The sequence below is a fragment of the Prolixibacteraceae bacterium genome, from assembly GCA_019720755.1.
GTDB classification, from domain to species: Bacteria; Bacteroidota; Bacteroidia; order Bacteroidales; family Prolixibacteraceae; genus Halosquirtibacter; species Halosquirtibacter laminarini.
In genome coordinates, this window is the sequence record CP081303.1 from 1,787,817 (window position 1) to 1,845,487 (window position 57,671).

Annotated in this window: 35 protein-coding genes, 1 CRISPR repeat array and 1 riboswitch (2 of these 37 cut by a window edge); of the genes, 23 read left to right on the top strand and 12 right to left on the bottom strand. The window is 35.8% G+C overall.

All coding sequences use genetic code 11. From position 1 onward, the window contains the following. Positions 1-3,785: a CRISPR direct-repeat array (repeat unit 38 nt; unit sequence ACTGCGAATAATACGCCTAAATTACAAAATTGATAGGT); it begins 1,106 nt to the left of the window's first position. Positions 3,786-3,983: 198 nt separating this feature from the next. The 3 genes from K4L44_07245 to K4L44_07255 all read left to right on the top strand — a co-directional run bounded on the left by K4L44_07245 (position 3,984) and on the right by K4L44_07255 (position 12,767). Next, complete coding sequence (locus K4L44_07245) at positions 3,984-4,190, top strand: hypothetical protein (protein QZE15619.1); 207 nt, start codon at positions 3,984-3,986, stop codon at positions 4,188-4,190. Between the two features lie 1,591 nt (positions 4,191-5,781). Next, positions 5,782-6,228 carry a hypothetical protein gene (locus K4L44_07250; GenBank protein ID QZE15620.1) on the top strand — a complete coding sequence of 149 codons (447 nt, stop codon included), beginning with the start codon at positions 5,782-5,784 and terminating at the stop codon, positions 6,226-6,228. 485 nt (positions 6,229-6,713) lie between these two features. Further along, positions 6,714-12,767, top strand: coding sequence for a T9SS type A sorting domain-containing protein (locus K4L44_07255; GenBank protein ID QZE15621.1), 6,054 nt, complete (start codon positions 6,714-6,716; stop codon positions 12,765-12,767). Positions 12,768-13,464: 697 nt separating this feature from the next. Here the strand turns inward: K4L44_07255 and K4L44_07260 are convergent. The 4 genes from K4L44_07260 to K4L44_07275 form a co-directional block, all read right to left on the bottom strand. Further along, positions 13,465-15,306 carry an efflux RND transporter periplasmic adaptor subunit gene (locus K4L44_07260; protein ID QZE15622.1) on the bottom strand — a complete coding sequence of 614 codons (1,842 nt, stop codon included), beginning with the start codon at positions 15,304-15,306 and terminating at the stop codon, positions 13,465-13,467. Positions 15,307-15,313: 7 nt separating this feature from the next. Next, positions 15,314-16,522, bottom strand: a complete 1,209-nt coding sequence (locus tag K4L44_07265) for a TolC family protein (GenBank protein ID QZE15623.1) — start codon at positions 16,520-16,522, stop codon at positions 15,314-15,316. Between the two features lie 4 nt (positions 16,523-16,526). Beyond that, a complete protein-coding gene (locus K4L44_07270; protein QZE15624.1) occupies positions 16,527-20,318 on the bottom strand; it encodes an efflux RND transporter permease subunit in 3,792 nt (1,263 codons plus the stop codon). Between the two features lie 175 nt (positions 20,319-20,493). Beyond that, a complete protein-coding gene (locus tag K4L44_07275) occupies positions 20,494-20,871 on the bottom strand; it encodes a hypothetical protein (protein QZE15625.1) in 378 nt (125 codons plus the stop codon). 613 nt (positions 20,872-21,484) lie between these two features. Between K4L44_07275 and K4L44_07280 the strand changes: the two genes are divergently transcribed. The 5 genes from K4L44_07280 to K4L44_07300 all read left to right on the top strand — a co-directional run bounded on the left by K4L44_07280 (position 21,485) and on the right by K4L44_07300 (position 28,447). Then, positions 21,485-21,931, top strand: a complete 447-nt coding sequence (locus K4L44_07280; protein QZE15626.1) for a hypothetical protein — start codon at positions 21,485-21,487, stop codon at positions 21,929-21,931. 404 nt (positions 21,932-22,335) lie between these two features. Beyond that, entirely contained in the window at positions 22,336-22,857 is a 522-nt protein-coding gene (locus K4L44_07285; protein ID QZE15627.1) for a hypothetical protein, read from the top strand. Positions 22,858-22,937: 80 nt separating this feature from the next. Next, positions 22,938-24,173, top strand: a complete 1,236-nt coding sequence (locus K4L44_07290; protein ID QZE15628.1) for a CinA family nicotinamide mononucleotide deamidase-related protein — start codon at positions 22,938-22,940, stop codon at positions 24,171-24,173. A 7-nt stretch (positions 24,174-24,180) separates the two neighbouring features. Next, positions 24,181-26,706: an AsmA family protein gene (locus K4L44_07295; GenBank protein ID QZE15629.1), complete on the top strand. Its 2,526-nt coding sequence runs from the start codon at positions 24,181-24,183 to the stop codon at positions 26,704-26,706. A gap of 655 nt (positions 26,707-27,361) precedes the next feature. Next, positions 27,362-28,447: a ketoacyl-ACP synthase III gene (locus tag K4L44_07300; protein QZE15630.1), complete on the top strand. Its 1,086-nt coding sequence runs from the start codon at positions 27,362-27,364 to the stop codon at positions 28,445-28,447. A gap of 73 nt (positions 28,448-28,520) precedes the next feature. On the opposite strand, the gene K4L44_07305 is transcribed toward K4L44_07300, so the two are convergent. Continuing rightward, on the bottom strand, positions 28,521-29,711 hold the full coding sequence (locus tag K4L44_07305; protein QZE15631.1) for a cation:proton antiporter: 1,191 nt from the start codon (positions 29,709-29,711) through the stop codon (positions 28,521-28,523). Positions 29,712-29,825: 114 nt separating this feature from the next. Here K4L44_07305 and K4L44_07310 point away from each other — a divergent pair, with 114 nt between their 5' ends. From K4L44_07310 to K4L44_07325, 4 genes are all read left to right on the top strand, one after another. After that, on the top strand, positions 29,826-31,097 hold the full coding sequence (locus K4L44_07310; GenBank protein ID QZE15632.1) for a 2-oxo acid dehydrogenase subunit E2: 1,272 nt from the start codon (positions 29,826-29,828) through the stop codon (positions 31,095-31,097). Position 31,098: 1 nt separating this feature from the next. Then, a complete protein-coding gene (locus K4L44_07315; GenBank protein ID QZE15633.1) occupies positions 31,099-33,168 on the top strand; it encodes a 2-oxoisovalerate dehydrogenase in 2,070 nt (689 codons plus the stop codon). 3 nt (positions 33,169-33,171) lie between these two features. Beyond that, positions 33,172-33,690 (top strand): flavodoxin domain-containing protein, encoded by a 519-nt coding sequence (locus K4L44_07320; GenBank protein ID QZE15634.1) that lies wholly within the window; start codon positions 33,172-33,174, stop codon positions 33,688-33,690. Positions 33,691-33,752: 62 nt separating this feature from the next. Beyond that, positions 33,753-34,226 carry a methylglyoxal synthase gene (locus K4L44_07325; protein ID QZE15635.1) on the top strand — a complete coding sequence of 158 codons (474 nt, stop codon included), beginning with the start codon at positions 33,753-33,755 and terminating at the stop codon, positions 34,224-34,226. Between the two features lie 399 nt (positions 34,227-34,625). On the opposite strand, the gene K4L44_07330 is transcribed toward K4L44_07325, so the two are convergent. Further along, positions 34,626-35,816 (bottom strand): tetratricopeptide repeat protein, encoded by a 1,191-nt coding sequence (locus tag K4L44_07330; protein QZE15636.1) that lies wholly within the window; start codon positions 35,814-35,816, stop codon positions 34,626-34,628. A 43-nt stretch (positions 35,817-35,859) separates the two neighbouring features. Beyond that, complete coding sequence (gene gyrA, locus K4L44_07335; GenBank protein QZE15637.1) at positions 35,860-38,526, bottom strand: DNA gyrase subunit A; 2,667 nt, start codon at positions 38,524-38,526, stop codon at positions 35,860-35,862. Between the two features lie 412 nt (positions 38,527-38,938). On the opposite strand from gyrA, the gene K4L44_07340 reads away from it, so the two are divergent. Further along, positions 38,939-41,476, top strand: coding sequence for an ATP-dependent Clp protease ATP-binding subunit (locus K4L44_07340; GenBank protein QZE15638.1), 2,538 nt, complete (start codon positions 38,939-38,941; stop codon positions 41,474-41,476). Between the two features lie 86 nt (positions 41,477-41,562). On the opposite strand, the gene mazG is transcribed toward K4L44_07340, so the two are convergent. Continuing rightward, the gene (gene mazG / locus K4L44_07345; GenBank protein QZE15639.1) at positions 41,563-42,345 is read right to left on the bottom strand and encodes a nucleoside triphosphate pyrophosphohydrolase; all 783 of its coding nucleotides are present in this window, start codon (positions 42,343-42,345) and stop codon (positions 41,563-41,565) included. A gap of 113 nt (positions 42,346-42,458) precedes the next feature. On the opposite strand from mazG, the gene K4L44_07350 reads away from it, so the two are divergent. The 10 genes from K4L44_07350 (at position 42,459) to thiD (ending at position 51,250) form a co-directional block, all read left to right on the top strand. Further along, positions 42,459-43,409, top strand: a complete 951-nt coding sequence (locus K4L44_07350) for a PhoH family protein (GenBank protein ID QZE15640.1) — start codon at positions 42,459-42,461, stop codon at positions 43,407-43,409. An 18-nt stretch (positions 43,410-43,427) separates the two neighbouring features. After that, on the top strand, positions 43,428-44,378 hold the full coding sequence (locus K4L44_07355) for a phosphoribosylaminoimidazolesuccinocarboxamide synthase (GenBank protein ID QZE15641.1): 951 nt from the start codon (positions 43,428-43,430) through the stop codon (positions 44,376-44,378). A gap of 84 nt (positions 44,379-44,462) precedes the next feature. Further along, positions 44,463-44,557, top strand: a riboswitch (TPP riboswitch). A gap of 47 nt (positions 44,558-44,604) precedes the next feature. Next, the gene (gene thiS / locus K4L44_07360) at positions 44,605-44,805 is read left to right on the top strand and encodes a sulfur carrier protein ThiS (GenBank protein ID QZE15642.1); all 201 of its coding nucleotides are present in this window, start codon (positions 44,605-44,607) and stop codon (positions 44,803-44,805) included. An 85-nt stretch (positions 44,806-44,890) separates the two neighbouring features. Next, positions 44,891-46,627 (top strand): phosphomethylpyrimidine synthase ThiC, encoded by a 1,737-nt coding sequence (thiC, locus tag K4L44_07365; GenBank protein ID QZE15643.1) that lies wholly within the window; start codon positions 44,891-44,893, stop codon positions 46,625-46,627. A gap of 6 nt (positions 46,628-46,633) precedes the next feature. After that, positions 46,634-47,221 (top strand): thiamine phosphate synthase, encoded by a 588-nt coding sequence (locus K4L44_07370; GenBank protein QZE15644.1) that lies wholly within the window; start codon positions 46,634-46,636, stop codon positions 47,219-47,221. Continuing rightward, positions 47,218-47,865: a thiamine phosphate synthase gene (gene thiE / locus K4L44_07375; GenBank protein ID QZE15645.1), complete on the top strand. Its 648-nt coding sequence runs from the start codon at positions 47,218-47,220 to the stop codon at positions 47,863-47,865. The genes K4L44_07370 and thiE overlap by 4 nt, the downstream gene beginning before the upstream one ends. Then, the gene (locus tag K4L44_07380) at positions 47,829-48,629 is read left to right on the top strand and encodes a thiazole synthase (GenBank protein ID QZE15646.1); all 801 of its coding nucleotides are present in this window, start codon (positions 47,829-47,831) and stop codon (positions 48,627-48,629) included. Before thiE ends, K4L44_07380 begins: the two co-directional genes overlap by 37 nt. Next, positions 48,626-49,789: a 2-iminoacetate synthase ThiH gene (gene thiH / locus K4L44_07385; protein ID QZE15647.1), complete on the top strand. Its 1,164-nt coding sequence runs from the start codon at positions 48,626-48,628 to the stop codon at positions 49,787-49,789. The genes K4L44_07380 and thiH overlap by 4 nt, the downstream gene beginning before the upstream one ends. After that, positions 49,773-50,450, top strand: coding sequence for a HesA/MoeB/ThiF family protein (locus tag K4L44_07390; GenBank protein QZE15648.1), 678 nt, complete (start codon positions 49,773-49,775; stop codon positions 50,448-50,450). The genes thiH and K4L44_07390 overlap by 17 nt, the downstream gene beginning before the upstream one ends. Then, positions 50,447-51,250 (top strand): bifunctional hydroxymethylpyrimidine kinase/phosphomethylpyrimidine kinase, encoded by an 804-nt coding sequence (gene thiD, locus K4L44_07395; protein QZE15649.1) that lies wholly within the window; start codon positions 50,447-50,449, stop codon positions 51,248-51,250. The genes K4L44_07390 and thiD overlap by 4 nt, the downstream gene beginning before the upstream one ends. 56 nt (positions 51,251-51,306) lie before the next feature. On the opposite strand, the gene K4L44_07400 is transcribed toward thiD, so the two are convergent. From K4L44_07400 to K4L44_07415, 4 genes are all read right to left on the bottom strand, one after another. Beyond that, a complete protein-coding gene (locus K4L44_07400; GenBank protein QZE15650.1) occupies positions 51,307-52,404 on the bottom strand; it encodes a glycoside hydrolase family 18 protein in 1,098 nt (365 codons plus the stop codon). Between the two features lie 110 nt (positions 52,405-52,514). Beyond that, a complete protein-coding gene (locus tag K4L44_07405) occupies positions 52,515-54,146 on the bottom strand; it encodes an ATP-binding cassette domain-containing protein (GenBank protein ID QZE15651.1) in 1,632 nt (543 codons plus the stop codon). A 442-nt stretch (positions 54,147-54,588) separates the two neighbouring features. After that, positions 54,589-54,762: a DUF1573 domain-containing protein gene (locus tag K4L44_07410; protein ID QZE15970.1), complete on the bottom strand. Its 174-nt coding sequence runs from the start codon at positions 54,760-54,762 to the stop codon at positions 54,589-54,591. Between the two features lie 535 nt (positions 54,763-55,297). Continuing rightward, positions 55,298-57,671: the 3' portion of an efflux RND transporter permease subunit gene (locus K4L44_07415; GenBank protein QZE15652.1), read on the bottom strand. 710 nt of this gene lie beyond the right edge of the window; 2,374 of the gene's 3,084 nt are visible here — the last part of the coding sequence; its start codon lies beyond the right edge, outside the window — the gene reads right to left on this strand; the stop codon is at positions 55,298-55,300.

A 57,671-nucleotide genomic window follows, 5' to 3' on the forward strand; every position in this document is an offset into this window, starting at 1 on the left:
AAATTGATAGGTATTCACAACTTAGTGAGATTATTCGAGTACTCCATCTTTACTGCGAATAATACGCCTAAATTACAAAATTGATAGGTATTCACAACGTCAGCCACTAAAGGGAAATCTTTAGCCCAACTGCGAATAATACGCCTAAATTACAAAATTGATAGGTATTCACAACGATCAATAGAGATATAGAGATATAGAGTAAACTGCGAATAATACGCCTAAATTACAAAATTGATAGGTATTCACAACCAGTAGTGAATTACCTCATGCGTGTAATAGACTGCGAATAATACGCCTAAATTACAAAATTGATAGGTATTCACAACCATGAGAGGGTAGGGTTAAAACATTTTAAGACTGCGAATAATACGCCTAAATTACAAAATTGATAGGTATTCACAACTAAAGTTTATGTATTTCGCTACTCCAGAAGACTGCGAATAATACGCCTAAATTACAAAATTGATAGGTATTCACAACACCCTTTCTATTTTTAGAAATCCGCTCCTCACTGCGAATAATACGCCTAAATTACAAAATTGATAGGTATTCACAACGTTTTTGATTACATGTGTAAAAGTACACATACTGCGAATAATACGCCTAAATTACAAAATTGATAGGTATTCACAACGAACAGCTAGGTTATAATAATACTACTAATACTGCGAATAATACGCCTAAATTACAAAATTGATAGGTATTCACAACTTCACTGAAAAGGAGATAGATTTTATAATAACTGCGAATAATACGCCTAAATTACAAAATTGATAGGTATTCACAACAAACAGAGGTGTATGTTTATGGCACGACATACTGCGAATAATACGCCTAAATTACAAAATTGATAGGTATTCACAACAAGTAGTCTTATATCCAAAGTATCCAAGCCACTGCGAATAATACGCCTAAATTACAAAATTGATAGGTATTCACAACACTTTTTAATCACGGTTTGATAAAAAACGCACTGCGAATAATACGCCTAAATTACAAAATTGATAGGTATTCACAACATTATTACAAAAGAAGCAATCCAAATTAGCACTGCGAATAATACGCCTAAATTACAAAATTGATAGGTATTCACAACTACAACATCTTAAGTTTGCTTGCATCAAATACTGCGAATAATACGCCTAAATTACAAAATTGATAGGTATTCACAACATGGAATGAAAGATTTGCATAGTGAAATATACTGCGAATAATACGCCTAAATTACAAAATTGATAGGTATTCACAACAAAAAGGCTCAACAGCTGAAAACCAAAACCACTGCGAATAATACGCCTAAATTACAAAATTGATAGGTATTCACAACATACACATATGAAATGATCTCCAGGGGTGAACTGCGAATAATACGCCTAAATTACAAAATTGATAGGTATTCACAACGGAATCCTGAGATCGAACAATGGGTTTACGACTGCGAATAATACGCCTAAATTACAAAATTGATAGGTATTCACAACCCTTTTAGTTTTTGATAAAATCTTTGATGTACTGCGAATAATACGCCTAAATTACAAAATTGATAGGTATTCACAACGATATGATTGTCGCAGTGTTCGTGATAGCTACTGCGAATAATACGCCTAAATTACAAAATTGATAGGTATTCACAACAAGATAGTAGATTTTGGGAAAAAGTTGGTTACTGCGAATAATACGCCTAAATTACAAAATTGATAGGTATTCACAACTTGCTAAATGCGGCAATGTCTCCGTATACAACTGCGAATAATACGCCTAAATTACAAAATTGATAGGTATTCACAACTCAATCTTAACATCTATTATTTTTGGCTCCACTGCGAATAATACGCCTAAATTACAAAATTGATAGGTATTCACAACACAATCGCATTGCGGTCGAAAATAACAAGCACTGCGAATAATACGCCTAAATTACAAAATTGATAGGTATTCACAACATAGCAAGATAATTGTTGAGGTTGAGATAAACTGCGAATAATACGCCTAAATTACAAAATTGATAGGTATTCACAACCCACCGTCTTCAATTCCTGCAAGAATGGACACTGCGAATAATACGCCTAAATTACAAAATTGATAGGTATTCACAACACCAAGATCAATCAAAAAAACTACTACAGCACTGCGAATAATACGCCTAAATTACAAAATTGATAGGTATTCACAACTATCAATTAATTCAATTCTATATCCTAATGACTGCGAATAATACGCCTAAATTACAAAATTGATAGGTATTCACAACTGAAGGTATGCGTTATTCTGTTCTGCAAAGACTGCGAATAATACGCCTAAATTACAAAATTGATAGGTATTCACAACGTTTTATCTGGGTTTACTAAAACAATACCAACTGCGAATAATACGCCTAAATTACAAAATTGATAGGTATTCACAACAGAATGACATATATGTTAATTAACAAAAATACTGCGAATAATACGCCTAAATTACAAAATTGATAGGTATTCACAACGCACAGATCACTAGAGCAAAATTCACAGGAACTGCGAATAATACGCCTAAATTACAAAATTGATAGGTATTCACAACAAGTCTTAATCCCGAACGAATAAAACAATTACTGCGAATAATACGCCTAAATTACAAAATTGATAGGTATTCACAACCTCGAATGTAAATCTATATCGACCCTTAAAACTGCGAATAATACGCCTAAATTACAAAATTGATAGGTATTCACAACTCTATCACGTGTCGGTGAAATATAGAGTGAACTGCGAATAATACGCCTAAATTACAAAATTGATAGGTATTCACAACTAAACCGTATGTTGATAGTTCTTTGCTTCGACTGCGAATAATACGCCTAAATTACAAAATTGATAGGTATTCACAACACGGTGGTGTATTGAGGGTACATAATGACCACTGCGAATAATACGCCTAAATTACAAAATTGATAGGTATTCACAACGGTTAGCCTTTTTATTGTCTAATCTTTTCTACTGCGAATAATACGCCTAAATTACAAAATTGATAGGTATTCACAACGACGCACTGAATCAAGGGCAAAAAGATAAGACTGCGAATAATACGCCTAAATTACAAAATTGATAGGTATTCACAACGTGACTTGCAAAGTCTTTAAAATTATTCATACTGCGAATAATACGCCTAAATTACAAAATTGATAGGTATCCACAACTAGTTGATAGCGAACAAGAAATACTTTTCAACTGCGAATAATACGCCTAAATTACAAAATTGATAGGTATTCACAACGACAACCGAAGTAATCAATATGTTAGACGAACTGCGAATAATACGCCTAAATTACAAAATTGATAGGTATTCACAACATACTCCTTAGTTAAATTTTCAACTGAATTACTGCGAATAATACGCCTAAATTACAAAATTGATAGGTATTCACAACGTATTCCCATCTCTCAATGTCAAGGTTAATACTGCGAATAATACGCCTAAATTACAAAATTGATAGGTATTCACAACTGTTTTGCCACATGATTAAAACAAACACCTACTGCGAATAATACGCCTAAATTACAAAATTGATAGGTATTCACAACTGCGAGCGGAATGTAATTAGCATTAAATTCACTGCGAATAATACGCCTAAATTACAAAATTGATAGGTATTCACAACCAACCGAAGGGTTTAGAGATAGACGACGAAACTGCGAATAATACGCCTAAATTACAAAATTGATAGGTATTCACAACTTCTTGAATGAATGTTATCATATCTTATACACTGCGAATAATACGCCTAAATTACAAAATTGATAGGTGTTTCGTTTGATATAGGCAGAATAATGATAAGAATACTTTTCAAAAGGGATACTTGGATTCTTTTTAGAGGGTAGTGCAATCGAAGATGATTAGGTATGATTATGATGGGGTTAATCTGTATATGAAAGCATGAAGGAGATAAGCTGTTTCATCAACTTTTTCCGAGCTAAAAACTGATACGAAAATATACAGGAGACATGTATACAAAATGTCCTACTCAAATTGAGGTGTTTGTGTTTGAGTCGGAACTTATTGAATTAGACGTTATTCATCACCCATATCTTATGTGTTATTTCTTTATTCGTGATACAATGAATATTGAGAAAGGACCACCTGGATGGTTATATGGCTTTAGGGTAATAAATAGAGAGTTTATACGGTATAAACAGAAGGAGTTTTCTTGAAAATTTAGTCATGATGAGAGTACTGCAGGATGAGATAAAGATTACACACAATAGATGGTGCTTTAATGTTAGACTTTTCTACCTCAGGTTTTCATGTTTTTTGCCCATATGAGCAATACAAACAGGTTTTCTTAGTGGATTGATAGGGGATTAAAGGCTACTTTGTCCATGGTTTGTCCATGGTTTGTCCATGGTTTGTCCATGGTTTGTCCATCGATTCGGTGGTTGAACCATGAAGGAGGTATGTTTGAAACTCGAACAAAGTAGCCTTTAATATACTGTTTGGGATGGTATGGAACAGTGGGTAAAAAGAGAGATGGATACTAAATTATAGCTCACCTTATAGTGTGATTTTGTGACAGTTATTGATATAACGTATGAATATTACCACTTATCTATTGATATGTAAAGAGAAGTGTTCGTTGTCTCTACGTTTTGTTGAGGCATGGATATGGAAACAGCTTGTTTCTGAGGCAATTTCGAAACAACGATGTTCGTTCGTTTTTTCTTTACTATTTAAGGTTAAAAAATATTTGTTGTGCACAAAGAGTGCATTGGTTCTAATTAGTTTTGTAATATCTTAATAAAGGTTCACAGGTGTGGTATGATTTTATTTCACTTTTATGGATCTTTATTTCCAACAAAAATAACCTTCAATTGAGATCCTTTGATATTTTCAAAGGATCTTTTTTATTTCTCTTGAGGCATATACTCAATGTATTTCGATCGTGTTTTAAATATATACCTTGTACAATTTACTTATGATATATAGTGGTGTTTCTTGTGGTTATACTTACATGCTAGAATCGCACATAAACGTTGCAAATGAATTATTATAATTGTTTGTGTTACACCCATAAGAGACATCCCTATATCTTATAACATATCAAAATTGTTGCATCCAATTATTTAACTCAAACATTTTGTATCCATCGTAGAGAGAAGGCATTGCCTTGTCTAGGGGGGGGCAGAACCATGTATTTAGTGTAGTACTTTATCGTTATTTTGTATTGTTGTCAGTTAAATGAGAATAGATTACGAACACTCTTTTTATTTCGTTAGTTTGTGCGATATGATACAAGGTAGTGTCTTCTCTCTACGACTGAAGAAACTAAGTTTGTCGACTACAAATACCGTGATAACATGGGGGGGATATTGCATGATCTATAATAGAAGTACTAATGCTTCTGCGGAATCATTAAATGCAAAAAAAATAAAAGATTTTTGGGCAACACATAGAGGAGTAACAGATATACCTCTTTTCCTATATTGTTTGACTAAAATAGTTGCTTTGTCCTCCTAATATATTGTTTGATCCGTCTTGTACCCTAAAAACAGCATGCTAAAGAATATAGCAAAAGAGGGGGCGATATAAATCATTTGAGCTGTTTTTCTCTTTCGTGAGATTGCAGATGGGGATTTCTGGATTGTATTTATATAGAGGAACATTAATCATTTACAACTAATTATTTAGTTCATTATTTGCGATCCAATATTGGCAAATTCACTATTTAAAAGTTTCAATAAAAGGAGATAGGCATAATTTTTGTTCATATTTGTATTATTATGAACAAAAACATCGATTGAATATATGAAAAAAATTACTGGTATTATTGGAAGTTTGTGTTTGCTTTTATTGCTCCATATAAATAGTCAAGCAGAAGAGATTACGCTATATAATTCGGAAGGAGAACCTGTAGCATATATTGATACAGATGATCAAGATCTTCCGATCTTTCTATGGAATGGCACGGCTGTTGCGTATTTAAGCACGGAGGATGATGGATTCGATATCTATGGTTATAATGGGAAACATCTTGGTTGGTATGAAGAGGGGTTGGTGTATAATCATAAAGGATATATTGTTGGTTTTAAAGAGGGAGCAATGGATATATATACTGGTTTTGAAGGGATCAAATCGATTAAAGATATTACTCCGATAAAAGATTTTAAAGAACATGCTCCATTCAAGCCAATCTATCATGACCGTTTTTCGAATCAATCCTTTGCTCTTTTCTTGAGAAGGGGTAAAGACTAAGACTTGGTTCTTTATACTATTCTGTCCATCTTGACTTCATTCAATGAAGTCAAGATGGACAGTTTTTGTTTTTATTGTTTCCATTTTTGTTTGCGTGCTTATTCTATCCATATCTATAGATCTTATGGAGTGAAGGGGATTTCCCTTCACTAATTTTAGTATGATTCTTTCCTTTTTCATTACTCTGTATTTTTAAAAACATGCCCTACGGGAGCTCATATACTTTCTCCATTTAATAGTGAATCTATTCCATAGAACGCGTCTCTATATTATATCTTAGGGATATTTTTAGTTGATTGCTAGCAGGACTAAAAAACTTCATCATAATTTACAAGAGACAGGTCTTTTACGTGATTACGACGATTTGCAATATTTTTATACACTTTTTCGTATAAATTCGATAAAATAGGGGATATTGCCTAGTAAAAATATGGTTATCATTACAATTATGTTAATATTTGTGGCTAAACATTAAATATAATTGTATGCATAAAATTTTACTAAGCGTTTTGTTTACGCTCTTTTTTATCCGTGCAGAAGCAAAGAATGACTATCTCCCTTTTGTAAAGCATAGGAAGAAGTCGGCTCGGATAGAAGAGAGTACTAAACCCCATTTAAACATACGAAAAGAGGGGACTCAGTTTGTAGTAGATTATCATTTTGATGGCGCTTTTATGAGTCGTCACGAAGCTTTAGGAGATATGTATCGTCTTCTCCATATTGACGGATTGAATATGTCCACCAAAGTGGGAGCGCCTTCGTTACCTATCAAGTCAGACTATTTTCTTGCAAGTAAAGGAGAATCGATATCTATAGAGATGGGGAATTTGACCTACTGCGATTATGAAGGGGTCGATATATATCCTGCGTTAGAACAAGCTCGCGATACAGAGGGAGCTCCTGAACCTGAATTTGAGAAAGATCGTGAGATATATGAGAAGGATGCCTTCTTTCCCAAAAATATTGTTTCGATCTCTACGGATCAGCAGATGCGTTCAGCTCGCATATTAAAGGTGAATGTTAGTCCTGTGCAATACAACCCTAAGCGAAAGATATTAAGAGTATATTCGAATTTGACATATAAGTTTCATCGACAAAATGATGCGATCTCTTTGAACGAATCAGATGCAGTTGCTTCTCAGTTAAAAGGGATGGCAATCAATGGAGAGGATGTTATACCGATTGCAAATATTCCCAATATGGCGAATGGCAACAACAAGGACTATATCTTGGTTACAACAGAACGATTTCGTGCGCAAGCCGAACGTTTTGCTTCATGGAAAGCATGTATGGGACATTCAGTAGAGGTGGTTTCGAAAGATACATGGACGGTAGAAGAGGTAGAAGAAGCAGTTCATTCTAGATATCATTCATGGAATGAGAAGCCAAAATATCTGTTGATTATTGGGGATTATGAAGATGTTCCTGCTCGTAAATTTGAAGCAACAGATGGGGATGATTTCTATTCTGATTTAAGCTATGTCTGCATGGATGGTGCTGCTGATTTTACTCCTGATATGGCCAAAGGTCGTCTTTCAGTATCCTCCGTAAATGAGGCAAAAGTGGTGGTGGATAAAATTATCAATTATGAGAAATATCCAATTGAGGATGAGAATTTCTATCAGAATGGATTGAACTGTGCACAATTTCAGGATGATGAGAGGGATGGATATGCTACTCGTCGTTTTTGCCATACCAGTGAAGATGTTCGTGACTATATGATCAATCAAGGTTATGATGTACAGAGAATATATTATGCTAGTAGAGGAGTGAACCCAACACATTTTAATAATGGAATGTTTTCCAATGGTGAAGCTATTGCTCCAGAACTGTTAAAGGCAAATGGTTTTCAATGGAATGGTTCGCATCAGAATATTAAAGCGGCTATTGATGAAGGGAAATTTTATCTACTCCATAGAGATCATGGATATGCTGGAGGCACGGGATGGGCACACCCAGAGTTTTTAACCAATCAGATTGACGACTTAAAGAATGGAGATAAACTACCCGTAGTATTTTCGATTAACTGTCATACGGGAGAATTTCAATTAAAAGAGTGTTTTGCTGAGAAGTTTCTACGTAAAGAGAATGGGGGAGCAGTGGCAGTGATTGCTGCTTCATATTACTCTCTTTCTGGAAACAACGATGGATTGGCTTTAGGAATGTTCGAATCGATTTGGCCTAACCCTGGTTTTAATCCCTCTTTTGGTCATGGTGCGGGGGTAGTTGGCCCACATCCTCATCATTTTGATCATGCTACCACCTCGCTAGGGGATGTTTTGAATTTGGGACTCCTAAGAATGGATGAGACATGGGCTCCAGGAAATACCTCTAGAATTTATACTTACAGACTGTTCCATCTTTTTGGAGATCCTTCTATGAAAATATGGAAAGCTAAACCAACAAAGGTGACAGCAACTTTCCCTGAAAACCTCTCTTGTGGGGATCAAGAGATCACGGTAAAGGATATCTCTCAAGTGGGGGGAATTATTACCGTGGTTCAAGGAGAGAATATTCTTGCAAAGAAAAAGATTACCCAAGCAACAGAGACACTTCATTTTGATGGGGTAGATGATATGAGTGATGTGATGGTGACTATCAGTGGAGATCAGTTATATCCAATCTCGAAATCATACACAATCACTGGATGTCACTCGATACCGAAAGCCAAATTTGATGTATTAGGATCCAAGATGAGCATAGACAACAAAGAAGGGGTGATCTCTTTTAAAGATCGTTCTAGTTATCGACCAAATACCTGGCTTTGGGATTTTGGAACCGATAAGATTGAGTTTTTAGAAGGAACTACGGCCACCTCTCAGAATCCTAAAGTAAAATACCTAGAGAAAGGGCTTTATACTGTATCTTTGGAGGTTACCAATGATTACGGTTCACATAAAATCACAAAAAAGGATGCCGTGGCTCTTTTTAAAGAGGTCGGAGCTATTGATTGTACTGGCGCAACGCAGTCATTGCAATGGTTTGATAATTTGGGAATTTTATCAGTGAAGATAGGAAAACAAAAGATCACTTCACAAGATGCGTCATCGGATAAAGGGTATCAGGACTTTACGTCGAAAACTCCTTTTTATGTCTCTCCTGGAACAAATTCAGACATGGAGATTCTGATAACAGGGGAGGAACAAGATGGAAAAGTCTATTGTGATTTTAATGGGGACAATCATTTTACTGCAGACGAGATGTGTTATGAGTTTGAGGGGAAGCAGAAAAAAGTAGCATTTCTTTTGAGTATTCCCAAAGATATCGAGATCTGCACAAAGTTGCGTCTTCGTGTTATTGTAGATAAGGCATCTAACACCATTGATGATGCCTGTTATGCTCCTGAAAAGGGACAGGTGGAAGATTATGCATTGGTGGCGATGTCAGGAATAGCTTCGGTGTTGACCCAAGAGGCTTCTGCCATTGGAATGAACACCATCACTATTGGAGGACGTGATTTGGGGGCTGCAATGGATCAAGTATTAGAGAAAGGAGTGGTCATTGGCAAGAATGAGGATCCTACTTTGCAGGATATTCGTTTGGCTTCGAATCAGAAAAATATAGATGATTATCAAATAATTGTCTCCGATTTGGAATCTAATACCAGTTACCATTATAGAGCATATGTCATTAATGAAAAAGGGTTGTCATATGGAAATGAAAAAGTGGTTCGTACTTATGGAGTGCTTCCAGAGCTTAGAACCATTACTGTTGAGAAGAATGTTGCTTATAGTCATCGTATTGATTTAAATATTATTCCGGAAGAGAGTTCTGATCAAGTATGGGGGTATCTGTTGGTTTGGAGTCAAGGAGATGATCCAATAGCAACTCCACAAAATGGTAAGATTCTTTCGAATCATGTCATATATCTTCAGTCGAAAGAGAAGCGTTTTGAACATCTTGGTTTGAATGCAAATACCCAATATAACTATAAGGTATATCGTTATGTGAACGAAGGAGAGCATATTGCCTATGAAAAGAGAGGGTCGAATTCTATCTCTATCACGACATTAAAAGAGGGAGACTATCCCACGGCACAAATAAAGAGTCCTGTAAAGGCACTGAGTGGTGTGATGCTTGCAGATCTAGACAATCGTGCAGAAAGAGCAGTAGGAGGTTTCCACAATTTTAAAGCGATGACAGCCAATCTATCTCCAGGATTTCCATATGTATTACAGGTGGAGTATGATTGTCCTAAAGATGTAGAAGATGGAACAATTGGGGTATGGATCGATTTAAATCACGATGGGTATCTGGATCAAAGTAATGAAATCTATGGCTCTAAGAAAGCGAACGAAACGAATGGAGTATTGTCCTTTGAGATGAATGTGTCCACTCCTGTATTTGGACCTACCTTATTAAGAATTGCTTATTATGATTCGAAAAGCAACTTCTCTTTTGATCAGAATATTGGAAAGGCACATCTAGAAGATTATACAATTAATATCGATCCTACGGTAAAGATCGTGGGGCTTTGGAAAGGAACTTATTCGAATCAATGGAACGAAGTGGACAACTGGGATGATCATAAAGTTCCTTCGTCGTCCATTGATGTTAAGATTCGAGATGGAGCCCCAAACTATCCTGTTATCTCTACGAAAGCCAATGCACGTTCTATTGAATTGAGCAAAAGTGGAAGTTTGAATATTGCAGAAGGAGCAAATCTTGAGGTAGATCAAAGTATACAACTTGATGGCTCACTAACATTGGCTTCTAAAGGAAAACTACAAGTAGGGCGAAATGTGTCTTTAAATGGTACCTTACGATTGGAAAATAAGGCACAAATGGTGGTCGTAAAAGATTTATCTACAAAAGGAAATATCTTTATTTATGGAGGTTCTTTAACAGTGGGAAATACGTTATATTCTGACCATGGAAGCCTGTTTCTTCTGAATGAAGGAAGCTTTAATGTTGATGTAATGGCTCATGAGATTGGAAGTGATTGGGTGAAAGGCCAATATGAGCTTATCAAAGGAGATTTTACCTTTAGAAAGGCTCTATTTTCGACTTCTATGGCAAATAGTTTTACGAAAAAAGAGGTGAATTTCATTGTAAAAGAGGAGTTTGGTTTGTCTGAAAAGTCTTGGAGCAAAGGTTTTAATGGTTCGGTGAAATTTGTGGAGAGTGGGCGAGAACATAAGTTGGTCTGCAGCAAACAGGGAAGTTATGTCCATATGAACTCCTTAACTGTGGATATCGGATCAGATGTATTGACACTTTGTTCTCGTGTAAATAACAAAGAGATCAAAGTGGATGGGGATGTAAAGATCCTTTCAGGTGTTGTGAGAACTTACAGTGGGATGACTACCTTAGACAAGTTAGAGTGCCAAAGTTTAGAGTTGACTAAAAATGCTACGCTCGACCTTTCTGATGCGAATATAAGAATACATAAAGATATTGTTGGTGATGGGAACTTTTTATCAGATCAAGCAAGGTTTAAATTTGTTGGTGATGAAACACAACATATTCAATCTTCATTAAATATGTATTCTTTAGATCATTCAGGCACACATATGTTACGTATTGAAGCAACAGTAAAGGTATTGGATCAAATAACTGCTAGAAATGCAGATATTGCGCTAGGAGAGAACCTGACTTTTACTCTAGGAAAAAATGGGACTTCTAATTGGAATGATTATGCGCTAGAAGTTGCAGATGATGCTACATTCCGTAAAGAGATAGGAGTTGAAGATTACACCTATTTTGATTTTGTCTTGAAAAAGAGTGACGTTAAAACCAAGTATGAGTATTGGATTAATGATGGTTCGAAGCAGAATGGATGGATCGATTTTAGACTTCAAGAAATCTCCAAAAGTTCTATCATTGCTGATCACACCATTCCATATGTGATACAGATGAATGCTTCAGATAGTCTGAAAAAGAAAAAAGTTGGTATCCAATTAACCCTTTCTGGTTTTGATCGCCAAGGTTTAGCGTATTATCTTGGATATAAAAATGAAGGTATTTGGGATGAGTTGCGTCTATTGAAAGATCATGGATTCTATAAAGAGTATGATAGCCCTGTGATCGAAATGACTGCAATGACAAAAGCCGATGCACCGAAGGTGTCCATGACATTAATAGACAAGCATCATGGTTTTATTGATGGAGATATCTCTAAAGCGTATCTATATAGAAGAGATCGTTATAGTCAATGGGCTCCTTTAGAAGATTTTCATAAGATTGATTTGACGGGGTATAAAGATAAATTCTTTGTATGTTTTGCACCTAGTGCATCTTCTATCTCATCTCTAGGAACTGTGGATTTGATGAAAACAGCCAAAATTGCAACTTCTGTTCGTATTATGGATGGAGGTACAACATCAGTATATCCAAATCCTTTTGTTTCTACCATTACAGTGGTTGTTCATGATAAACAGTCGCACACATATGAATTGGTGGATCTGTGTGGTCGAGTAGTAAAGTATTTGAAGGTTGATGTAAAACAGAGTTTTTCACTGGAGTCCATTCCTCCAGGAATCTATCTTTTACGAGATACCCAATACGGTTCAATTGTAAAACTTATAAAGAAAGGGTAGATTTTATTTAAGAATCAAAATTAAAGAAAGCAGAACCTACTTGATTGAAGGTTCTGCTTTCTTTTTGATGAGAGTTTTTTTTCTAAAAAAACGAGTGCTCCCGAATGATAGAGCACTCGTGTAATAATGAGGTCTTTGTTGTTGGTAGAAAGACGTTTCTACTGATATAATTATCTTATATCTTTGTTGATATATCATCAACTTGCAGCAAGATAGAAGGAATCTATGCAACCAACCTGCATAAGTAAATAAAAACTTCATATATCTATAAAAAAGATATACTCTATATCTATTACGTAAAATGGAAGTGTGTTCTGCAACACTATGTGTTTAGTTCATTGTTTGCAATCTAATATTCAGAAATACTATATTTTTGAATATTTTAACTCAGACTTTAAAGAATTGACATCCTCTTATGTAAAACTTGATAATAACGTATCATGTAAACTTTTATCAAGAAGCCTCACAAGATCCTAAGTTTCTGTAAAAAAAAAAAACGTTATTAAGACAACTACATTTTCATAATCGTATCACTTCAAAATGATTGTCTTAAATACTATGAAGGTTATTTTTTCTTTCTATTAAAATAAAGTGCAATTGAAACTATATCCTTAGTTCATTATTTGCAATCTACTATAGGAGAATCTCCTTTTTTAATGTAAATGAAAACCCCTCCATAAAGGAGAGGGCATTAACTTTATTTTCTATATTGACAACAACTAGGAAGTTGATTGTATATTGAATCTTTTGCTTTATAATTTGGAGTATCATATCCTTTGTTTGCAATGTTTTTCTCTATATTATCTAAAGAAACCATACTAGGCATATATTGAAGTGACAATTTTTTACTGCTCTTGTCCCATTTCGCACTAGTTACTCCTGAAACCGCATTGGCTGTAGATTCGATCGTTTTTTTGCACATCCCACAATTACCATTAACAATGATGATAGTGCTTTTTGTTTTCATCTTCGTTGCATGGAGAGAAGCGTCGTCATTAGATGATTTCTTTACCTCTTTTATTTTAGTGTGTTTTGCATCGAGACTATGTCTATTATATTGACAACATTTAGGTAGTGCTTTGTATATAGAATCCTTTGCTTTATGGTTTTGAGTATCATATCCTTTGTTTGCAATAGTAAGTTCTATTTGATCTAAGGATACCATTTTAGGCATATAGTGGAGGCTCAACTTCTTACTATCTTTGTTCCATGTTGCATTAGTAACCCCTGTAAGGGATTTTGCAGCTGTCTCAATTGTTTTTTTACACAACTCACATTTCCCATTCACTGAAATAGTAGCTTCACTATTCACCATTTTCATCGCATGGTGAGTGGAATGTCCTTTTGGAGGATTCATCATACTACTTTTATGAGCAAGCTCTGCACTCGCATCAATAATGAAAGTACCTTTTTTAACCACTTTTTCTCCGACATGGAGTCCTGAAACAACTTCATACATCTGGTTATATTGTGGACCTAATACTACATTTCGAGCGATATAGTTTCCCTGTTCATTCTCGACATAAACAATAGAATGTTGTCCAGTCCACATCACAGCACTTTTGGGTACAACAACCATCGACTTTTTGGCATAAGTATTCCATTTGGCCTGAATAAAAGTATTGGGTTTCCATTCACGATCTCTATTTTGTATCACAGCTCTTGCAATAGTGGTGTGATCCGTACTATTAGATGTTGGAGCAATAAATGAGATCGTTGCGGTTTGTACTAGGCTAGGATTTGCAGTCGCATGAATGAGAATGGTGTCCCCAATAGCCACTTGTTTCTGGTCTTGAGCATATAAGTCCAATATAGCCCATACACTTTGATAAGAGTTGAGGTTGTATAGTTTTTGTCCCGCCTTAAGATAATCACCTGTATGAATATTCAAATTGGAAATATAACCACTATGTTCTGCTATAATAGGGAAGTTTTGAATTACCACTCCACTATGTTCTATCTTCTCTATTTGTTGTTTATTAATTTTCCACTGCTCTAGTTTTTTTATTGATGCCTGTTTTAACCTTGGGTTCTGTTTCGACTCAATTAACTCTTTTTGAGCAGTGATCAATTCGGGAGAGTATAGTGTTGCAATGATTGCTCCTTTTTTAATATATTCCCCCTCATAGCTAACATTTATTGATTCGATACGTCCAGTGAGATGAACACTCTGCGTCCTCTCTTCCTTTGGGTTGATCTCTATCTGTCCAGTAAGAGAGAGAGAGTTAAAAGGACGCATCTTTTCTACCATAAAAGTTTCTAGTTCTGCCTGTTTTTTTGCCTCTTCAGAGAGATGGATTCCCTCTTGTGGGAGTTCCATTTTGTCATTTTCTATTTTAATTAAATCCATTCCACAAATAGGACATTTGCCAGGATGATCTTGTCGAATAGAGGGATGCATAGAGCAACTCCATACTTCGGCAACTTTTTCTGTGTGAGTATGTATCTCTTCTTTGTTTTTATCGGAATGTTGGAATCGTGATCCAATAAAAATTCCTAATCCCAAAACTATAAGTATGACGATATATATCTTTTTCATCTGGTCGTTATTTTAAAAGGGTTAATTTAGCATAAAGGACGTGTGCATCTGCTTGACTTTTAGCAAGTGTAATGCGTAGGTTAAGCTGCTGCTCTTCCAGTCTAAGAAATTCAAGATAGGTACTTTCTCCAGCATAATAAGCAGTTTCAATCAATACAAGTGCCTTTGCTGTTGTATCTAGCTGTTTATGTAGCAGAGATATTTGTGCTTGTTTATTTTGGAGCATTTTACTGGTCTCGGTCCATTGAGAGCGAAGGTTTCGTGTTTGATCTAGCTTTCTCATTTCAAGACTCTCTTGCTGGGCATGAACACTAAGATGTTCTGCTTTTGCTTTCTTACTAGAGAATACAGGAAGGGATATTCCTAACTTTACCATAATAGCATCTTGTCCATTATCACTCATCGCAGTGTTATCGTATGGAGTAATAAATGTATAGTTTAATCCGAGACGTATTTTAGGCATTCTATTTTTTGTTATCCACTTCTGTTGTAGTCTGAGAGATTGTGCTTGGGCATCCATTGTTTGAATGGTAGGATTGCTTATAATCTCTTGTTGAGTTAATGTTATTGATCTCCATATGGAGTCTGTTGCTACTTCTAGATTATCAGTACCATGAACCCATCGATTTAATACTGCTGTTTGAGCAACAATACTATTTTGGGTTATCTCTATCTTTGTGGACAATTCATCTATCTGTAACTGCAATCTTAAGATATCCAGTTGAGATGCTTTAGCAGTAGAAAGTCGCTGAGTGAGCCATTCTTTCTGCTTTTGATAATTGCTTTGTTCCAAATGATAAAGCTGTTTCTCTATATTCAATCTCTTTACTTGAAAATAAGCAATTTGCGTTTGATAGGTGATCGTTCTCTCTAATTGATCGTAACTTTTCTGTTGTATCTGAACTTTACTTTGATAAAGCGACTTTTCAGCCTTGTATGTTCCCAACCAAGAAAGTTGTTGTTCTACACCAATTTGACCTTGCATATCTCCCGCTTTGGTGGAAACAGGAGATATATAGTATCCACCTTGAAGCATTGGATCAGTAGGTATTCCACTCGCCTTAGCATCCTGTTTACTCTGCTCAATACGCTGTTGTTTCGCCCGAAGAAGCATATTGTTTTGAAGTGCTTTATTCACATAGTGTTCCAACGACTGACCATAGGAGATATTTCCTACAATAAGTGATATCCATATGACTAATATTATCTTTTTCATCGTACTATTTTTTTAGTTTTCTCTCGGCTCTCCAACCATAAAGGACTGGTACAATAAATACTGCAATCAGTGCTATTGCCATACCTCCAATCGACGGGATCGACATAGGCAACATGATATCCGAACCTCGTCCTGTAGAGGTAATGACTGGAAATAGGGCCAAGATAGTCGTGGCTGTAGTCATCAATGCAGGACGTATTCTTTTTCTTCCCGCCATTACAATAGCTTGGTGTATCTCTTCGATGTTTTTTGGTTTGCGTTTTTCAAACGATTGGTCTAGATAGGTTGCCAAAAGCACCCCGTCGTCGGTAGAAATACCAAAAAGTGCGATAAAACCGACCCATACTGCAATACTTAAGTTGATCGGGTGAACCTGAAAAATTTCACTCAGATGGATTCCAAAAACATGGATATCTAAGAAGCCAGAAGCACTATAGAGTCCTATAAGAATAAATGCCCCCGAGAATGCTACTGTAATACTTGAGAAAACCATTAATGCAGTACCTATAGAGTGAAACTGTAGATACAAAATCAATAGGATCAATATCAAACAGACAGGGATTGCTATTGCTAAACGTTTGGATGCACGCTCTTGGTTCTCATAATTTCCCGAAAACTTATAGTGTATCCCATAAGGGATATGCAACTGATGGTTCTCAATCTGTTTATTTAATAGTTTCTGGGTTAGGGCAACAGCTTCGCCTTCAGAGATTCCTTTCTGAACATCAAAGATGACATAACCAATAAGAAAACCATCCTCACTCTTAATCATTTGAGGACCTGCTTTGTATCTAATCTTTGCCAATTGCCCAATAGGGTAAAGTTTGCCTCTCGAATTAGAAATAAGAAGGTGTTTGATGCTTTCAGCATCTTGTCTGTCGTCTCGATTATAACGGATACGTATATCGTATCTCTCTCTTCCTTCGACACTTTTACCTAAAGGCACACCTCCCAATCCGATCTCCAGTTGCTTCTGGGCTTCCCCTATAGACATACCATATTGTGCGAGTTGTTGTCTATCCCAATCCACAAGAAGATATGGTTTTCCAACAATTCGATCAGCAAAAACGGAAGAGGGAACGACATGTGGCATCTTCTGTAATACTTTCTCTAAGGATAGACCAAAAGATTGGATACTATCTAGTTGATTTCCTAATATTTTAATCCCAATAGCAGCCCTCATCCCTGTTTGAAGCATAATAATACGGGTTTCAATAGGTTGAAGTTTAGGAGCAGAGGTGACACCTGGCAATCTTGTTGCATGGGTAATTTCGTGCCATATATCTTCTTTGCTATGTATTTTTTGACGCCATTGTCTTACAGGTTCTCCTCCACTTTGGATCTCTATGAAGTGGGACAGAGGGATCGCATATGCGCTATCTTTAGAGACTGTTGTACTATCTCTTAGCATAAAGCGTTGGTTCTTATCCACCTTATATCGTAAAACTTCTCCATGATTGTTTCGCGAATATTCATCCTTATAATGAATAATATTCTCATACATTGAGAGAGGGGCTGGGTCCAATGCTGAGTGTATACGTCCAGCTTTACCTAACACACCATCTACCTCTGGAATTTGATTGGTTCGGATATCCAACTGTTGTAACACTCTTCGATTCTCTTGGACTCCAGAATGAGGCATAGAGGTTGGCATTAAAAGAAAATCGCCTTCATCCAGAGATGGCATAAATTCACTACCAATACCTGGAAAGTAATGCTTTAACGACTGGTATACAGTACTATGTTGCACTTTAGACATGTTTGAAAAAAGAGCTCCTAGAGTCGACTCGAATCCTTGCCATGTTAGGAATGCAATCAGGACAAGGGTTAAGGGAATTGTTAGAAATCGTTTTTTATGTTTCAAACACCATCTTAGTATGTTTGGATAGTATCGTTCGAATAGTTTGAAGCCTCCCATCACAAAGAATATAAGTATAGCAACGAAAAATATATTGGATAGTCTAGAGTGTTGATATCCTAATGGATTCCATGCCAATGCTAAAAGAACCGTGATCATCACTATTACCAATACCTGAAGGATTTGTGACAACTTCTTATCATAGTTCGGGTATAGTGCTTTAAGAATGTAGAAAATAGCAAGAATTAGAGTTGGTATAGACCATAAAAAAGAGATAGGAGAGATCCACACCCCAATAGTCAGACCGATGAGTAAGCCCGCGATAAAAAGACCTTGTTTTTTCTTCAACGCCTTCTTCTCAAATTCGTTCTTGAAGAAATAGTAACTAATGGTAGGCAGAATAAAGAGTGCTACCATTAGTGCACCTAAAAGAGCAAATGTTTTGGTAAAAGCCAATGGATGAAATAGCTTCCCCTCAGCCGCTTGTAATGAAAAAACAGGGATAAAGCTGACAATGGTAGTCGAAATGGAGGTAATAATAGCTGATCCGACCTCATTAGTTGAGAGCCACACAACATCAAACCAACGTTTGTCTCTATTCTCAGGATAGTGTATATGTTTGATGAGGTTCTCTACCAATACTATTCCAATATCCACAAGTGTTCCGATGGCAATTGCAATTCCTGATAGAGATACAATATTGGCTGTAATACCAAAATATCGCATCGCAATAAATACAATCAATATCGATAGTGGTAGAAGGGTTGAGATAATTACCGAGGTCTTTAAATTCCGCAACATAATTACCACTACCAAAATGGTAATTAATATCTCCAAATAGAGTGCATCTTTCAAGGTGTAGAGGGTTTCTTGAATCAATTTACTTCGATCATAAAAAGGCTCGATGGTTATCTTTGAAATCGTTCCATCTGAGAGGGTTTTTGTTGGCAGTGTAGGAGAAAGTGTTTCAATTTTCTTCTTCAGATTTTGAAGCACTTCCATAGGGTTTGCACCAAAACGTGCTACAACGACACCACCTACAGCCTCGGTACCATTTTTGTCTAAAATACCCCTACGATTTGCAGGACCAAGAGAGAGATGAGCAACCTGTTTTAGATAGATAGGTACTTGATTTTTTCCATTTGTAACCAGTGCATTCTCTAGGTCGTCGAGGTTTTTAATGTATCCCAACCCACGAATAAAATACTCCGCACGATTGATTTCCATGGTTTGAGCACCAACATCAATATTACTGTTTTTTACTGCCTTGATAATTTGATTAAGCGATATGTTATACGCTCGCATCGCCTCTTGGTTGAGATCGATATGATACTCTTTTACAAAGCCTCCAATAGAGGCAACCTCTGATACTCCTTGTGTAGACATCAGGCTATATTTGATGATATAGTCCTGTATTGATCGTAGTTCGGCAAGATCCCAACCACCAGTATTATTTCCCTTAGAATCTTTTCCCTCTAAAGTGTACCAGAAGACTTGGCCCAAACCGGTAGCATCAGGCCCCAAAGTAGGTTTTACTCCCTCTGGAAGGGTATTTGGTGTCAATGCATTTAGTTTTTCTATGATACGAGTACGACTCCAATAATAATCTACCTTATCTTTAAAAATAACGTTAATAGTGGAGAACCCAAATGCAGAGGCACTACGTACTGTTTTTACCCCAGGAATACCTAAAAGGGTGGTAGTTAATGGGTAAGTTACTTGATCTTCTATATCTTGAGGCGATCTACCTGCCCATTTAGTATATACAATCTGTTGGTTGTCTCCAATATCAGGAATGGCATCGACAGAGACTTTGTTGATTGCTCCGTCACGCTGTGGTGAGAATGGAGAGATCGCAAGTCCTAATGCGATAATTATCCCCATGAGCAACCATACAAATATGCGATTGTTTAGAAAGAAATAAATTGTCTTTTTCATCTCTATTATATTTTATTCATATATATGCTTCTATACCTATATTAATATACAAGTATCAGATTAAACTGTTCTAATCTTAGAATAGCTTTAGAGAAATAGTTTCACATAAAAGGGAGAAAACAATGGGTGCACGTTCCCTATAGTGATTCTATTCACTTTGAATAAAATAACTTAGTTAATGTAAAAATGACTGAAAAAGAATCTGTCGACTTTGGTTTAAGAGAGGAGGAGGAGATAGTACTTGAAATGCAGTACGAGTATCTTCCTGTGATAAATTCCAAACGCTCCATAGTAAAACAGTCAAGACTGCCCCTATATTGGAGATCTCAATATGAGATATGGTAGTATTGTGATTGTCTGTTTGAGGTTTGGATATCTGATTTTTACAGCACTCCGAAGGATGAAGTGATCTGTTTTGGGTTTTGTCACACGTACTTTGTTGCATCATCTTAGAGCTGCAAAATTCACCCTTCTCGATGAAAGACAATACAGTATCTACTCTTTTGCCTTGACAAAAATGCGTCACCAAAGAGAACTGTAATTGAGTTCCCAATAGCACAAGGGTTAATATGAGTGAGTAGAATGCTTTCATTTTCTATCATCGCTGAATGGACAGCAAAACTAATAGTTTTTCTTTAATAAAACACAAAATAATAATACTCGTAATCACTATTTTTATTGATGTTAACATTATTTAGGCTTGAAGATATATGATTTGTCTATTTTTCACGTTTTCTATGCAGAAAGAGTGCATAGCTACTATGTACTTTTGAATTATTAAGTCGTTTTGTACTACTTCTAGAGATAAATTCAACTCTCTGAAGTATGACGTTTACTCCTACACCCCTTGGATTTATACTATGACGATTTGATCATTTTTTATTTAGAGTCCCTTCATAAATAGATTAATGAAGGGACTTTTTTTGTATAACTAGATAGAATTAGATGTAACAATAGGTTATGGTGCCCATTTGTTTGTGAAACAAACAAATACAGCAGATTACATACGATTCACGTATATAAGAGCACTAACAAGGGGGGCACCTACCTAGTGGTTATCCTCATTTGGGAACATGACAATTTATGGTGAAAATATATTGTACGACAGCATTTATTTTAATATGTTTAAAAAATGTATTATTATGAATTAAAAATAAAATTTTATAATGAGAAATATCATTCTATTTTGTTTGACTTTTGGGATAATTATGATCTTTAGTGATAATGTGTTTTCAGAAGAGATATCCTTATCTGATGTGGATGGAGAGGCTGTCGCATATATAGATACAGAAAAAGAGAATACAGTTTTTCTTTGGGATGGGACTCCAGAGGCCTACTTAATAAAAGAGAAGAATTGGTATAATGTTTATGGATTTAATGGATTGCATCTAGGTTGGTACGAAAAAGGCTTGGTATATACTCATAAGGGGTATGTTATTGGTTTTAAAAAGGGATGTATGAATATAAAAGTAAGTTTAAACGAAGAAAAGTCAAGAGTTGATTACCTTCCTTTTAAGCATCCTAAAGAAAAGGTTCCTGAAAAACCTAAATTTATAAAGCAAATTACATATTCTGAATGCTTGGGTTACTTTCTTCGAATGGGAAGAGATTAGCATAAACAAGTAAATTTAAAATCAATTGTTCTAGATCTAGTCAGACGGCAGCTTTATCAAATAAAACTAGTTATCAAAGTAGATCTTTTTTTTAAAATTGTGGATGTTGGGAATAATGCATCCTTCGTTTTCTTTGATTCATAAGTTTGGCATCGATATTTAAATGGTTTTATGTCTTGTTGTAAAGAATAAAAGTGAGATTTCTTCTAAATCATAAAATAGAAAAGAGAGCACTTTTATTTTATGCACGAAAATGAAAAACAACACGAACATCTAAACCGAAAAACTCTATAACAAAGCATTTTATCAAATTAATAGTTGCTATTGCAAAAAAGAGAGACATTATTTTTTCTATTATCGTAGAACTTTGGTAATTTCACAATAGAAAAATAATATGTTTAGTAATGAAAAAATCAAGGGGAATCATATGGGCTTTTTTGGCCTTATCTACATTGACTGGATGTAGTTCTTTTTCGAAACAGAATAATAAACAATACTCTATCAAAGAAATTTCACAAAAGGTCACCACAAACATTATTCAAGGTGAAATACCCACAAAGGATCTTAAGTTCTCCTATGAGAATATAGATTTAAATGGAAATGGGAAACCTGAATGTTTTGTGGGGATTCCTAATGGATATTATTGTGGTAGCGGTGGATGTACATTCTTTCTCATGGATGAAAAATTAGATTTAAAACAGCAGTTTAGTGTTAGTGATGTTCCTTTCAGAGTCCTTAAGAGTTCTCATGATGGTTGGAATGATTTGGTGATCATGAGTAATGGAAGACCACATTTGATGATCTATAAAAATGGACATTATCCATCTAATCCGTCTGTAGAGCCTATTTGGAAGGGGAATGAGAGTGTGGTTAAAAAGACGGTATTCGGAAACTACTATAAAGGAGCTAAAAGATACGCTTTATAATAGCCAAACGAAAAAGATACAAATGTATCATGGTTTCATAAATGAGATAGTGATACTAAAAAAACAAATAACGATATCTAATGATTCAAACAAAGGTTATCACGATCGGGGATGAGCTACTTATTGGACAAGTAGTGGATACCAATTCTGCATGGATTGGACAACACCTTAATGAAATTGGGGTTAAAATAGACAAGATAGTCTCAATTAGAGATACTGAATCTGCTATTTTAAATGAATTGGACGATCCGTCGATGGACATTATTTTAGTTACAGGAGGCCTGGGACCAACAAATGATGATATAACCAAAGAGACAGTCGCCAAATTCTTTGGAACAGAACTCTATTTAGATCAAACATACTACGAACAATTAGAAGCATTCTTAGCATCCTATAATCTCGCAATGAATGATCTAAATAGAGACCAAGCATTGGTTCCTAAAGGTTGTAGAATAATAGATAATAAAAAGGGGACTGCACCAGGAATGCATTTTCATAAAGAAGGGCAACATTTTTTCTTTATGCCTGGAGTACCTATGGAGATGAAATTAATGATGGAAAACGATGTGATTCCATTTATCCAAACACATTATTCTCTTCAATCAGTCCATCATCATACCGTTTTAACCACAGGGATTCCTGAATCGGAGTTAGCCATCAAACTAGAAGAGTGGGAAAATGCTCTTGACAATGGCATTTCGTTGGCGTATCTACCTAATTATGATGGAGTTCGATTGAGGTTAAGTTGTTATTCTGGAGATAGTTCTTTAATTACTGAAATTGAAAAACAGGTTGCATATTTGAAAGAAACTTATCCTAGTTTTGTTTATGGGGAAGGAGAAGAGACTTTGGGAGAAGTGATTGCAACTAAATTGGTACAGAAGGAGCAATTTTTGGCAACTGCAGAAAGTTGTACTGGTGGATATATAGCACACTCTTTTACAAAAATGGCAGGAGCTTCTCAATATTTTAAAGGATCTATCGTAGCCTATGAAAATGAAGTAAAAATAGAAGAGCTTAATGTGGCTGCAGAGCATCTTTTTCAATTTGGTGCGGTCTCTAAACCCGTAGTTACTCAAATGGTGCGAGAGACATTAAAGAAGTTTCAAGCAAACTATGCAATTGCAACTTCTGGAATTGCAGGGCCTACTGGAGGGACAGAAGAGAAGCCTGTAGGAACAGTTTGGATAGCTGTTGGCAATGGACGCCGTATCGTTACCAAATGTTTCCAATTTGGAAATGAGCGTGAACGTGTGATCCGCAAAGCAACCATGACTGCGATGAATATCTTAAGAACTGAATTTTTGAATAATTAATAATCATATGAATAGATTACTTAAAATTGTGGGAATTATCATTGGAACGATTTTGCTTCTGATGATTCTTGTTCCATTTTTCTTTAAAGATCGTATAACCCAAGAAGTGGTCACTGTAATAGAGAAAAATGTGGATGCTAAGATCTATATGGAATCCGCGTCCTTATCTCTATTTAAAAGTTTTCCAAATCTAAATGTAAGTATCGACGATTTTAAGGTGGTGAATAATAACAAAAAATTCACCAAACCAATTATGGCTCTTAAACGTCTAGAGCTAGATGTAAATGTATCCAGTTTGTGGAAAGAGAAATCTTTAGATATACTTAAATTTGAATTGGTAGAGCCTTATGTGTCCTTAGAAATAACCAAAGAGGGCAAGCCAAACTGGGATATTGTAAAGTCGTCAGAAGAGACTGCTGCACCTGAAGATAGTGCAACAGAAAATAGTAGTTCTGGAAGTAGTTTTGGAATCAATTTGAATGAAGTGATACTAGACCAAGCGACTTTTGCCTATGTAGATCACGCTTCTAATATCTCTTTTGAGATGAACAACTTCAACCTGAAACTTCAAGGAATGATGAAAGGAGTGGATACTAATTTATCCATGGAGACCAATGCAAACATCTCTTGTAGTTATGAAGGAGTCTCTTATTTGACACATATTCCCGTATCTCTGACTACAGACGTTCAGGCAAATTTCGAGAAGATGTTGTTTACTATCGTGAAGAGTGATATGAAAATTGAGTCTTTTCCTTTGGTTGCTCAAGGTTCGTTCCAAATGGATGGAGACAATTATGTTCCAAATATTAAAATACGTTGTCCTCATTCCTCTTTTAAAGAGGTGTTAGGCTTAGTTCCTGATGCATATAAGTCTTACTTGGATGGTTTGGATATGACTGGCAAATTAACCTTTAGTAGTAGTATTGAAGGAGTCTATAATGATCAAACATATCCAAAGTTCAACCTTCACTTTGAAGTAAAGGATGGACATATGAAATATGCTGATCTTCCTGAATCGGTAGAAAATATCCAAGTAAGGGCAATTATCTCAAAAGCACAAGGAGATCTAGATCTTACCAAAGTAGATGTTCCTGTGGTAGAGATGAAAATTGGAGGACAGCCGGTTAAAGCATCTTTTGGTGTAACTCAACCCATGTCTAATCCTAATTTTGTTGCTGCATTCCATGGAGATATGAATTTGGAAACATTAAAGAAATCCATTCCTGTAAAAATGGAAACCTTGACTGGTCGTATTGCTGGCGATATGAAACTGCAAGGAACAATGGATCTTATTGAAAAAGAGGCATACGATAAATTATATATGTCTGGGACACTTCGTGCTAGTGGAATCAAATATAAAGATGCATCTCTGAAATATCCAATTGAAGTTCCAACTGCAGGAATGGATCTAAGTGCAAAGAAGATCACTCTTAAAGAGACAAAACTAAGAGTGAATGGGGATGAAATTACTTTTACTGGTTACCTTCAGAACTACTTTCCATATCTATTCAAAGATGGGGCAATTCAAGGAAATATGTCGATACAGAGTAAACGTATTGATACTAAAACATGGATGTCTCTAATGGTAGAGGAGAAAAAAGAGACGACGGCAGTGTCGAAAGAGAAGCAAGATAAAGTAGAAAATGACACAAACTCTGTGTCGGTTGTACAGATACCAAAAAATATCTTCATCGATGGTTTTCTGAATATTGATAAAGTAGTATATGATGACATCGAAATAACCGACATTCTTGGAAAAGCAAAAGTGGAGAACCAAAAAGCTGTTTTAAATAACCTTTCAATGAAGCTATGGGATGGCTCCATGGTAAGTAACGGTTTCTTTAACACACAAAATGCTGAAAAACCAGACTTTAACTTCTCTTTTAAAGCCAATGGAATTCAGATAGCGAAAGCCTATAGTGCCTCTAAAACTGTTCAAAAATATGCACCGATAGCAAATGACAGCAGTGGGGAAATCGCTGCGAACATGAATATTAGAGGGGCTTTAGATAGCAAACTAGCTCCTTTGTTTAATACTTTTAATGGAGGTGGAGTGTTTAGTTCTTCCGAGATCTTATTAAAAGCAACAGGAACGACTAAAGAGATTGCAAATTTAGTAAATGGAGAGAATAGCTCGGATCACCTTCGTGTAGGTAAATTCTCTGCTAACTTTGATTTAGTAAATGGTGACTTGACACTTCACCCTGTTAAAACGACCGTTGCAGGACAAAAGTTGACATTCTATGGAAATCAGAATCTTGCAGGACAGATGAGTTACCAATGTGATTTTCTTATTCCTAGAAACAAACTTTCAGGAGATGTAAAGCAAGTGGTTGATATTATTCCAGGAGCTAGTGGCATCAAAGAGTATAATATAGGCATGTCGATTACTGGGGATATAAGCAATCCAAAAGTGAAATTAGATTTGAGTAAAACGAAAAAACAGATTCAGAAAGAGCTAGAGAATAGCGCTGGAGATAAGTTGAAAGATGAGATTAAGAATATTGGAAATGCTCTAAAAGGACTTTTCTAATTGTGATATTAAGATGATAATGTAGGGGAGTGGCTCATGTTAGTCACTCCCCTTTCTTTTTGGATATATGGATTTGGGGTTGTCATTGTGTATTATTTTCAAATATTTTGTAAAAAAAACAGACCGAATGAGTACTTATTTGTAATTCCATTCAACAAAAGTAAAAGTATTTTTAATGTTTTCTCCTCTTTATTCGTAATAAAGAGATACGTATAAAAGCCTATTTTTATAGTCATCATAATACTTAAATTGTAATGCTTTGGGCTAATCAATACCAATAAGTAGCCTGACATTTTTTGTAGGATAATTTTAGCAAGAAAGATTATTTAAGCAAATAGGGAGTCATATTAATATTTTTCAGCAAATATAAGTAGTAGAATGAACTAGTTATTGGTTCACTTATACTAAAAAGATTGCCATATGGGTTGTAATTATTGAATTTGGAATATCGGGATCAAATATTCTAACCAAAAGGGAATAATGTTAAAAGTTTAAGAAATTGACTCTCCTTAACGTTTATTTTTTGGTTTCAACACTTTTTTTAATCTTACTTTTTGATCTATTTTGTATCTTCGTAAAGACGAGAGGAAGACTATATTTTAGTTGTCTTCTGAAATAAAATTGATGTGAAATATTAATCGTTTGTCCAGCAACTATGGAGAATAAAATATATACAATTATTACGGGGTCTGGGGCGTCTATCCCTCCACGTATTGTAAAAAATGAAGAGTTTGTAGATCATACATTCTATCAACCTGGTAAAAAAGTTCCTTTTGAGACTCCAGGAGAAGAGATTACTTCAAAATTTGAAGCAATTACTTGTATTGCTGAACGTCGTTATGTTGCGGAAGATCAGACTGCATCTGATTTGGCTGTGGAGAGTGCTATTGCTGCATTGGAAGATGCAAAGCTTGACAAAGAGGAGCTTGATTTTATTATTGTAGCTCACAACTTTGGAGATGTAAAGAGTGGTAGTACTCGTATCGACAACATGCCTTCTTTGGCGAACAAAGTAAAGGATAAACTAAAAATTAAAAATCCATCGACATTCTGTCATGATAATATCTCTGGTTGTCCAGGATGGACTCAAGCAATGATTATTGCTGATGCATATATTCGTGCTGGATTCTGTAGAAAAGGATTGGTTATCGGAGCGGATGTTTTATCTCGTGTTTCAGATCCACACGATAGAGATACGATGATCTTTGCTGATGGAGCTGGTGCTGTAATAGTTGAAGCAACTGAAAGTGAGACTCCAATAGGAATATTATCCCATGAAAGTCGTTCTGATGGTGGTAAATTCAGTCATGCATTGCAGATGGGAAGCTCATGGAATCCTGACTATGATCAAACAGAAGAGGTGATTAAAATGGCTGGAAATCAAATCTATGTATATGCCCTTACTACTGTTCCTGGTGTAGTTAAAGCAAGCATTGATAAGGCAGGTCTTGATCTTAAGGATATTCATAAAGTATTTATCCACCAAGCGAACGAAAAGATGGATTTGGCTATCTTGGAGAGATTGTATAAGCTTTATAAGCAGAAAGATGTGGATTATAGCATTATGCCAATGTCTATTCGTGAGTTAGGAAATTCGTCTACTGCAACGGTCCCTACTTTGTTCGATTTGGTTCGGAAGAATAAGATTGAGGGACAGTCGATAGAGAGTGGACAAAATATTGTATTTACCTCTGTGGGTGCTGGGATGAATATTAACTCAATTATCTATAGAATTCCATAATTATTTGGAAATCTACATATAAAAAAAATAGAGCACAATAAAAAAATGTGCTCTATTTTTGTTCCCTTTCTTATTAAACTTCTTTGGGTTTCTGAATCATTAGTCCAATTCCCATAACAATCGAGGTGATTACAATCACGATAAAAAGCAAACTACTCTCTATCTCTGTTATCATATAATCTTTCGGTATCGCAAAGAAAAGTAGTACGGAGATCAGACCCCTCGGTGCAATATATGCCTCTGGAGTAATATCTTTTTTAAAAAATATTCTTAGAAGGATATAGTGAATTAAGTAGATCCCAACAATAAATAGTCCCGAAATAAGAATATTTTGAAACGATAAAATATCATCAAAAGAGAGGTACATTCCAAAAAGTACAAAGAACAGGGTACGGATGAAAAAAGATCCTTCATCCGTAATGAGTTTAAAGTGCGAAAGAAGCTCGTCAGATAGAGATGGGTCCACCCAATCTTTTGGAAGATGAAATTTCCTCAATAGGGTGGTATGATTGCTCAATAATACTCCATAAATAAGAATCAATAGAAGAGAAGAGAGGTGAAAACTCTTTCCAATAGCATATATTAATACAAGTACTGAGATAAATACAGAAAAACGGATATGTCGATGAACCATTTTGTGAAAGATGTAAAATAGTAGTATACTACTAAGTATAGATACAATCACAGTCAATACAGTATTCGAAAGAATATTTATGGTTACTTTTATAGCACTACTTTCTCCTAAGTTGTTGACCAAAAAGTAGAAAGCCATAATTCCGAGAATATCTGAAAAAGTACTCTCATAAATTAAAAAATCACGCTTCTTCTCAGACATATGATGTACACTTGGAATCACGATAGCACTACTTACAAGAGATAGGGGAAGCGCATATAAAAAACACTGAGTCCAGCCTAGATTCTGTAAAGTGTAATGAAAAATTGTAGATAATAGCAACATGCAACAAATCAAAGAGATTAGTGCAAGCCAAAAGGATTTCAATATTAATGTTTTCTTTTTAGATGAAATCTTTAGATCTAATGCTGCTTCTAATACAATAAATATAATTCCCACATTTCCGAGAAATTCTAGAATCTTCTGCTTCTCAAAATATATGTCATATTTACCAAAAAGATATTGAAGAAGCACACCTAAAAGAAGTAAACTTAAGACAGTTGGGAATTTTGTTTTCTTATTCAATGCCCCAAAAATGGCTGATAGTATCATGACTAAACATAACACCATGATCATTCCAAATGTATTCATATAGTATAGTGGATTATTGTTTGTTATTTTGATCGCTTCTAAAAAAGACTTATATCTATAAAACAAATAATAGACCTTGTTGTTTATGTTGTGTCTATATTAAAATTATAGTTTATGTCAATTTATCAGATATTAATGCCTAAACTAGGCGAAAGTGTGGTAGAAGGTACAATCTCAAAGATTATGGTATCCGAGGGAGACACCATCGTTGAAGACGATCTACTCCTAGAGATAACTACTGCAAAAGTAGATTCGGAAGTTCCATCACCAGTGGCTGGTACTGTTACAAAGATATACTGTGAAGAGGATCAACTCCTTTCTGCAGGAACACTTCTTATGGACATCAGACTTGAAGGAGAAGAGGATGATGAGCAAGAGGAGGTTCAAGAGACAGAAGTGGCTTCCACTGAACAGGAAAGACCACAAGATCAGACAAAACGATTTTTGTCTCCTCTCGTAAAAAAGATGATGAACGAATATGGGATCTCTCTAAGAGATCTCGAAAAAGTTCAAGGGAGTGGAGTAGGAGGTCGCGTGCAAAAAGCGGATATTCTTAATTATCTTGCCAAACAAGAAGAGGTTGCTCCTCCAACACAAAAGAGTCATTCCGAATCTTTTAAATCAGTGATCGAAAACCCATCACCAAAGGTTCAAACACCTGAACCTGAAGTTTTCACTGCAAATGGAGACTATCTTGAAATGGGAAATACACGAAAAGTGATAGCACAAAGAATGGTAGAGTCATTGAGTACTTCAGCACACGTTACAACCGTAGTACAGGCAGATGTGACCTCATTGGTTCAATGGAGGAAAAAGACAAATCCACAGGTAAAAGAGAAACATCAGGTTTCAATTTCGTTCTTATCAGTATTTGTTGAAGTTGTAACCAAAGCATTGAAGAGATACCCTAAATTAAATAGTTCAATTGTAGGAGATAGGGTCCTTTTGAAAAAGGATATTAATATTGGTTTCGCTGCAGCCACTGAACAAGATGATCTTTTTGTTCCTGTAGTTAAAGATTGTGATGAATTGAATATCATTGGGATCTCAAAACGTGTACAAAAGCTAATAGACAAAGTAAGAGATGGTAAGTTAGGTATCGACGAAATGACTGGCGGTACTTTTACACTAACAAATTTTGGTTCTTTTAAAGGTCTGTTTGGAACCCCAATTATCAATCAACCAGAAGTTGCAATTTTGGCTTTAGGAAATATTGAAAAGGTTCCTGCAGTAATCGAAACAGAACTTGGGGATGTAATCGGAATACGCCATAAAATGTATCTATCCCTGTCTCATGACCATCGTATCATTGATGGAATGCTGGCTGGAAAATTCTTACAAGCAATTGTAGAAGAAATTGAATCCTATAACCCTAATGTGATCTAATATGAAAAATATTAATAAACTTCACGATCTTGAGACCCCTGCTGTATACAGTATTCTAAAAACTCCCAAAGAACAGTTAGAGGCATGGTATCGTCTAATGACCATTGGACGTATGGTGGATGAAAAAGCACCAAACTATCTAAAACAAGCATTGGGTTGGTCATATCATGCACCTTATGCTGGTCATGACGGAATCCAATTGGCACTAGGACAGATATTTCACAAAGAACAGGATTATCTATTTCCATATTATCGAGATATGTTGACCTGTTTGTCTGCAGGGATGACCTCCGAAGAGCTGATACTTAATGGGCTATCCAAGGCTTCTGACCCTTCTAGTGGTGGTAGACATATGTCTAATCACTTTGCAAAACCGGAGATCAATATCGAGAACGTTTCATCATGTACAGGGAATCACACCCTTCATGCTGTTGGGGTTGCTAGATCCTTGAAGTATTATAAAGATGAAGGTGTTGCATTCTGTTCACAAGGAGAAAGTTCTGTTTCTGAAGGGTATGTGTATGAGGCGATAAATGGTGCATCTAAAGAGAAACTACCAGTAATCTTTGTTTTCCAAGATAATGGATATGGTATTTCAGTTCCCAAAAGAGATCAGACAGCTAGAAGAAAAGTAGCTGATAACTTTAGAGGATTCAAGAATCTTCGTATTATCCATTGTAACGGGAAAGATGTTTTTGACTCAATGAATGCGATGACTGAGGCTTATCGTTGGGTTAAAGAGAACCAGATGCCTTGTATTGTACATGCAAATTGTGTTCGTATTCACTCTCATTCAAATAGCGATAGACACGATCTTTATCGAGATGATAGCGAACTTACTTATTCAAAAGCTTACGACCCATTAGCGAAGTTTGAACGACTTCTTTTACGTTATAAAATCTTTACCAAAGAAGAACTAAGCGAGATAATGAAGGAGTCGCGAGAGGTCGTCATCAAAGCACACCGTAAAGTGATTAAAGCAGAAAATCCTACGCCTGAGAGTATCATGGATTTTGTGATTCCAGAGCCTTATTTCTCAAATAAATATCCTGAAGGACTACATCAGGATCAAGGACCTAAAAAGAAATTAATAGAAGCCCTAAATGAGACATTAAAAGCAGAGTTTAGATATAATCCCGAAACGTTCCTTTATGGACAAGATATGGCCAATAAAGATAAAGGAGGGGTGTTTAATGTGTCCAAAGGAATGCAAAAAGAGTTTGGTAAAGAACGAATTTTTAATGGTCCAATAGCTGAAGACTATATTGTTGGGACTGCCAATGGTATGACTCGCTTTAAGAAACAAAATATACGAGTTGTGATTGAAGGAGCAGAGTTTGCAGATTACTTTTGGCCAGCAATGGAACAATTTGTAGACTCTTCGCATGACTACTGGAGATCTAATGGGAAATTTTCTCCTAATATGACTATTCGTTTGGCTTCTGGTGGGTATATTGGTGGTGGAATATATCACAGTCAAAATATTGAAGGATGTTTAACTACATTCCCAGGGGTACGTATAGTATACCCATCCTATGCTGATGATGTTGCAGGACTTTTAAGAACTTCCATTAGATCTAAAGGAATGACGATGTTTCTAGAGCCTAAAGCACTTTATAATTCTGAAGTTACTGCAACTCCAATTCCAGATGATTTCGAAGTTCCTTTTGGTAAATTAAAAGTTAGAAAAAGAGGAGATGACCTGACAGTCATAACTTATGGGAACACAACTCCAATGTGTGTAGAGGTTGCAACAGAACTTGAAAAAGAGGGCTATAGTGTCGAAGTAATTGATCTTAGAAGCTTAATTCCATTGGATATGGATGGCATTAAAACCTCTATCGCTAAAACGAATAAGGCAATCATGATTCACGAAGATAAGGTCTTCTCCGGTTTTGGTGCTGAAATTGTTTCACAGATTATGGAACAGTGCTTCGAACAATTAGATGGACCCGTGAAAAGGATAGGAGCAACATTTACCCCTGTAGGTTTTAACCAAGCACTTGAGAAAGCAACCCTACCAAATAAATTGTCTATAAGAAATGCTATTGTTGAGATCCTAAAGTATTAATTTATGAAAAATAAAATTGCATTATTGACAAGTAGTCAAGGTAAAAACACTCAGAAAGTTGGAATGATACTATCTGAAATGTTAGCAGATGATTTTAAAATTGATCAGATTGATATTGATCAATCTGATGGAATTGGAATAAAAGATTATCCTTTCTTAATTATGGGAGCATCCACTTGGTTTGATGGTGAATTACCATACTATTGGGATGAATTTCTTCCTTCTATTGAAGATTGTGACTTCTCTGACACCAAAGTGGCAATCTTTGGACTAGGCGATTCAAAACGATATCCAGATAATTTCTGTGACGCTATTGGATTGCTAGCAAAATGGTTTGAGAAACATGGTGCCACAATTATTGGTTCTGTTCATATCGACGATTATCATTTTGAAACAGCATTCTATACCGATGATCATCGTTTTAAAGGACTCCCTGTAGAGTATCTTGTAGATAATACGGAATGGGAGGAACGAATAGCAAATTGGAAGCAGCAAATTGTAGAGGAATTTAATGAATTATAGTACTTTATGTGATATTTTGTTTATGTTTGTGTATGTTCAATTCTAATTAAGTATGTAAACTTATGATCAGAAAAAAGAAGAATGTTGCAATTGTAGCGCATGATAATAGAAAGGCGGACATTGCAGAGTGGGTAGACTGGAATTGGAAGGCTCTTGCTCAGCACTCTTTGGTTTGCACAGGTACAACAGGTAAGTTGGTAGAAGAAACTATTACAAAAAAGTGTCAAGATAATGATTTCTTTGCTCCAACTGTAACTAGATTAAAATCTGGACCTCTTGGTGGTGACCAACAGTTAGGTGCGATGATATGTGAGGGAAAAATAGATATGGTGATATTTTTTTGGGATCCAATGGAACCACAACCACATGATGTGGATGTAAAAGCATTATTAAGAATTTCAGTTCTTTATAATGTTCCTACTGCATCTAATAGAGCGACTGCAGACTTTATGATCTCTTCTCCATTATTTGATCAAGATTACAAACCCGAAGTGAAAGATTATCAATCTTATATATCACGAAACATTGAGTTATAAATATATTAAGGAGGATTAAATGAGAATTTAGTCCTCTTTTTTTAATACAATACAAGTCTTGTAATATGTGTTATGATAAATACAACACATTAACTAAAAAGTTATATCTATTCGTAAATTCAATAGTCTTATCATCAAAAAGATCTTCTATCTTCAGAATAAATATGCGAACTATATATATAACCCGTATTACATCATTCTTAGAAAAAAGCGTAATGAGAATAGAGATTATCTTTGCATTTTAAGAATACAACAAGATGAGAATATGATCTACAACTAAAAATACCGTTTGATTTGTCTTGTTTCACTGGACTTCACTCCCATTCTATTGGTAACTAGTATAAACAAAAAAGGCCTCTTGAAAAAGAGGCCTTTTTTGTTTATTTTAAAAGATGACGATTAATTCATCTCATCTAGCTTCTTCATGATAGCTTTATACTTGTCGTTCATATCAAGACGATAGTACAAGTTTTTCAAGTTTTCAAAAGACGCTTTTTCAGCAGGATTAAGCTCCGCTGCTTTCTCGAAGAAAGGAATTGCTTTTGCAAACTCTTTATTAGCTAAGTTCTTTTGCTCTTCATACTTCTTATACTCATTTGTAGGAAGTTCATTTGCAACTTCTAGGAATTTAACCCCTTTATTGTAATAAACAGCCCCTAAGTTATAGTAAGCATCAGAGAAATCTGATTTAACCTCAATAGCCTTACTATATGCAATAATAGCATTCGCAGGATCTCCAAGATTGTCATAAACAGATCCTTTAGCAAAATAGTAAGATGCATTTGTTGGATCAGACTCAATTGCTTTGTCCAAATAAGTTAGAGCACCCTCTACATTCTTAGACTGGATATAGTAGTTAATAAGCTCAACTAGAATACCTTGGTCTGTAGGAAATTTGTGAAAAGCATCTTGCATAGCCTCTAGAGCTTTAGCAGTGTCTTTCTGAGCTTTGTAAGCGTTGATGATACCAAGAGCACACTTCTCACCATTATAACCTAACTCCTGAGTTTTAGCATAGTACTCAATTGCACGATCATACATTTTTGCAGCAGAAGATGCTATTGCAACATTATACATGATCATTGTATCAATTCTAGCTGGCTCTGTTCCAACGTAAACTGGGTGTTCTTCAATTTTAAGCACGTTCACAAAAGCGTCAGAGGCACCTTTATAATCTTTAGCATTATAAGCATCAGAGGCAGCTTTTGTAAAGTCAGTGATTAAGAACATCATTGCAGCATTGATCTCTTTTGTGAAACGACCTTTTGCATCCACATCAGCAGCTTTAATATATGCATTAAGTGCTGAATCTAGTGGATTAATTAGCTCTTTCTTAAGACCATTATACTTTGCATTTTTATTCAAAGCAATAGAACGCATAACTTGCCCTTTTGCAATATAAGTTTTAGGCCAAGTAAGCATTTTATCTGCCTTCTTGTAATTTGGATCTAGTGCAGCTTGAATTGCCTCGTACGCTTTGTCTAATTTTCCTTCGTTAGCGTAGTTTTGAGCACTATACACTTTACTTTTTTGAGCTGATGCATTCAACGCAAAGGCCGAAAGCGCAGTAAAAAACAGTAACTTCTTCATGTTTGTAAATTTGATTCTATATTACTTATTAGTTTTAACTAAATTAAAACCCAAAATCCAAGGATTGTTGTCCATCAGATGATTCATCATCTTCTTTTGTCTCTTCTTGATCTTCAACCTCTTCATCAATAGAAGAATCAGACAATTCTTGATCAACATTTTCTTCCTCAGAAGAGACCTCGTTATCCGCTATAGTTGCTACTTCTTCTTCTAAAGAATCCGATTTAACTTCTTCAGATTGATTGCTAGCTGAGTCTTTTTCGTCTACAGAAGAAGAAACAACATCGACAGATGCAATGCCATCTTCATTACGTAGATTAATCAATTTGACTCCTTGTGCATTACGGCCTGTAATACGAATATCAGAAATCGGTAGACGAATTGCAACTCCTGCAGAAGTTAAGATCATTAAATCATCACTATCTGTAGTAGACTTAATCGCAACGAGTTTTCCTGTCTTATCAGTTATATTTAAAGTCTTAACACCCTTACCTCCGCGGTTTGTAATACGATAATCGTCTAATTTAGAAACCTTACCATATCCTGCTTCAGAAACTACTAAAATATTTTCATTGCTATCAGGCTCAACACAAATCATACCAATTACTTTGTCTGAATCATCTGATAAAGTGATACCACGAACCCCAGAAGCAGTACGTCCCATTGCACGTAATTTCGTTTCAGGGAATCGAATTGCCTTACCTGACTCTACAGCCATCATGATATCATTATTACCATTAGTAAGCCTTGCTTCTAACAACTCATCATTTTCACGAATTGTAATTGCATTTACACCATTCTGACGAGGTCTAGAATAAGCTTCTAAAGCAGTCTTCTTAATGACACCATGTTTTGTACACATCACGATAAAATGACTATTCACATAGTCCTCATCCTTCAATGTCTTCACATTAATAAAAGCTTTAATAGGGTCAGAACTATCTAGATTAATTACATTCTGAATTGCACGACCCTTAGAAGTTTTTGTCCCTTCTGGAATTTCATAAACCTTCAACCAATGACAACGACCTCCTTGAGTGAAAAGCAGAATCGTATTATGCATTGTACAAGAGAACATATGTTCGATATGATCCTGATCACGAGTTGACGAACCTTTAGCTCCAACCCCACCTCGAGACTGAGTTCTAAAATCAACTAGAGGAGTTCGTTTTATGTAGCCCATTTTAGAGATCGTAATAACCATCTCATCATCTGCATAGAAGTCTTCTGGATTAAACTCACTTGAACTCATCACGATTTCAGATCTACGACCATCGCCAAAAGTCTTCACCACGTCGTCTAACTCGTCTACGATAATCTGCATTCTCAACTCTTTGGAAGCAAGAATTTCTTTCAAGGAAGCGATTATCGTACAAATCTCGTCATATGATGCATGGAGCTTATCTCTTTCTAGTCCAGTAAGTTTCTGCAATCTCATCTCTAAAATTGCCTTTGCTTGAACCTCATCAAGATCAAAATTATTGATCAATCCATCTTTGGCTTCCACTGGAGTTTTAGAGGCACGTATCAGTTTAATAACTTCATCTAAATGATCAATAGCAATAATCAATCCGCGAAGAATGTGTGCTTTCTTTTCTGCCTGATCAAGATCGAATTGAGTTCTACGAGTAACCACTTCATGACGGTGATCAACGAAATTATAAATCAATTCATACAAATTAAGTAGACGAGGACGTCCCTTAACCAAAGCAATATTGTTAATACTAAAAGACGATTGTAATGAAGTAAACTTGTATAGTTTATTCAACACAACATTACTTATCGCATCTCTCTTCACATCAATAACGATACGCATACCATTACGATCGGATTCATCATTGACATTTGAGATACCATCTATCTTTTTCTCATTAACCAACTCAGCTATTTTCATAATAAGCTCAGCTTTGTTCACGAGATAAGGAATTTCAGTAACAATAATTTTTTCTCTGCCGTTAGATGCCAGTTCAATATGAGAAGTTCCTCTCATTACTACTTTTCCACGACCTGTACGATATGCTTCCTTAGCACCTTCTGCACCATAAATAATACCACCAGTTGGAAAATCAGGTGCCTTAACGATATCGATCAACTCTTCGATAGAGATTTCGTTATCATGAATATAGGCTTTAATAGCAGTGACTACATCCGTCAAGTTATGTGGAGGCATATTCGTTGCCATTCCGACAGCAATACCTGAGGCTCCATTTACAAGAAGTGTCGGAATGCGTGTTGGAAGGACAGTAGGCTCATTGAGAGATTCATCAAAGTTTGGTTGAAACTCAACTGTGTTTTTATCTAAGTCAGACAATGTAGTCTCTGCAATTTTAGCCAAGCGAGCCTCAGTATACCTCATTGCTGCAGGGCTATCGCCATCCACGGAACCATAGTTTCCTTGTCCATCAATAAGAGGATAACGTAAAGACCATTGTTGAGCCATACGAACCATTGCAAAATACACAGAAGAATCTCCATGGGGGTGATACTTACCCAATACTTCTCCTACAATCCTTGCAGATTTTTTATAGGCCCTATTAGAGAAAACCCCGAGTTCGTTCATTCCAAAAAGAACGCGTCTATGCACGGGCTTCAAACCATCACGAACATCTGGAAGCGCACGAGAAACAATCACCGACATCGAATAATCGATATAAGCAGACTTCATTTGCTCTTCAATGTTGATCTGAATTATTTTTTCACCTACCGACATATATATAAATGTTTATTAGTATTCGTTATCTACACTGTTACAAATCTCTTTTCAAATAAGATATCAAACTATATTTATTTATGATGATTTGTAAAGTAGTTTCAAGATAGACAAAAATAATAAAAAAGGTCAGTAATACTCCATTTTTCAGGAAAAACAGCCTTAAAAAAGCAATCAAATATGAATCATTCAAAAGATCTTCTTTTTTCACATAAACATCTACAAAGAGTGTTAGATTCTCAACAGATGTTTAAAAAATACAGACTTTGGTTAAAACAAGTTCAATTATTGTTTGTTTTCCTAGAAATAATAGAAGTATGTTATAAACAATTCATGCTTTTTTGATAAAAATCACTATTATTGAAAAAGGAAGGATTACTATCTTTTTGCAATCATTTGAAATACTAAAAATATGAATTCAGACTTTTCCCAAGGAATCCAACATGTTCTATCTTATAGTAGAGAGGAAGCGATTCGTTTAGGTAACGACTATATTGGAACAGAGCACCTTTTTCTAGGGTTACTAAAAGAGGGCACATTATCTTCAATTCTTCTAGAAATGGGAGTAAATATTCAAGAAGTAAGAGAGAGTATTGAATCGAGTATCCGCAAGGAGAAAAGTTTAGAAGAAAATACTCGTATTCATCTATTGAAAGAGACCAATAAAGTTTTAAAAATAACACATCTAGAATCTAAGATATTATCTTCGAATGAGGTTCACACCGGACATCTTTTGCTCGCTATTTTAAAAGACAATGACTTTCTTGTTACACAACTACTTAAGCACTATAGTGTCACCTACCATAATTTCAAGTCTAGGTATGAGATAACTAAATTTGATCGTTCACAGCAGGATAATTTAGATCACAGTTATGACATCCAATCCTCTTTTTCTGATGATGACGATGATGACGATCTATTTGGCGGAAATCCTGAAAAACAACAATCATCGTTTTCTTCAGGGAAGAGTTCTTCTGCAGTCAAGTCTGAAACGCCTGTATTAGACAATTTTGGAGTTGACATTACCAAAGCCGCCGAAGAGAGAAGCCTCGATCCTATTGTTGGACGAAAAGATGAAATCGAACGAATTGCACAAGTTTTAAGTAGAAGGAAAAAAAACAATCCTATTCTTATTGGAGAGCCAGGAGTCGGCAAGTCAGCCATAGTTGAAGGGTTAGCAATAAGAATTGTTGAAAGAAAAGTGTCAAGAATTCTTTTTGATAAGAGGGTTATCAGTTTAGATTTAGCTTCGATTGTTGCGGGAACCAAATACCGTGGACAATTCGAAGAACGAATGAAAGCGATCATTTCAGAACTTGCCAAGGTTGATAATGTAATTCTCTTTATAGACGAAATACACACTCTTGTTGGTGCTGGTGGTGCAACAGGATCATTGGATGCTGCCAACATTTTAAAACCCGCTTTAGCTCGTGGAGCAATTCAATGTATTGGTGCCACGACTTTAGATGAATATCGTAATAATATTGAAAAAGACGGGGCATTAGAACGTCGTTTTCAAAAAGTTCTTGTGGAACCTACTTCAGCAGAAGAAACCATAGAGATCTTAAACAATATAAAAGAGAGATACGAAGACCATCACAATGTTCATTACACACAAGAAGCTATAGAATCATGTGTCTCTTTGACCAATCGTTACATTTCAGATCGTCATCTCCCCGACAAGGCTATTGACGCATTGGATGAAACAGGCTCAAAAGTACACATTAATAATATCGTGGTTCCAGACTCTATTGTGGAGATGGAAAACAAAATAGAGCAAATACACAAAGAGAAAGTCGCAGCAGTTCACAACCAAGACTTTGAGTTAGCAGCACGTTATCGTGATACAGAGAAACAGCTACAAGAGGATCTTGAAAAGATGAAAATCAATTGGGAGAAAGAGCTTGAACAACATAGAGAGACTGTTACTGATGAGAATGTAGCGGAAGTGGTCTCAATGATGTCTGGCATTCCAGTACAGCGTATTGCACAAGCCGAAGGAAAGAGACTAATTAATATGTCGAAAGACTTAAAAACCTCTATTATTGGGCAAGACGATGCTATTATAAAGATTACTAAAGCAATTCAGCGTAATCGTGCAGGACTTAAAGATCCGAACAAACCAATAGGTTCTTTCATCTTCTTAGGTCCAACGGGTGTAGGTAAAACTAGATTAGCAAAAGTACTCGCCAATCATCTCTTTGACTCAACAGATGCTCTAGTTCGAATAGACATGAGTGAATATATGGAGAAATTCGCTGTATCTCGTCTTGTTGGAGCTCCTCCAGGATATGTTGGATACGAAGAAGGCGGACAGCTAACTGAAAAGGTTAGACGCAAACCATACTCTGTTATTTTATTAGATGAAATAGAGAAAGCCCATCCAGATGTTTTTAACCTACTACTTCAGGTATTAGATGAAGGACGTCTCACAGATAGTTTAGGTCGTAAAGTCGATTTCCGAAATACGATTATCATTATGACCTCTAATATTGGATCTAGACAATTAAAAGATTTTGGTCAAGGAGTTGGATTCAATGTTCGCAATAGCAAAGAAGAAGAGAATGAGCACACAAAACATATCATACAGAAGGCTTTAAAACGTGCTTTTGCTCCAGAATTTTTGAATCGTGTAGATGACGTTGTGCTTTTCAACTCATTAGGACAAGAAGATATATATAAAATTATAGATATTGAAATGCAAGGTCTATTAGACAGGGTCAAGGCTTTGGGATACTCATTAAACATATCAGAGAAAGCCAAACGATATATTGCAGAGAAAGGTTACGATCCTCAATTTGGTGCAAGACCTTTAAAACGAGCTATTCAGAAATATATAGAAGATGAGCTAGCTGAAGTGATCATTAAGACCGAGATACAAGAAGGAGAAGGTATTCATCTCACATTTAATGAGGAAGAGAAAACACTTGTATTCACCATTGACAAATAGTCTTCTTAAAAGAAGGATATTAACTATATTAAAAAAGCGATCTTTCCGAACTACGAAAGATCGCTTTTTTAATATAGTTAATATAGCTAGGCCTTATTCTTTGCCTCGTTCCATAATACATCCATCTCTTCTAAGCTCATATCACTTAGTTCTTTGTTACTATTAATAGCACTATTTTCAATATAATTAAAACGAGTAATGAATTTCTTATTCGTCTTTTCTAATGCCAAATTCGGATCCACACCGTAAAGTCTAGCAGCATTAATAACAGAAAACAAAAGGTCTCCAAACTCCCCCTCAAGAGCCTTTTGGTTCTTATGATCCATCTCTACTTGCACCTCCTGCAACTCTTCATGGACTTTTTCCCATACATCCTCTTTTTTATCCCAATCAAACCCAACATTACGAGCTTTCTCTTGGATTCTAGATGCCTTAATAAGTGGCGGCAAAGATTTCGGAACCCCCTCTAAGACTCTTTTATTTCCACCTTTCTCTTTCAATTTTAGTTTCTCCCAGTTTTGAAGTACTTGCTCCTCACCCTCCACTACCGTATCACTAAAAATATGAGGATGACGGAAAATTAATTTTTCCACCAAAGAATCAACGACATCCGCAAAGTTAAACCAGTTTTTTTCATCACCCATTTTGGCATAAAAGACGATATGCAACAAGACATCCCCTAACTCTTTTTTTATATCATCAGGATTCTCTTCACCAATCGCGTCTACTAACTCATAAACCTCCTCAATTGTCAAGCTCTTCATTGAATCAAAAGTTTGTTTACGATCCCATGGACACTCTACTCTTAATCGATCTAAGACATCTAATAATTTCGAAAGAGAAGCACTTTCTTTATCTCTTGTCACCATAATGTTGCTTTAATGTTACGTTTTATCAAAGGTACACTATTCTTATTCCTTACGATGGAATAATTCACAAAAATATTTCGTTAAATTTGTCGTAGATCTTTTGAGAAGAATATATGACAGATATAGTACAAACAACTATTGCTATTGAAGATCCTTCCACTCTATGGGGGATAAACAATGCATACTTAGAATTACTTAAAGCGCATTTTCATGATATCAGAATCACATCAAGAGGAAATGAACTTAAGCTAAAAGGAGATACAGCACTCATAGAAAAGTGCGTCACGGTAATCCATAGACTCCAAAAAATTATCAATGATAAAGGGATTATTCGTAAACATGATCTGTTAGACTTAATAGAAAAGCCCGATTCAGAACATGAGACTTCCTTTAAGCCTAATCATATAGGATATACCTATTTAGGAAAACCCATACTTCCTCAGAGTCGCAATCAACAACTTTTGGTTGAATCCATACTAAAAGAAGATCTATCTTTTGCCATTGGTCCTGCAGGAAGTGGAAAGACGTACCTTTCTATTGCCATGGCAGTACAACTATTGAAGTCAAATCAAGTACGCAAAATAATACTTTGCCGACCAGCAGTTGAAGCTGGGGAAAACTTAGGTTTTCTTCCAGGAGATTTGAAGGAAAAGATTGATCCTTTTTTACAACCACTATACGATGCATTACAAGAGATGCTTTCACCCAAAAAGCTCAATGAACTAATGCAAGACGGGGTAATTCAGATCTCTCCATTGGCTTATATGAGAGGTCGTACCTTAAAAGATGCTTGTGTTATCCTTGATGAAGCACAAAATGCAACCCATTCTCAACTAAAAATGTTTTTAACTAGAATGGGACCTACTTCAAAATATATCGTCACCGGAGACATTACCCAGATTGACCTACCCAGAAACCAAAAATCTGGTCTCCGTGATACAATCACTGCTTTGGAGAATATTCCAGAGATTGGAGTAGTTAATTTAGCCCAAGTGGATATTGTCCGTCACCCACTTGTTAAAAAAATAGTGGACGCTTTAGACAATCCAAAATCCAATGTTTAATAAATAAAAAATTCACAGATGAAAGACCAATTAGTTAAGTCCGATTTCAATTTCCCAAATCAACAGTCCGTATATCATGGAAAAGTGCGTGATGTGTATGACCTAGGGGATGATTATCTATTGATGATTGTTTCGGATCGTATTTCAGCCTTTGATGTAGTTCTACCTACAGGGATACCTTATAAGGGGGAAGTTCTAAACTTAATTGCCTCTAAATTCCTTGATGCTACAGCTGATATCGTACCCAATTGGAAAATAAATACTCCTGACCCAGCAGTTACCTTTGGTTATAAATGTGAGCCTTTTAAAGTAGAGATGGTAATTAGAGGTTACTTAACAGGACATGCTTGGAGAGAGTATAAGTCAGGAAAAAGGAGTCTTTGTGGTATCCCCCTTCCAGATGGGATGAAAGAGAATCAGAAATTTGATAAGCCTATTATCACCCCAACAACCAAAGCAGATGTAGGCCATGATGAAGATATTTCGAAAGAGGATATTATTGCTCAAGGTTTAGTCACTAAAGAGGATTACGAAGCATTAGAGCAATATACCTATCAACTTTTTGAAAGAGGTTCAGAGATTGCTGATAATAATGGACTTATCCTAGTAGATACTAAATACGAATTTGGGAAAAAAGATGGTAAGATCATACTAATCGACGAAATTCACACTCCAGATTCATCTCGTTACTTCTATGCCAACACTTATCAAGATAATTTTGATCAAGGAAAAGCACAAAAGCAGTTATCTAAAGAATTTGTTCGCCAATGGTTAATCGAAAATGATTTCCAAGGACGTGATGGGGATACTTTACCTGAATTTACTTCTGAATTTGTATCACAAGTATCAGAACGTTATATCGAACTATATGAATATATTACAGGAGATAAATTTGTTCGTTCAGACATCTCAGATGTTGCCAAACGAATTGAAACAAATGTAAACACTTATCTAAGTAAATTAGATTAAATATCTCTATATAGATAGTCTAAAAAGGAGTCTTTTGCGAAAGGCTCCTTTTTTTTTGATTTATTTTTATGTACATTTGAAATAATATTAACAGGGGGGTGCCTAAAATACAGGCTGAGATCATACCCATAACCTGATCCAGATAATACTGGCGTAGGTAATATGTTAAGCACATACTCTTCTCAACACCGTTACGTTGAAGTGCTCCCTATAATTATAACTTATCATGAAAATACTATTTAATGGTAATAGTATGAAAATCGATGTATTAACCAATATACATGATCTTCTCTCCATGTATCAGATCGAACTCCAAGGCATTGCTGTCGCAATTAATCAAAGATTATGTCCCAAGACAGAGTGGGGAGAAACCTATCTGCAAGAAGGAGATTCTATTCTCATCATTCAGGCCACTCAAGGAGGATAATAACCTATTTTTTAAAGGAATACAGATAAATCAGCAACAACGTTTTTTGCTGAAATGGAATTATACACCCTAAACTTTTCTATTCATGTTAGAAGGTAACGATAAGATTACGACAAGACCATTTCCTCAAAGTCAAAAGGTCTATATTAAGGGAGAACAATTTGACATTAAGGTCCCAATGAGACAGATTAACCTCTCAGACACAATCGATGATGAAGAGAATGTAATCAAAAATGATCCAGTCACGGTATACGATACCTCAGGGCCATATACTGACCCCGAAGTATTCATCGATCCATTAAAAGGACTACCAATAGTGAAAGAGGGATGGCGCTACCAGAAAGAGCACTTAATGACAGTGGATATTCCAAAGCCACTCCAATCCGACATATTTAAAAGAGAAAAAGCCCTCGTAGCCAAAGAAGAACACCCTATTACACAGCGATTTTACGCTTCACAAGGAATAATTACTCCTGAGATGGAGTATGTAGCCATACGAGAAAATTGTCTTTACAACAAGGATAAAAAGACAAAAAGCCTACACCCTGATCCAATGGGAGCCAATATTCCAGAGGTGGTTACTCCAGAGTTTGTGTGTCAAGAGGTTGCTGCAGGACGAGCAATTATCCCATCTAACATCAATCATCCAGAGATGGAGCCAATGATCATAGGAAGAAATTTCCGAGTGAAGATCAATGCGAACATTGGGAATTCTGCCCTTAGTTCCTCTATAGAAGAGGAGGTTGAAAAAGCAGTTTGGGCATTTCGCTGGGGAGCGGATACCATTATGGATCTATCGACAGGGAAAAATATCCACCAAACAAGAGAGTGGATTCTACGTAATTCTCCTGTTCCTGTTGGGACTGTACCTCTTTACCAAGCATTAGAGAAGGTCCATGGAAATGTTGCAGATCTTTCTTGGGAAGTATTCAAAGAGACACTTATTGAACAAGCACAACAAGGGGTCAGTTATTTTACCATTCATGCAGGGTTAAGATGGCAACATGTTCCATTCACGATAAAGAGAAAAACTGGAATTGTCTCTAGAGGAGGCGCCATTATGGCCAACTGGTGTACAACCCACAAGAGAGAGAGTTTTTTATATACTCACTTTGATGAGATATGTAAACTGATGGCTCGTTATGATGTGGCTATTTCCTTAGGAGATGGTCTAAGACCAGGATCCATATATGATGCCAATGATAAAGCTCAATTTAAGGAGTTGGAGACATTGGGAGAATTAACGAAAATGGCATCAAAACATCATCTACAAGTAATTATAGAAGGTCCGGGACATGTCCCATTACATCGTATAAAAGAGAATATGGACAAAGAGTTAGAACACTGCTACGAAGCCCCATTCTATACTTTAGGTCCAATTACCACTGATATTGCACCAGGGTATGATCATATTACTTCTGCCATTGGCGCAGCAAACATTGGATGGTATGGAACAGCAATGCTATGTTATGTAACTCCTAAAGAGCATCTCGGGCTCCCAAATAAACAAGATGTTCGTGAAGGAGTAATTACCTATAAAATTGCTGCACATGTTGCAGATATCGCAAAAGGAATTCCTGGAGTTGAAAGTAGAGATCATGCGATGTCGGATGCAAGGTTTGAATTTCGATGGAAAGATCAATTTGCTCTCTCTTTAGATCCAGAAAAAGCAATGGAATTTCATGATGCGACACTTCCAGACGAAGGACATAAAACATCTCACTTCTGTTCAATGTGTGGAGAACACTTCTGTTCGATGAAAGCAAGTAAAGCTTTACATAAAAAAACGAAAGAAACCGAAGAAGAGACTGTTGAAATATAACAATAGATGAAATGGACAGTTATAAGCCCAGCCCAATGGCTTGAAAATGAAAAAGAACTTTATGCATTCCTATTCTCCTTGGGGATAGATTTTATTCGCATACGCAAGCCCAATCATAGGGCTTGCGATATGAATAATTTCCTTACGACAATACCAAAAGAGATACATCATAAATGTATTGTTCATCACCCAGAGTGTAATATGGATCCCTTTCCCAACATAGGAATTCATAGATCTCAACCACAACCGAATGATTTGAATAATGGAAGAATCCTATCATCCAACCTACATTTCATCCATGAGTTGTCTAAAGTGACAGCATGTGATCAAGTATTGGTAAGTCCTATTTTTGATAGTATAAGCAAAACAAACTACCACTCTCAGTGGAATGCTTCTACCCTCTCCTTTATAAAGGAACACAATCAAATCGATTGGATTGCATTAGGAGGTATTGCCATAGGACGAGAACAAGAACTTCTAGATATGGGATTCAAACATGCTGCATTGATGGGAGCACTATGGTCGAATACCATAATTGGAAAGGATATCCACTACGGAGAGCTAAAATTGAGATTAAAAGATATTCTGTCATGAAAGTAGATACAAATAAGTTTCGATTACAGTTCATTACTCATGGCAAAACAGCCGATGAGATTTTAGAGCAAGTAGCATCAGTACTTCACGGTGGAGGACGATGGATACAGTTTCGGATGAAAGAGATTGACAATGATTCGTTTATCTCTATTGCGAAAGAGATAAAAAAGATGACCGATAAATATGATGCAACATTCATTATCAATGATCATGTTTCTGTCGCAAAAGAAATTGGTGCTTCAGGAGTTCATATCGGAATGAACGATACCTCCCCTGCAAAAGCTCGAGAAATACTTGGAGACTCCTTTATTATCGGTGGAACTGCAAACACTTTAACAACGATTAAAGAGATCGAACAGCATGTAGACTATATTGGTCTTGGACCTTATCGCTATACTTCTACTAAAAAGAACCTGAGTGCAATTTTAGGACTTGATGGATATAAACGCATCTATGATGAATGGAGTGGATGGCAACAAACACCAATCGTAGCTATTGGGGGAATAGAGTATAACGACCTATCCCCTCTTTTGTCATCCTCAATACAGGGGATCGCAGTATCAAGTTCAATAATTAAATCAAAAACAATCACTAAAGAGACATTAAAATGGATCCAAAAAATATCATTCACAACAATCAACTAACCATTGCAAATAAGTCTTTTAGATCACGACTTTTTGTTGGAACAGGAAAATATAGTTCTAATGAAGTAATGGAAGAATCCATTCTAGCTTCTCATTCCGAACTAGTTACGATGGCATTAAAAAGAGTTGACTTAGACAAAAAAGGTGCAGATGATATCCTAAAGCACCTCAATCACCCACACATCCATCTTCTACCAAATACTTCAGGGGTAAGAGATGCAGAAGAGGCAATCTTCGCTGCCATGATGGCAAGAGAAGCATTGGGCACAAACTGGGTTAAGCTAGAAATTCATCCAAATCCTAGACACCTACTTCCCGATGCATTCGAAACTGTGAAAGCATCCAAACAACTAGTAAAAGAGGGATTTGTCGTTTTGCCTTATATCATTGCAGATCCTATTACCTGTAAACGCCTTGAAGAGGTTGGTTGCCAAGCAGTAATGCCTCTAGCCTCTGCAATAGGCACCAATCAAGGAGTTACAAATATGCAGATGCTGCAGTATATCATAGAGCAAAGCAATGTCCCTGTAATTATTGACGCAGGACTAGGTGCCCCTTCACATGCAGCCAAGGCGATGGAAATGGGTGCAGATGCCTGTCTGGTAAACACTGCTATTGCAAACAGTAAAGACCCTGTGAAGATGGCACTAGCTTTCCACTTAGCAATAGAATCTGGAAGAATGGCTTATGAAAGCAAATTGGCTACAAGTCATACACTGAATGCCAAAGCAACCTCCCCACTTACCTCATTTTTGGAACGATGAAAAACAACAAAGAGACTTTCTACAACAAACTACAGAAACATTCTTGGGATGACATCAAAAAAAGGACACAAGACTATACTGAGAAAGAGGTCATTGAGGCACTGAACCATTCCAAACCTACTATTGATCACTTTGGAGCACTCATCTCTAAAGCAGCACTTCCCTACTTGGAAGAGATGGCATATTTAAGTCAACAAAAAACACAACAACGTTTCGGAAAGACGATGCAGTTGTATATCCCCATGTATTTATCAAATTACTGCTCTAATGGTTGTATCTATTGTGGGTTCAATGCCAAGAATGATATTCCGAGAAAACGTTTGGATGTACAAGAGATTACCGAAGAAGCAGACCATATACTGAAATTAGGAATACGAAACCTTCTTTTGGTTACAGGAGAAGATAATCGCAATTTCTCTACTAAAGATCTAGTCCATGCAGTAAAAATATTGGTTCCACTATTCGATCAAATCTCTATCGAAGTTCAACCGATGAGTATCGAAGATTATAAAACACTCAACGAGGCAGGGGTACATTCTGTATATGTCTATCAAGAGACCTATAACGAACTTATATACCCAGACTATCATCCATTTGGACAAAAACGAAAATTCCAATATCGTTTAGAGACTCCAGAACGAATTGCAGAAGCAGGAATACACAAAGTAGGCCTTGGTGTACTTCTAGGACTAGACGATTGGCGAACGGAAGCTATTTTACTTGCTGGACATCTACATTACCTGGAGAAACATTATTGGAAAACAGTTTACAGCCTCTCTTTTCCACGCCTTCGTCCAAATGAAGGTCATTTTGAACCTAAAAATCCAATTTCTGATACAGAACTACTTCAACTAATTTGTGCTTTCCGTATATATAATCCTTTTGTTGAGTTAGCGCTATCTACCCGCGAATCAGCTTTTTTCAGAGACCATCTTATATCACTTGGAATCACCTCCATGAGTGCAGGATCTAAAACAGAACCAGGAGGCTATAGTCACGAAGACAAGGCTCTAAAGCAGTTTGAGATAGAAGACTCAAGGACTGTAGATGAAGTAGTTAAATCTATTCAACAAGCTGGTTACGAGGCTGTATGGAAAGATTGGGATCATATTTTATCAGCAACCACTCAGAAAAAAGAGACTTATGCATCGATACGATAGACATTTTGAACTTTCAGATTTTACAAATCACGATCAAGAGAAGCTTAAGAATGCTTCTCTTTTAATCGTTGGTGCTGGGGGGCTAGGTAGTCCTCTCTTCTCGTATCTTATAGGTGCTGGAATTGGTAAAATAACCATTTATGAACCTGACACTGTATCCTATAGTAATCTTCATAGACAAACCATATACAGTACAGAAGATGTTGGAAAATTAAAATCTGAGATATGTGAAGCAGAAGCAAGAAAAAAGAACACAGACTGTGTTCTCATTGCAATTTCAGAATATTTTGCATTAGATACAGTTCCAATCGGTTTCTTTGATCTCATAATAGCTTCTCCTGATAATTACGATGCAAGAATTGCTGCGGATCAATTTGCAGCAAAACATCACATCCCAATCATTCATGGAGCAGTACAAGAGTATCAGGGATATTTAATGATCCTCGAATCACATAGTAGTTTGAGATATAGAGATATTTTTCCTACTCCAATGGTCAAAACAAAACAAAGTAAAGGAATACTGGGACCTGTTGCTGGAATTATTGGAAGTCACATGGCACTTAAAGCAATACAGATACTTAGAGAAACAGAAAACATAAGTTCTACCCTTTGGGATTTTGACCTACTAGAGCTAAAGACATCTAAAATAGCATTATCATGAGCAATATAGAAAAAAAAAATCCGATCGTTTTGTCTATAGCAGGAAGCGATTCAAGTGGTGGAGCTGGCATTCAGGCTGACATAAAAACGATCACGACTCATGGTTGTTATGCGGCAACCACCATCACCTGTGTTACCTCACAGAATAGTCATGGCATTTTTGATATTGTACCGATCCCTACCTCCAACATCATTTCGCAAATCGAAACGACACTTCAAGACTATGAAGTCGATGCAATAAAAATAGGAATGGTTTATGATTCAGATATTATTGGAGCTATTGTAGAAGTATTAAAGGACACCGATATTCCCATTGTAATTGATCCAGTTATGGTTGCTTCATCTTCTCAAAGCCTCACACAACAAAAGGCTATCGATTCGATGAAAAAAAAACTATTACCTTTAGCCACAATCATTACTCCAAATATTCCTGAGGCAAAAATACTTTTGGGCAGTAGATGGGTAGAAAACCTAAAGGTAAATGCATGGAACCTAGCAAGAGACTTTGGATGCAATGTCCTTTTAAAAACGGGACACCTTTCTAGAATAGAAGATATTCTAGTAGAAGTACAAACGGAGACATTGTCCCTTTTTGCTTTTAATAAATTAGAAACAACCAATACTCATGGTACAGGTTGTACCCTTTCTGCTGCTATTGCTAGTGAGATTGCAAAAGGAAATCCATTAAAAGAAGCAGTAAACCTCTCCACAAAATACATACATGAGCTTTTGAAAGCTTCCATGAATATGGGAGATCATATTTTCAATGGTCCGATGTATCATTGTATAGTAAACGGTTAAAATTGATATTCCGCACTCAACTAAATATATAGTTGAGTGCGGAATTATATAAGGTGTTATAACTCAGATATCGTATTCAAAAGAACACTTTTGTAATCATCAGAATACTCCCAAAACATTACTCCTCCAAGATTATTTTTACGTACATAACGCATCTTAATCTTCATTGATTTTGGCGTTTCATAAGAGATAAAAATGTTCTTTTCAGCATTATAAAGGTAAGGACATTTTGCTTTCTTATCCCAATATTTTTTGTAACCATTTGCTTTTGTACACTCAGTCACAATCTTTTTATAAGGGTATATATATCCTACTTCTTCAGCGGAAGCCCAAAGTCCATCTTTTTGTTCTTTGCTTACTTTTGTCCAGCGACGGCCATAGAAAGGGATGCCAAGTACTAACTTCTCAGCAGGAACCCCCTCGTCTAAGTGTCTTTGGATAGCTCCCACACCACTAATCTCTTTAGCACCATTTCTTACTTCAGCATCAAAAAGATTCGCATGATGCCCAGTAGTATGATCAAAACCGCCATACATATCGTAAGTCATAATATTAATAAAATCTAAATATTTTTGAGCAATACCAAGGGTCGTGTTATCAGTATATGCTTTGTCTGCACCTGTAGCAATGGTAAGAAGGTAGTGTTTTTTATCTTTGTCTAGTTCTTTACGAATGGTTTCTAACAATAAATTAAAATTGTCACCATCTTCTGACCTAAACTTATTATCTTCCCCTAGCTGTCCAGGGTACTCCCAATCTAGGTCAATCCCATCAAAACGATATTTCTTCATTAGAGCGACAGCCCCTTTCGCAAATTTAAGACGAGAAGCCTTCGTCAAAGCAATATCAGAAAAGTGATTACTCCATACCCAACCTCCAATAGAAAAAAGTAATTTCGTATTTGGGCTTTCAGCATCCCGTTTCAACACCAACTCCTGAATTAAACGAGGATCTTGCTCAAGCATAAACTTTGGCACCCCATCCACAATATTCGCGAACGCATAGTTAATATGGGTCATCTTACTTATCTGCACTTCAGAAACAGGGAGCCCTGTCCATCCTGCATAATAACCGATAACCTTTTGATTACCAGCGAAAATAGGTAGCGAAAGAAACATGGCTACCAAAAACAAAAAAGTCTGTTTTCTCATCATCAAATGTACGTTAATTTTCAACGAGTGAATTTAATGAAAAAAAAACAGACCTTTAGCCTAATTAGAAGTTCTTAGTGATTGAAAACAATTAATTATAGTTTCAATTCATACTATTTTTCATATTCTTTGATAGAGGCGACTTTCAATTTCTCTAAAAATTCAGTAATTCCCTCTAAGTGCTCTTTCACCCTCTTATCTTTAAACTCAAATACTTTCTGAGCCAAACCATCTAAGAAATCTCTATCATGCGAAACCAAAATAATTGTCCCATCAAAATCAATGAGCGCTTGTTTCAAAATATCTTTGGTACGTAAATCCAAGTGGTTTGTAGGCTCATCGAGAATCAAAACATTGGTCGGTTCTAGAAGAAGCTTCACCATTGCAAGACGCGTACGCTCTCCTCCTGAAAGCACCTTCACCTTTTTATCCCAATCCTCTTTAGAGAACATAAAAGCTCCCAAATAATCCTTTATTTTCGTTCGAATATCTCCTTTAGCCACCTCATCGATGGTTTCAAAAACAGACAAAGTCTCATCTAACAAAGAGGCTTCATTTTGAGCAAAATAGGCAATTTGGGCATTATGTCCAATATTCAAATCACCTTGATGTTCAAGCTCCTTCATAATACACTTAATCATCGTCGATTTTCCCTCTCCATTTTTACCTACAAACGAAACTTTATCCCCTCGTTCAATAGTAAATGAGACATCCTTAAAAACTTGAAGATCGCCATAACTTTTACATACATTATCTGCAATAACAGGATAATCTCCAGATCTAGGAGAAGGTGGAAATTTCACACGAAGACGAGATGTATCCTCTGGATCTACCTCAATTCGCTCTAGTTTTTCTAACATACGAACACGTGACTGAACCTGAAGTGTTTTAGAGTAAGTTCCTTTGAACCGTTCAATAAACTCCATGTTTGAATCGATCATCTTTTGTTGCTCTTCATATGCCTTCAACTGCTTCTCTCGACGTTCAGCACGAAGTTGCAAATAGTTCGAATAGTTCACCTTATAATCATAGATACGTCCCATAGTAACCTCAATGGTTCTAGTAGTAATACTATCCACAAAAGTTCTGTCGTGAGAGATTACCATCACCGCTTTAGACGATTCCACAAGAAAATTCTCCAACCATTGTACAGATTCAATATCAAGGTGATTGGTAGGCTCATCCAAAAGAATCAAATCAGGATTCTTCAACAATAACTTCGCCAACTCAATACGCATTCTCCATCCCCCACTAAACTCCGTAGTAGGTCTATTGAAATCAGAACGAACAAAACCCAAACCAATCAAAACCTTCTCTATCTCAGCATCAAAATTGATCTCTCCTTCGCTATATAATTTCTCACTTAGTGTAGAAACCTCCTCTATAATCTTATAATAAGAATCTGATTCATAATCAGTCCGAGTAGTCAGCTCTTTATTTAGAAACTCAAGACGTTTTTGCATCCCTAACACTTCAGCAAAAGCCTGAGATGTCTCCTCAAATACAGTCCTATTATCATCTAAAAGAAGATGCTGAGGCAGATATCCAATAACGGCATCATTGGGCGCAGAAATCTTTCCCGAACTCGGAGTCTGCACTCCTGCAATAATCTTTAATAAAGTAGACTTTCCAGCGCCATTTTTCCCCATTAAAGCAACCCTATCCCCTGGATTAATCACAAAAGAGATATTACTAAAAAGGGTCGTTCCACTAAATTCAATTCCTAAATTGTCGACCGATATCATGGTGTTATATTATTTTTTCGTTTGGAAGCGTAAAGATAAATAAAGTCCCTTTTTGTGAAAGCTTTGCCTAAATAAATAATCTTTTTTGTACATCACTTATTACGAAAAAACATACATTATTATTTGCTAATTACAGGTTGAAGCATACAATGAAAAACAAATAGGCAAAAACACCAAAATATGGCTCATTTGTCTAACACGAAATATCATTGCCGATATCATTATTGGACATGCAACTTTTTTACAGGACAAAAAGTTAAACCGCACATTGATTATACAATTTCATGAACAAGCCACGCTATACCGTTAATGTTTTACAACATGCATACAACCTTTAACAGTCTGTAGTTTAGGTGAGTCAGGACCATTATAATAGACAATCATAGTTTTACTATACATCCCGGAATGCAAGGTATCGTATTTTATTTCTATTCCTCCACTCTTACCTGCGGTGATTGTTTTTTTTATACCACTTAGGTACTGTACAGCCGCAAGAAGTTTTTACAATTAGGATAATAACAGGCGTATTTCCTGTATTTATAAACAGATAAATATAGTTTGCTTTTTGGTTAATTTTTAATTCTCCAAAATTGTATTCGTTAACGATAAATTTGATTTAAGAATTATTCTGCCCTACCCTTGATTTACATCCAACTTAAACGAAAATTATTGTTATTACAACTATAATATATCTATGCATATCAATATATTTTTATTTGTTGATCTTTAAAAATATCCATCAGTTCATTTTCCGAAGCAAAATGATATATACTAAGTTATTCAGGGCTAATTCATAAAGGAAATATTACTTCTTATTTTCACGTTTTCATTCATTCTCGTTGATGAAATCATTCTGACCTGAAAATTTGATCTGTTCAAAATATTTTCTTACAAAGTAAATCCTTTAATCGCATTTATCCTTTTATGAATAAGCCTTGCTGAGTTATTATACTATATAAAATATTCTCCCAAAGTATAACAGTTGTCTAAATACTTTTCACAGAGCAAGGCTAGATTGTATCACCTATTTTAGTTTTAATACATTGGCTTTTTCCCAACATAAAACACTTTTTTGTTTAAAAAAACGAATTGTTGGCAATTTATTCTACATTAGCTGCATTTAATGCCTATTTTTTTCATACAAGTTAAAATCAATAGTTTTTAAAACGACCATTTGTTTTTAGACTTTCTAATCGATAATACAATAAAGGAATAAAATAAAGGCTCACGATTGTGCCGATTATCATGCCTCCAATTACTGCTAGTGCCAGTGGGCGTTGTAATTCTGCTCCAATTCCCGAAATAAATAAAAAAGGAAGTAATGCCAATATGGTAGTAAGACTAGTCATTAAAATAGGCTTTAACCTTCGCTGCCCTGCAACCGCCAAAGCACGAAGAAGTGTATAGCCTTGTTTACGTAATTGAACGATGGTGTCAATCTTAAGAATCGAATCATTGATTATTATCCCGCTCATAACAATAATACCTATTAATGACATTAAGTTCAGACTTTCTCCAAATATCCGAAGAAACAAAAAAGCTCCAAAAATATCAACTGGAACTTCGAGCAATACAATTAAGGGCAAGCTCAACGATTCGAATTGCGATGCTAATATAAAATACAATAAAAATAGCGAGATAGCCAGGATTATCAATAGTTCTTTTAATAGTTCCCGATTTGAATAAATGGTTCCGTCAAAATCAACCTCAAAATTAGCGTTAGTACTTGCCAGTGTTTTGATCCTATTAATAATGCTTTCAGCGTTATGTTCATCTGGACTTAAGTTTATAGGATAATATTCCCCCTCCCGCCCCGCAGTTATATTTTTAAGTGCTTGTTCCTTATCTTCTCTTAATAACGAATATAACCTAATTTGTTCTCCCTTATTATTTGGTGCTGTAAGGCCTTCTAATATTTCGTTTATCAGATGGGGTTTACTACCAAGAATGACCGGGGTTAATTGTTGGTTCTCTGTAATAATTAATATTTTATTTTCGCTAAAAGCACTTTTTAGTGCCCGATAAACAGCTTCAAAGGATATATTAAAAGCTGTAAGTTTGTCGGGAGACATTTTAACGACCATGTGCTCTTCCCATGTAATGGGGGCAATGGTTTGGTTTGGAAGTTCTTCTTTTATCTGTTTAATAAAATATTGCAGTTTGGAATATTTCTGTTGCCCAAAATCTTGTGTTGCCCTTAACTTGGCTATTAATGGAGGAGAATTATCAGAAAAAAGAAGATCAAAAATATTACCAGTATCAGAGAACTTATGAAGTGCTGATGCATAATTCATTTCAATATAGTTTTTTATAGCTGTTTTAACTGTATCTAGATTTTCTGAAGAGGTCGCTTTTAAATATACGATAGTTTCTGATGTTGTTAAATCGGCATTATGATTTAACAGAAATTGCTGGTTGCCTATTAAGGAGGAATGTTTGTCGATAAAATTAGTGTATTCTTTAATTAATCGCTCTGTTCGATTTCTGTTTTCATCCAGATGAATTCGTTCATTCCAATCGATATAAAGCAACGTTTCATCTTTTGTGATATGAGGTAGTTTTTGTTTCTTTAATTGCAGGGATAAAGGGTATATTGCTGATATCATAAACACAAATAAAACCAAACTCCATTTCTGATTTTTCATTACCAAACGAAACCCTTTTTCATATAAAACTCCATAATTAAGGGCATTTATACGGAAAAGAAAGTTCTTTTTTCCTGTTTGCGATTTTGCATATAACATACGATAATAAACCGGCAACAGTGTAATGGATACTGCTAGTGAAGCTAGTAAACCAATGGCAATGGCCATAGCCTGATCGTAGAACAATGCTCCCGAAATGCCACTAATAAATATTAAAGGAATAAATACAGCACAAGTAGTAAGAACAGAACTTAATAAAGGGCGAATAACTTCGTGGGTACCATCGATACAAGCCTGCCCAATATTCTTTCCACGTTCGCGGTGTTGGGTAATGTTGTCAATTACTATTATTGAATTATCAATCATCATTCCCACTCCCAGGATTAGGCCTGAAAGGGATATAATATTTATGGAAATCCCTATAATGAAGAAGAATAGCATGGCTATTACTAGTGAGGTTGGAATGGTTATTCCAATTAAAAAAGGTGTCTTTAAATCTTTCAAAAAAAGGAACATAAGCAGAAATGCCAATAAACTGCCTAGTATTAAACTCTGCTGTAAGTTGGAAATGGAATAATCTAATAATTGAGTTTGGTTGCGGCTAACTTCAAAGTGAATATTTGGGTAATCTTTTTTGATATTTACAATTAAGTTGTTCAACTTATGTTTTAGGTCCTGAATTTGTGCATCCGATTGTTTAATTATTGCCATAGTTATGGCGTCTTCCCCATTGGCTGTAACCAAGCCTTGCCGTTTTGTTGGGTGATAAACTACCTCTGCAATATCTTTTAATTGTAAAAGACGGTCATCTATTTTCAAATAAATGTTTTCAATATTTTTCTTATCTCGTAAAGTTGATTCAAATCGGATATTGTATTGG

Bases quoted from the DNA above. Each gene is read 5' to 3' on its own strand.
- K4L44_07245 (QZE15619.1), top strand. From the start codon at position 3,984: ATGTATACAAAATGTCCTACTCAAATTGAGGTGTTTGTGTTTGAGTCG.
- K4L44_07250 (QZE15620.1), top strand. From the start codon at position 5,782: ATGAAAAAAATTACTGGTATTATTGGAAGTTTGTGTTTGCTTTTATTG.
- K4L44_07255 (QZE15621.1), top strand. From the start codon at position 6,714: ATGCATAAAATTTTACTAAGCGTTTTGTTTACGCTCTTTTTTATCCGT.
- K4L44_07260 (QZE15622.1), bottom strand. From the start codon at position 15,306: ATGAAAAAGATATATATCGTCATACTTATAGTTTTGGGATTAGGAATT.
- K4L44_07265 (QZE15623.1), bottom strand. From the start codon at position 16,522: ATGAAAAAGATAATATTAGTCATATGGATATCACTTATTGTAGGAAAT.
- K4L44_07270 (QZE15624.1), bottom strand. From the start codon at position 20,318: ATGAAAAAGACAATTTATTTCTTTCTAAACAATCGCATATTTGTATGG.
- K4L44_07280 (QZE15626.1), top strand. From the start codon at position 21,485: ATGAGAAATATCATTCTATTTTGTTTGACTTTTGGGATAATTATGATC.
- K4L44_07285 (QZE15627.1), top strand. From the start codon at position 22,336: ATGAAAAAATCAAGGGGAATCATATGGGCTTTTTTGGCCTTATCTACA.
- K4L44_07290 (QZE15628.1), top strand. From the start codon at position 22,938: ATGATTCAAACAAAGGTTATCACGATCGGGGATGAGCTACTTATTGGA.
- K4L44_07295 (QZE15629.1), top strand. From the start codon at position 24,181: ATGAATAGATTACTTAAAATTGTGGGAATTATCATTGGAACGATTTTG.
- K4L44_07300 (QZE15630.1), top strand. From the start codon at position 27,362: ATGGAGAATAAAATATATACAATTATTACGGGGTCTGGGGCGTCTATC.
- K4L44_07305 (QZE15631.1), bottom strand. From the start codon at position 29,711: ATGAATACATTTGGAATGATCATGGTGTTATGTTTAGTCATGATACTA.
- K4L44_07310 (QZE15632.1), top strand. From the start codon at position 29,826: ATGTCAATTTATCAGATATTAATGCCTAAACTAGGCGAAAGTGTGGTA.
- K4L44_07315 (QZE15633.1), top strand. From the start codon at position 31,099: ATGAAAAATATTAATAAACTTCACGATCTTGAGACCCCTGCTGTATAC.
- K4L44_07320 (QZE15634.1), top strand. From the start codon at position 33,172: ATGAAAAATAAAATTGCATTATTGACAAGTAGTCAAGGTAAAAACACT.
- K4L44_07325 (QZE15635.1), top strand. From the start codon at position 33,753: ATGATCAGAAAAAAGAAGAATGTTGCAATTGTAGCGCATGATAATAGA.
- K4L44_07330 (QZE15636.1), bottom strand. From the start codon at position 35,816: ATGAAGAAGTTACTGTTTTTTACTGCGCTTTCGGCCTTTGCGTTGAAT.
- gyrA (QZE15637.1), bottom strand. From the start codon at position 38,526: ATGTCGGTAGGTGAAAAAATAATTCAGATCAACATTGAAGAGCAAATG.
- K4L44_07340 (QZE15638.1), top strand. From the start codon at position 38,939: ATGAATTCAGACTTTTCCCAAGGAATCCAACATGTTCTATCTTATAGT.
- mazG (QZE15639.1), bottom strand. From the start codon at position 42,345: ATGGTGACAAGAGATAAAGAAAGTGCTTCTCTTTCGAAATTATTAGAT.
- K4L44_07350 (QZE15640.1), top strand. From the start codon at position 42,459: ATGACAGATATAGTACAAACAACTATTGCTATTGAAGATCCTTCCACT.
- K4L44_07355 (QZE15641.1), top strand. From the start codon at position 43,428: ATGAAAGACCAATTAGTTAAGTCCGATTTCAATTTCCCAAATCAACAG.
- thiS (QZE15642.1), top strand. From the start codon at position 44,605: ATGAAAATACTATTTAATGGTAATAGTATGAAAATCGATGTATTAACC.
- thiC (QZE15643.1), top strand. From the start codon at position 44,891: ATGTTAGAAGGTAACGATAAGATTACGACAAGACCATTTCCTCAAAGT.
- K4L44_07370 (QZE15644.1), top strand. From the start codon at position 46,634: ATGAAATGGACAGTTATAAGCCCAGCCCAATGGCTTGAAAATGAAAAA.
- thiE (QZE15645.1), top strand. From the start codon at position 47,218: ATGAAAGTAGATACAAATAAGTTTCGATTACAGTTCATTACTCATGGC.
- K4L44_07380 (QZE15646.1), top strand. From the start codon at position 47,829: ATGGATCCAAAAAATATCATTCACAACAATCAACTAACCATTGCAAAT.
- thiH (QZE15647.1), top strand. From the start codon at position 48,626: ATGAAAAACAACAAAGAGACTTTCTACAACAAACTACAGAAACATTCT.
- K4L44_07390 (QZE15648.1), top strand. From the start codon at position 49,773: ATGCATCGATACGATAGACATTTTGAACTTTCAGATTTTACAAATCAC.
- thiD (QZE15649.1), top strand. From the start codon at position 50,447: ATGAGCAATATAGAAAAAAAAAATCCGATCGTTTTGTCTATAGCAGGA.
- K4L44_07400 (QZE15650.1), bottom strand. From the start codon at position 52,404: ATGATGAGAAAACAGACTTTTTTGTTTTTGGTAGCCATGTTTCTTTCG.
- K4L44_07405 (QZE15651.1), bottom strand. From the start codon at position 54,146: ATGATATCGGTCGACAATTTAGGAATTGAATTTAGTGGAACGACCCTT.